Source organism: Pseudomonas alliivorans, from assembly GCF_017826695.1.
Lineage (GTDB): Bacteria > Pseudomonadota > Gammaproteobacteria > Pseudomonadales > Pseudomonadaceae > Aquipseudomonas > Aquipseudomonas alliivorans.
Genome location: NZ_JAFFZW010000001.1, coordinates 517,930 through 575,600, shown reverse-complemented (window position 1 = coordinate 575,600; position 57,671 = coordinate 517,930). Strand labels below are relative to the sequence as shown.

The 57,671-nt window shown below is 60.6% G+C and carries 47 protein-coding genes and 1 riboswitch (2 of these 48 only partly in view); of the genes, 20 read left to right on the top strand and 27 right to left on the bottom strand.

Annotated features, from left to right (window positions below; genetic code table 11):
• Window positions 1-1,743: the 3' portion of a sigma-54-dependent Fis family transcriptional regulator gene (locus tag JTJ32_RS02645; RefSeq protein ID WP_210040695.1), read on the top strand. 117 nt of this gene lie to the left of the window's left edge; the window shows 1,743 of its 1,860 coding nt (coding positions 118-1,860); its start codon lies off the left edge, out of view; the stop codon is at window positions 1,741-1,743.
• A 164-nt stretch (window positions 1,744-1,907) separates the two neighbouring features.
• On the opposite strand, the gene cysS is transcribed toward JTJ32_RS02645, so the two are convergent.
• Both cysS and JTJ32_RS02635 read right to left on the bottom strand, forming a co-directional pair.
• Window positions 1,908-3,290 carry a cysteine--tRNA ligase gene (gene cysS / locus JTJ32_RS02640; protein ID WP_210040693.1) on the bottom strand — a complete coding sequence of 461 codons (1,383 nt, stop codon included), beginning with the start codon at window positions 3,288-3,290 and terminating at the stop codon, window positions 1,908-1,910.
• Window positions 3,291-3,313: 23 nt separating this feature from the next.
• Complete coding sequence (locus tag JTJ32_RS02635) at window positions 3,314-5,008, bottom strand: glutamine--tRNA ligase/YqeY domain fusion protein (RefSeq protein ID WP_099228147.1); 1,695 nt, start codon at window positions 5,006-5,008, stop codon at window positions 3,314-3,316.
• A 208-nt stretch (window positions 5,009-5,216) separates the two neighbouring features.
• Between JTJ32_RS02635 and JTJ32_RS02630 the strand changes: the two genes are divergently transcribed.
• Window positions 5,217-5,720: a peptidylprolyl isomerase gene (locus tag JTJ32_RS02630; RefSeq protein WP_099228146.1), complete on the top strand. Its 504-nt coding sequence runs from the start codon at window positions 5,217-5,219 to the stop codon at window positions 5,718-5,720.
• On the top strand, window positions 5,717-6,478 hold the full coding sequence (gene lpxH / locus JTJ32_RS02625; protein WP_099228144.1) for a UDP-2,3-diacylglucosamine diphosphatase: 762 nt from the start codon (window positions 5,717-5,719) through the stop codon (window positions 6,476-6,478). Before JTJ32_RS02630 ends, lpxH begins: the two co-directional genes overlap by 4 nt.
• 189 nt (window positions 6,479-6,667) lie before the next feature.
• Here the strand turns inward: lpxH and JTJ32_RS02620 are convergent, their stop codons facing one another.
• The 5 genes from JTJ32_RS02620 to JTJ32_RS02600 form a co-directional block, all read right to left on the bottom strand.
• Window positions 6,668-8,206, bottom strand: coding sequence for a DHA2 family efflux MFS transporter permease subunit (locus JTJ32_RS02620; RefSeq protein ID WP_099228142.1), 1,539 nt, complete (start codon window positions 8,204-8,206; stop codon window positions 6,668-6,670).
• Between the two features lie 63 nt (window positions 8,207-8,269).
• Window positions 8,270-9,487, bottom strand: coding sequence for an HlyD family secretion protein (locus JTJ32_RS02615; protein WP_210040691.1), 1,218 nt, complete (start codon window positions 9,485-9,487; stop codon window positions 8,270-8,272).
• A 75-nt stretch (window positions 9,488-9,562) separates the two neighbouring features.
• Window positions 9,563-10,048, bottom strand: a complete 486-nt coding sequence (locus JTJ32_RS02610; RefSeq protein WP_210040689.1) for a MarR family winged helix-turn-helix transcriptional regulator — start codon at window positions 10,046-10,048, stop codon at window positions 9,563-9,565.
• 159 nt (window positions 10,049-10,207) lie between these two features.
• Window positions 10,208-10,819, bottom strand: a complete 612-nt coding sequence (gene miaE, locus JTJ32_RS02605; protein ID WP_099228138.1) for a MiaE family protein — start codon at window positions 10,817-10,819, stop codon at window positions 10,208-10,210.
• Between the two features lie 82 nt (window positions 10,820-10,901).
• A complete protein-coding gene (locus JTJ32_RS02600; protein WP_184320156.1) occupies window positions 10,902-11,372 on the bottom strand; it encodes a DUF1289 domain-containing protein in 471 nt (156 codons plus the stop codon).
• A gap of 401 nt (window positions 11,373-11,773) precedes the next feature.
• Here JTJ32_RS02600 and acnB point away from each other — a divergent pair, with 401 nt between their 5' ends.
• Window positions 11,774-14,374, top strand: a complete 2,601-nt coding sequence (acnB, locus tag JTJ32_RS02595) for a bifunctional aconitate hydratase 2/2-methylisocitrate dehydratase (protein ID WP_210040687.1) — start codon at window positions 11,774-11,776, stop codon at window positions 14,372-14,374.
• 197 nt (window positions 14,375-14,571) lie between these two features.
• Here the strand turns inward: acnB and JTJ32_RS02590 are convergent, their stop codons facing one another.
• On the bottom strand, window positions 14,572-15,903 hold the full coding sequence (locus tag JTJ32_RS02590; protein WP_210040685.1) for an aminotransferase-like domain-containing protein: 1,332 nt from the start codon (window positions 15,901-15,903) through the stop codon (window positions 14,572-14,574).
• 94 nt (window positions 15,904-15,997) lie between these two features.
• On the opposite strand from JTJ32_RS02590, the gene JTJ32_RS02585 reads away from it, so the two are divergent.
• Window positions 15,998-16,894 (top strand): DMT family transporter, encoded by an 897-nt coding sequence (locus JTJ32_RS02585; RefSeq protein WP_210040683.1) that lies wholly within the window; start codon window positions 15,998-16,000, stop codon window positions 16,892-16,894.
• Between the two features lie 74 nt (window positions 16,895-16,968).
• Here the strand turns inward: JTJ32_RS02585 and JTJ32_RS02580 are convergent, their stop codons facing one another.
• The gene (locus JTJ32_RS02580) at window positions 16,969-17,514 is read right to left on the bottom strand and encodes a DsbA family protein (RefSeq protein ID WP_210040682.1); all 546 of its coding nucleotides are present in this window, start codon (window positions 17,512-17,514) and stop codon (window positions 16,969-16,971) included.
• Here JTJ32_RS02580 and JTJ32_RS02575 point away from each other — a divergent pair.
• Window positions 17,509-17,670: a hypothetical protein gene (locus JTJ32_RS02575; protein ID WP_210040680.1), complete on the top strand. Its 162-nt coding sequence runs from the start codon at window positions 17,509-17,511 to the stop codon at window positions 17,668-17,670. The two genes, JTJ32_RS02580 and JTJ32_RS02575, sit on opposite strands and share 6 nt — an antisense overlap.
• 30 nt (window positions 17,671-17,700) lie before the next feature.
• A riboswitch (yybP-ykoY riboswitch) is annotated at window positions 17,701-17,881 on the top strand.
• The gene (mntP, locus tag JTJ32_RS02570) at window positions 17,880-18,446 is read left to right on the top strand and encodes a manganese efflux pump MntP (protein WP_210040678.1); all 567 of its coding nucleotides are present in this window, start codon (window positions 17,880-17,882) and stop codon (window positions 18,444-18,446) included. (Overlaps the previous riboswitch by 2 nt.)
• Window positions 18,447-18,554: 108 nt before the next feature.
• Here the strand turns inward: mntP and JTJ32_RS02565 are convergent, their stop codons facing one another.
• Complete coding sequence (locus JTJ32_RS02565; protein ID WP_099228124.1) at window positions 18,555-23,411, bottom strand: NAD-glutamate dehydrogenase; 4,857 nt, start codon at window positions 23,409-23,411, stop codon at window positions 18,555-18,557.
• 381 nt (window positions 23,412-23,792) lie between these two features.
• On the opposite strand from JTJ32_RS02565, the gene JTJ32_RS02560 reads away from it, so the two are divergent.
• From JTJ32_RS02560 to JTJ32_RS02510, 11 genes are all read left to right on the top strand, one after another.
• Window positions 23,793-24,152 carry a hypothetical protein gene (locus tag JTJ32_RS02560; protein ID WP_210040676.1) on the top strand — a complete coding sequence of 120 codons (360 nt, stop codon included), beginning with the start codon at window positions 23,793-23,795 and terminating at the stop codon, window positions 24,150-24,152.
• 38 nt (window positions 24,153-24,190) lie between these two features.
• Window positions 24,191-24,940: an amidohydrolase family protein gene (locus JTJ32_RS02555; protein ID WP_210040674.1), complete on the top strand. Its 750-nt coding sequence runs from the start codon at window positions 24,191-24,193 to the stop codon at window positions 24,938-24,940.
• Window positions 24,941-25,177: 237 nt separating this feature from the next.
• Complete coding sequence (locus JTJ32_RS02550) at window positions 25,178-26,137, top strand: AAA family ATPase (RefSeq protein ID WP_004883864.1); 960 nt, start codon at window positions 25,178-25,180, stop codon at window positions 26,135-26,137.
• A 4-nt stretch (window positions 26,138-26,141) separates the two neighbouring features.
• Entirely contained in the window at window positions 26,142-27,086 is a 945-nt protein-coding gene (locus tag JTJ32_RS02545; RefSeq protein ID WP_184319320.1) for a DUF58 domain-containing protein, read from the top strand.
• Entirely contained in the window at window positions 27,083-27,577 is a 495-nt protein-coding gene (locus JTJ32_RS02540) for a DUF4381 domain-containing protein (RefSeq protein ID WP_210040673.1), read from the top strand. Before JTJ32_RS02545 ends, JTJ32_RS02540 begins: the two co-directional genes overlap by 4 nt.
• Window positions 27,570-28,628, top strand: coding sequence for a vWA domain-containing protein (locus JTJ32_RS02535; RefSeq protein ID WP_210040671.1), 1,059 nt, complete (start codon window positions 27,570-27,572; stop codon window positions 28,626-28,628). The genes JTJ32_RS02540 and JTJ32_RS02535 overlap by 8 nt, the downstream gene beginning before the upstream one ends.
• Window positions 28,625-30,343: a VWA domain-containing protein gene (locus JTJ32_RS02530; RefSeq protein ID WP_210040668.1), complete on the top strand. Its 1,719-nt coding sequence runs from the start codon at window positions 28,625-28,627 to the stop codon at window positions 30,341-30,343. Before JTJ32_RS02535 ends, JTJ32_RS02530 begins: the two co-directional genes overlap by 4 nt.
• Window positions 30,340-32,004 carry a BatD family protein gene (locus JTJ32_RS02525; protein WP_099228112.1) on the top strand — a complete coding sequence of 555 codons (1,665 nt, stop codon included), beginning with the start codon at window positions 30,340-30,342 and terminating at the stop codon, window positions 32,002-32,004. The genes JTJ32_RS02530 and JTJ32_RS02525 overlap by 4 nt, the downstream gene beginning before the upstream one ends.
• Before the next feature lie 40 nt (window positions 32,005-32,044).
• Window positions 32,045-33,289, top strand: a complete 1,245-nt coding sequence (locus JTJ32_RS02520; RefSeq protein WP_210040667.1) for an exonuclease SbcCD subunit D C-terminal domain-containing protein — start codon at window positions 32,045-32,047, stop codon at window positions 33,287-33,289.
• The gene (locus tag JTJ32_RS02515; RefSeq protein ID WP_210040665.1) at window positions 33,286-36,933 is read left to right on the top strand and encodes an AAA family ATPase; all 3,648 of its coding nucleotides are present in this window, start codon (window positions 33,286-33,288) and stop codon (window positions 36,931-36,933) included. Before JTJ32_RS02520 ends, JTJ32_RS02515 begins: the two co-directional genes overlap by 4 nt.
• Complete coding sequence (locus JTJ32_RS02510) at window positions 36,930-37,529, top strand: glutathione S-transferase (protein WP_099228108.1); 600 nt, start codon at window positions 36,930-36,932, stop codon at window positions 37,527-37,529. The genes JTJ32_RS02515 and JTJ32_RS02510 overlap by 4 nt, the downstream gene beginning before the upstream one ends.
• A gap of 246 nt (window positions 37,530-37,775) precedes the next feature.
• Here the strand turns inward: JTJ32_RS02510 and JTJ32_RS02505 are convergent, their stop codons facing one another.
• From JTJ32_RS02505 to JTJ32_RS02480, 6 genes are all read right to left on the bottom strand, one after another.
• Window positions 37,776-37,958 carry a hypothetical protein gene (locus tag JTJ32_RS02505; RefSeq protein WP_099228107.1) on the bottom strand — a complete coding sequence of 61 codons (183 nt, stop codon included), beginning with the start codon at window positions 37,956-37,958 and terminating at the stop codon, window positions 37,776-37,778.
• Between the two features lie 187 nt (window positions 37,959-38,145).
• A complete protein-coding gene (locus tag JTJ32_RS02500) occupies window positions 38,146-39,318 on the bottom strand; it encodes a lactonase family protein (protein WP_210040663.1) in 1,173 nt (390 codons plus the stop codon).
• Window positions 39,319-39,426: 108 nt separating this feature from the next.
• Window positions 39,427-39,969: a hypothetical protein gene (locus JTJ32_RS02495; RefSeq protein WP_099228104.1), complete on the bottom strand. Its 543-nt coding sequence runs from the start codon at window positions 39,967-39,969 to the stop codon at window positions 39,427-39,429.
• A gap of 112 nt (window positions 39,970-40,081) precedes the next feature.
• A complete protein-coding gene (locus JTJ32_RS02490) occupies window positions 40,082-40,366 on the bottom strand; it encodes a DUF5629 family protein (RefSeq protein ID WP_210040644.1) in 285 nt (94 codons plus the stop codon).
• 256 nt (window positions 40,367-40,622) lie between these two features.
• The gene (araD1, locus tag JTJ32_RS02485; protein ID WP_099228101.1) at window positions 40,623-41,615 is read right to left on the bottom strand and encodes an AraD1 family protein; all 993 of its coding nucleotides are present in this window, start codon (window positions 41,613-41,615) and stop codon (window positions 40,623-40,625) included.
• 33 nt (window positions 41,616-41,648) lie between these two features.
• Window positions 41,649-42,962, bottom strand: coding sequence for an MFS transporter (locus tag JTJ32_RS02480; RefSeq protein ID WP_099228099.1), 1,314 nt, complete (start codon window positions 42,960-42,962; stop codon window positions 41,649-41,651).
• Window positions 42,963-43,177: 215 nt separating this feature from the next.
• Between JTJ32_RS02480 and JTJ32_RS02475 the strand changes: the two genes are divergently transcribed.
• Window positions 43,178-44,920 carry an IlvD/Edd family dehydratase gene (locus tag JTJ32_RS02475; protein ID WP_025994363.1) on the top strand — a complete coding sequence of 581 codons (1,743 nt, stop codon included), beginning with the start codon at window positions 43,178-43,180 and terminating at the stop codon, window positions 44,918-44,920.
• 120 nt (window positions 44,921-45,040) lie between these two features.
• Window positions 45,041-45,754, top strand: coding sequence for a FadR/GntR family transcriptional regulator (locus tag JTJ32_RS02470; protein ID WP_025994364.1), 714 nt, complete (start codon window positions 45,041-45,043; stop codon window positions 45,752-45,754).
• 215 nt (window positions 45,755-45,969) lie between these two features.
• On the opposite strand, the gene JTJ32_RS02465 is transcribed toward JTJ32_RS02470, so the two are convergent.
• From JTJ32_RS02465 to pepN, 11 genes are all read right to left on the bottom strand, one after another.
• Window positions 45,970-48,360, bottom strand: a complete 2,391-nt coding sequence (locus JTJ32_RS02465; RefSeq protein WP_210040642.1) for an efflux RND transporter permease subunit — start codon at window positions 48,358-48,360, stop codon at window positions 45,970-45,972.
• A gap of 27 nt (window positions 48,361-48,387) precedes the next feature.
• Window positions 48,388-49,434, bottom strand: coding sequence for a WD40/YVTN/BNR-like repeat-containing protein (locus JTJ32_RS02460; RefSeq protein ID WP_210040640.1), 1,047 nt, complete (start codon window positions 49,432-49,434; stop codon window positions 48,388-48,390).
• 214 nt (window positions 49,435-49,648) lie between these two features.
• Window positions 49,649-50,806 carry a glutathionylspermidine synthase family protein gene (locus tag JTJ32_RS02455; protein ID WP_099228094.1) on the bottom strand — a complete coding sequence of 386 codons (1,158 nt, stop codon included), beginning with the start codon at window positions 50,804-50,806 and terminating at the stop codon, window positions 49,649-49,651.
• 12 nt (window positions 50,807-50,818) lie between these two features.
• Window positions 50,819-51,628, bottom strand: coding sequence for a DUF1190 domain-containing protein (locus JTJ32_RS02450; RefSeq protein WP_210040638.1), 810 nt, complete (start codon window positions 51,626-51,628; stop codon window positions 50,819-50,821).
• A gap of 27 nt (window positions 51,629-51,655) precedes the next feature.
• Window positions 51,656-52,081 (bottom strand): DUF350 domain-containing protein, encoded by a 426-nt coding sequence (locus JTJ32_RS02445; RefSeq protein ID WP_210040636.1) that lies wholly within the window; start codon window positions 52,079-52,081, stop codon window positions 51,656-51,658.
• 13 nt (window positions 52,082-52,094) lie between these two features.
• Window positions 52,095-52,757 (bottom strand): YjfK family protein, encoded by a 663-nt coding sequence (locus tag JTJ32_RS02440; RefSeq protein ID WP_099228090.1) that lies wholly within the window; start codon window positions 52,755-52,757, stop codon window positions 52,095-52,097.
• Window positions 52,754-53,779 carry an ion channel gene (locus tag JTJ32_RS02435; protein WP_210040634.1) on the bottom strand — a complete coding sequence of 342 codons (1,026 nt, stop codon included), beginning with the start codon at window positions 53,777-53,779 and terminating at the stop codon, window positions 52,754-52,756. Before JTJ32_RS02435 ends, JTJ32_RS02440 begins: the two co-directional genes overlap by 4 nt.
• A gap of 73 nt (window positions 53,780-53,852) precedes the next feature.
• Window positions 53,853-54,419, bottom strand: a complete 567-nt coding sequence (locus JTJ32_RS02430) for a rhomboid family intramembrane serine protease (protein ID WP_099228086.1) — start codon at window positions 54,417-54,419, stop codon at window positions 53,853-53,855.
• Between the two features lie 30 nt (window positions 54,420-54,449).
• The gene (locus JTJ32_RS02425; RefSeq protein ID WP_099228085.1) at window positions 54,450-55,157 is read right to left on the bottom strand and encodes a PspA/IM30 family protein; all 708 of its coding nucleotides are present in this window, start codon (window positions 55,155-55,157) and stop codon (window positions 54,450-54,452) included.
• 26 nt (window positions 55,158-55,183) lie between these two features.
• Window positions 55,184-55,837, bottom strand: a complete 654-nt coding sequence (locus JTJ32_RS02420; RefSeq protein ID WP_184319281.1) for a YjfI family protein — start codon at window positions 55,835-55,837, stop codon at window positions 55,184-55,186.
• Between the two features lie 241 nt (window positions 55,838-56,078).
• Window positions 56,079-57,671: the 3' portion of an aminopeptidase N gene (gene pepN, locus JTJ32_RS02415; protein WP_210040632.1), read on the bottom strand. The gene runs 1,074 nt beyond the window's last position; the window shows 1,593 of its 2,667 coding nt (coding positions 1,075-2,667); its start codon lies off the right edge, out of view; the stop codon is at window positions 56,079-56,081.

The following is a 57,671-nucleotide window of genomic DNA, read 5'->3' as shown; positions in this document are numbered from 1 at the left end:
TCGGAAGTCTCACAGCTGCTCGAGCGTCACAACGCCCTGGTGCAGACGACCCATCAGGAAGTCCTGCCGGTCTACGAAAACATCCTGAGTAACTCCAATTGCCTGATCCTGCTGGCCGACCCTCAGGGCCAGTTGTTGAAGTCATGGGGCACTCAGCGGTTCGGCGATTCATCGCATCAGGGATTTCTGGCGGGCGCCAGCTGGAGCGAGCGAGGCACCGGCACCAATGCCATCGGCACCGCGCTGGCCTGTGAGCAGGCTATCCATATCGAGCCTGACGAGCACTTCCTCAAGGCCAACCGCTTCATGACCGGCTCGGCCTCGCCGATCTTCGACGCCGACCGTCGCATCATTGCGGTGCTGGATGTTTCGAGTGACAGCTTCCTGCCGCCCTCCCACACTCTGGGCATGGTCAAGATGATGAGCCAGTCGGTGGAAAACCGACTGATTCTCGACCAGTTTCGCGACACCCATCTCCAGCTGATCTTCAACACCGGCCTGAACAACCTCGACAGCCAGTGGGCCGGATTACTGATTTTCGACGAGAGCGGCCAGATTCTCTGCGCCAATCGCCGAGCCGACACGCTGCTGGGTGTCAGACTCGCCGGCGTCAGCATCGAGACACTGTTCAAATGCCCGATCCTGCAACTGCTCAGCGAGCCCGAAGCCCGGCCTTTTGCGCTGCAGGCGTTCGGTAACAACCGTTTCCAGTGCCTGATCAAGCGCCCAAGGCGCAAGCCGCTGCAACTGCATGCAGTGACCACAGCAACGCCTGCGCCGATCCCGACACGGAGCCTGGACCTGCAGGCCATCAGCCTGGGCGATGCCCGCGTCGAGAAGGCTGTGAGCCAGGCGCAGCGCCTGTTGGAAAAAGACATTCCGCTGTTGATCCATGGAGAGACCGGGGTCGGCAAGGAAGTGTTCGTCAAGGCACTGCATCAGGCCAGCTCGCGCGCCAGTCAGCCGCTGATCGCGGTCAACTGCGCGGCAATTCCGGCTGATCTGGTGGAGGCAGAACTGTTCGGCTACGCCAAGGGTGCGTTCACCGGCGCCAGCCAGAAAGGCAGCATCGGGCTGATTCGCAAGGCCGACAAAGGCACGCTGTTTCTGGACGAGATCGGTGACATGCCGATGTCGGTGCAGGCGCGTCTGCTGCGGGTCCTTCAGGAACGCTGCGTTCAGCCGCTAGGCGGCGGCGAGTTGTATCCGGTGGATATCCGCCTGGTATCCGCCACCAACCGTACGCTGCGCGACCAGGTGCAGGCCGGGCATTTTCGTCAGGACCTTTATTACAGAATCAGCGGCCTGAACATCGAGCTGCCGCCACTGCGCGAAAGAACCGACAAGCACGCGCTGGTGCAGCGCATCTGGGAACGGCATCGGGACCCGCACCAGCGGGCCGGTTTTTCACGTGAAGTGCTTGAGCTGTTCGAGCAGCACCCATGGCCGGGCAATATCCGCCAGCTCAACAGCGTGATTCAGGTGGCGCTGGCGCTGGCCGACGATCAACCGATCGGCACCGAACACTTGCCGGAGGATTTCTTTCTGGACGCAGGATCGGGTGAGCGGCGTAATGACATACAGACAGCAGAGGTTATGCAGGAACGTCTGCAAAACACTGACGACCTGAACGACCTGCTTCAGGCGGCCGGAGGGAATATCTCGCAACTGGCGAAGCGACTCGGAGTGAGTCGCAACACCTTGTACAAGCGGTTGCGGGAACAGCAAGGCGGTGAAGCCTGATCAGCGTCCGACACCATTCTTGCTGCAACCAAAGGACTGTGCGAGGCGGCTTGCAGGCGATGCTTTTTCTGAAGCGACACATCAGTGACTGAATGGACGCCATCGCTGGCAAGACGTCTCCCACAGGGCATGCATTGCATCGGCACGCCCCTTAGGGGATAGCGTCAGTCCGCAAGACGCCAGGTCGTCCCACCCTTGCCGTCTTCCAGCACCACGCCCATGCCGGTGATCTGGTCGCGGATGCGGTCGGATTCGGCCCAGTCCCTGGCAGCACGCGCCGCCAGACGCGCTTGAATCAGCGCTTCGACTTCAGCGGCATCGACGCGACCTTCTGCACCGGCGCGCAGAAAGTCATCAGCCTCCAGCTGCAACACACCCAGTACGCTGGCCAGTTGCTTGAGTCGCGCCGCAAGGCCCGCTGCCGCAGCAGGATCAGTCTCACGCAGGCGGTTGATCTCGCGCACCATTTCGAACAGCACGGCACAGGCTTCAGGCGTACCGAAATCATCGTTCATCGCCGCAGAGAAACGCTCGACGAACGCTTCGCCACCGGCAGGCTCGGCAACCGGCAAGCCCTTGAGCGCGTGATAGAAACGCTCCAGCGCCGCCTTGGACTCGCGCAGACTGTCTTCGGAATAGTTGATCGCACTGCGGTAATGGCTCGATACCAGCAGGTAACGCACCACTTCGGGGTGGTATTTTTCCAGCACGTCGCGAATGGTGAAGAAGTTGTTCAAGGATTTGGACATCTTCTCGCCATTGATGCGGATCATGCCGCAGTGCAACCACGCATTGGCGTAAGTCTTGCCGGTCGCCGCTTCGCTCTGGGCGATCTCGTTTTCATGGTGCGGAAACTCGAGGTCGCTGCCGCCACCATGAATATCAAAGGTGTCACCCAGGCAGCAGGTCGACATCACCGAGCACTCGATATGCCAGCCCGGACGACCCGGACCCCACGGCGAATCCCAGCTCGGCTCGCCCGGCTTGACGCCTTTCCAGACCACGAAATCCAGCGGATCGTCCTTGGACTCGTCCACTTCGATTCGTGCCCCGATGCGCAGGTCTTCGATTTTCTTGCGTGACAGCTTGCCGTAGCCGACGAACTTGCCGACGCGGTAGTACACGTCGCCATTGCCCGGCGCGTAGGCGTAGCCCTTGTCGATCAAGGTCTGGATCATGGCGTGCATGCCGGCGATATGATCGGTGGCACGCGGCTCCATGTCCGGCTTGAGGATGTTGAGGCGAGCCTCGTCCTCATGCATGGCGTCAATCATGCGCGCCGTCAGCGCGTCGAAGGACTCGCCGTTGTCACGCGCACGGTTGATGATCTTGTCGTCAATGTCGGTGATGTTGCGCACATAGGTCAGCTCATACCCGCTGAACCGCAACCAGCGCGTCACCAGATCGAACGCGACCATGCTGCGGCCGTGACCCAGGTGGCAGTAGTCGTACACGGTCATCCCGCAGACGTACATGCGCACCTTGTTGCCATCCAGCGGCTTGAAAACTTCTTTGCTCTTGGTGAGCGTGTTGTAGATGGAAAGCACTTTCCTACCCCCGTGGTACAGCCTCAGCTCCAGGAATCGCGCAGTGTCACTGTGCGGTTGAAGACCGGACGACCAGGTTTTGTATCCTTGATGTCGGCGCAGAAGTAGCCTTCGCGTTCGAACTGGAACCTGTCTTCCGGCTGCGCATTAGCCAGCGATGGTTCAGCACGACAACCGGTCAGTACCTGCAGGGAATCAGGGTTGATGTTTTCCAGGAACGTGGCGCCGTCATCAGCCTTGTCAGGCGAAGGCGAACGGAACAGGCGGTCGTAGAGGCGTACTTCGCATTCCACGCTGGCCTCGGCCGGAACCCAATGGATAACGCCCTTGACCTTGCGGCCTTCAGGGTTCTTGCCCAGGGTTTCCGGGTCATAGGAGCAGCGCAACTCGACGATGTTGCCGTCGGCGTCCTTGATGGCCTCGTCGGCCCGAATCACGTAGCTGCCACGCAGGCGCACTTCGCCGTTCGGCTCAAGGCGCTTGTAGCCTTTCGGCGGCTCTTCCATGTAGTCGTCGCGGTCGATATAAATCTCGCGGGCGAATGGCAATTCGCGCACGCCCAGGTCTTCCTTGGGGTGACGCGGCAGCTCAAGCTTCTCGACCTGGCCTTCCGGGTAATTGGTGATCACGACCTTCAATGGACGCAGTACGCACATGGCGCGCGGCGCATTGCGGTCAAGGTCATCACGGATGCTGAATTCAAGCATGCCGAAATCCACCACGCCGTCAGAGCGGTTGGTGCCGACCATTTCGCAGAAGTTGCGGATCGAGGCCGGCGTGTAGCCACGGCGGCGGAAGCCGGACAGCGTGGACATGCGCGGATCGTCCCAACCACTGACGTGCTTTTCGTCGACCAGTTGCTTGAGCTTGCGCTTGCTGGTGACGGTGTAGCTCAGGTTCAGACGCGAGAACTCGTACTGGCGCGGCTTGCACGGCACCGGCAGGTTGTCCAGGAACCAGTCGTACAGCGGACGGTGGCTTTCGAACTCCAGGGTGCAGATCGAATGGGTGATGCCTTCGATGGCGTCCGATTGACCATGGGTGAAGTCGTAGATCGGGTAAATGCACCACTTGTCACCGGTCTGGTGGTGGTGTGCGTGACGAATGCGGTACAGGATCGGGTCGCGCAGGTTCATGTTCGGCGAAGCCATGTCGATCTTGGCGCGCAGTACGCGAGCGCCATCTTCGAACTCACCGGCTTTCATGCGGGCGAACAGGTCCAGGTTTTCCTCGACGCTACGGTCACGGAACGGGCTGTTCTTGCCCGGTTCAGTCAAGGTGCCACGGTATTCGCGTGCCTGCTCGGGGGTCAGGTCGTCCACGTAAGCCTTGCCGGACTTGATCAGCTCAACGGCCCAGTCGTGCAGTTGATCGAAGTATTGCGAGGCGTAGCGCACTTCGCCCGCCCACTCGAAGCCCAGCCACTTCACATCGCTCATGATGGCGTCGATGTATTCCTGGTCTTCCTTGGCCGGGTTGGTGTCATCGAAACGCAGGTGCGTCGCGCCACCGAACTCGTTGGCCAGGCCGAAGTTCACGCAGATCGACTTGGCGTGACCGATGTGCAGATAGCCGTTCGGCTCCGGCGGAAAGCGGGTCACGATCCGGGTGTGTTTGCCCGAGTCCAGGTCAGCCTGCACGATCGGACGCAGGAAGTTGGTCGGTACGACAGGGCCTGCCTTTGAATTCGCAGCGGGTTCTGGAGTGGGCTTGCTCATAGGATCCTTGGACATACTTGTGCGCGGCCAGGGTAGGCCGACTAAATCAAAGCGCTTATCATAGCCGAAGCTGTCAAGTCCCTGACAACAGAGTGCAGGGTTGCAGGCAGAAAAGCCGCAAAAAGCGCGAAAAATGTAACCTCGCCTGTAAACTGCGCGTCAGGGTGATATTGCGCCCCTTCATGAACGCCAAGAGAGCGACTTCGATATGTCCAAAGTAAAACTGACTACCAACCACGGCGACATCGTTCTGCAACTGAACGAAGAAAAAGCGCCGCTGACCGTTGCCAACTTCATCGAATACGTCAACGCTGGCCACTATGAAAACACCGTTTTCCACCGCGTGATCGGTAACTTCATGGTCCAGGGCGGCGGTTTCGAGCCAGGCATGAAGGAAAAGAAAGACAAGCGTCCGAGCATCCAGAACGAAGCCGACAACGGCCTGCCGAACAAGAAATACTCCGTCGCCATGGCCCGCACCATGGAGCCGCATTCGGCTTCCGCCCAGTTCTTCATCAACGTGGCTGACAACGCCTTCCTGAACCACAGCGCCAAGACCGTTCAGGGCTGGGGCTATGCCGTGTTCGGCGAAGTGGTCGAAGGCCAGGAAGTCGTCGACAAGATCAAAGGCGTCGCCACCAGCAGCAAGGCCGGTCACCAGGACGTTCCTGTCGAAGACGTGATCATCGAAAAAGCAGAGATCGTTGAGTGATACTGCTGATCTCCGATTTGCATCTTGAGCAAGAACGCCCGGACATTACCCGGGCGTTTCTGGATCTACTCGCAGGCCGGGCTCGCACAGCCGAGTCGCTGTATATCCTCGGGGATTTCTTCGAAGCCTGGATCGGTGACGACGCCATGTCGCCGTTCCAGCTTTCGATCTGCAAGGCCCTGCGCGAACTGAGCGACAGTGGTACCCGAATTTTTCTGATGCACGGCAACCGTGACTTCATGATCGGCAAGGGTTTCTGCAAGGCGGCGGGTTGTACGCTGCTGGCTGACCCGACCGTGGTGCAGTTGAACGGTGAACCGGTGCTGTTGATGCATGGCGACAGCCTGTGCACGCGTGACGTGGGCTACATCAGGATGCGCCGCTACCTGCGCCATCCGCTGACGCTGTTCATCCTGCGTCACCTGCCGTTGAAAACCCGCCACAAACTGGCGCGCAAGCTACGCAATGAAAGCCGCGTGAAGACCAGCATGAAAGCCAACGACATCGTCGATGTGACGCCTGAAGAAGTGCCGAGGATCATGCAGCAATTCGGTGTGCACACGCTGATTCATGGGCATACGCATCGTCCCGCCATTCATAAATTGCAGCTCGGCGATGTGGCCGCCAAACGCATCGTGCTGGGGGACTGGGACCGCCAGGGCTGGGCGCTTCAGGTGGACGAACAGGGCTTCAGCCTGGGCTCGTTTGATTTTGCGCCGCAGGAAAATCGCACGCTGGCGCTGCCGTCTTCATTGTAAACAAAGCTCGTCGTAAACAGAGACAGACGACTCCCTGCCGGGCATTTGCCTGTTCTGCTACGTTCACAGTAGTCACCGAGGCGTAAAGAGTGATTCAGACCGTGCGCTCGGCTTACTGATTATGCGTGAGGTGGAGCGCCACGAGACGCATGCCCCCAACGGCCTGCGTTCACTCAGCGCGAACGGGCATCAATGCCCTCCTCCAGCCGCTGGCCCGGCTTTAGCGGCAAACGGTGGTTTGGCGAACCAGACCAGCAGGATCAACCCCGCGAACAACCAGCCCAGCATGTAGAAGTAATCGACGGTCGACATCATGTATGCCTGCCCGTTGAGGGTCTGCTCCAGTTGCGCGTACGCCTGTGGACCGGCACCGCCCAGGGTGTCGAGCGCCTGGCGTGTGGCAGGGTCATAGGTGCTGATGTTTTCGCTCAGGTACGCATGATGCTGCTCGGCACGGCGAATCCAGATCCAGGTGGTCAGCGATGCCGCAAAGCTGCCACCCAGCGTCCGCAGGAAGGTGGCAAGGCCTGAACCGTCGGGAATCTGACTGGGTGGCAGGTCTGACAACAGAATGCTCAGGGTCGGCATGAAGAACAGCGCCACGCCGATGCCCATGAACAGTTGCACCATGGCGATGTGCTGGAAATCCACCTGATTGGTGAAGTCTGCACGCATGAAACAGCTCAGCCCCATCGCCAGGAACGCAAGGCTGGCCAGCAGACGCAGGTCGAACTTGTGTGCGTATTTGCCGACGAAGGGCGACATGAGCACTGGCAGGATGCCGATGGGTGCCAACGCCAGTCCGGCCCAGGTCGCGGTATAGCCCATCTGCGTTTGTAACCATTGCGGCAACAGCAGGTTGACGCCGAAAAAGGCCGAATACCCACCAATCATCGCCAGCGTACCAACCCGGAAATTACGGTAAGCAAACAGCCGCAGATTGACGATGGGATGCTTGTCGGTCATTTCCCAGATCACGAACACCGACAGCGACACCAGCGAAATCAGCGAGCCGATCACGATGAAATTCGACTCGAACCAGTCCAGGTTGTTGCCCTTGTCCAGCACAACCTGCAGCGCGCCGACACCGATGATCAGGGTGATCAGCCCGACGTAATCCAGTGGCTGCTGCTGGGTACTGACCGGTCTTTTGGCCATTTGCGTGCGCACTACAACCGCTGCAAACAGCCCGATCGGAATATTGATGAAGAAGATCCAGGGCCAACTGTAACTGTCGGTAATCCAGCCGCCGAGAATCGGGCCGACAATGGGCGCGACCACCGTGACCATCGCCAGCAAGGCCAGCGCCATGCCCCGCTTTGCAGGCGGATAGACCGCCAGCAGCAAGGTCTGGCTCATGGGATAGAGCGGCCCGGCAACGATGCCCTGCAAGGCACGAAAGCCCACCAGCTCAGGCATCGACGTGGAAATCCCGCAGAGAAACGAAGCCAGCACGAACAGCAGGGTCGCCCAGAGAAAAAGCTTCACCTCACCAAACCGGCGGCTCAGCCAGCCGGTCAGAGGCAGCGCGATGGCGTTACTGACGGCAAACGAGGTGATGACCCAGGTGCTCTGCTCCGAGCTGACGCCCAGGTTACCCGCGATGGTGGGCAAGGCCACGTTGGCGATGGTGGTGTCGAGCACTTGCATGAAGGTGGCCAGCGACAGGCCGATGGTGCAGAGCAACAGGCTGGGTGGCGTAAAGGAAGCGGGGGCGTTGGTGCTCATCGCGAATCCCTGAAAACGTGGGCGACACCCCGGCCGGTAGACCGGGGCAGGCGAATGGGCGGATCAGCGCTGAGCGGTTCTGCTTTTGTCGCTGGCTGCGCTGTTTTCATGGATCAGGCGCGCGATCAAGGCGTCGGCATCGGCCAGTTGCTCGGTGTAGACCTGAGTGCTGAATGCAGCCTGTTTCGGAGGCTGCTGCGCCAGAATCGGACCGCTCTGGTCGTGCAGATTGACTTCGACGGTGGTCGACAGCCCGATGCGCAGCGGGTGTTGCGCCAGCTCTTCAGGGTTGATGTGAACCCGGACCGGCACACGCTGGACAATCTTGATCCAGTTGCCGGTCGCGTTCTGGGCCGGCAACAGCGCAAACGCACTGCCCGTCCCCGCGCCCAGGCTGTCGATAGTGCCGCTGTATTTCACGTCGCTGCCATAGAGGTCGGAGCTGATTTCCACCGGCTGACCGATGCGCATCTTGCCCAGCTGGGTTTCCTTGAAGTTGGCATCGATCCACAGCTGATCCAGCGGAATCACCGCCATGGTCGCAGTTCCCGGCTGAACGCGCTGACCCAGCTGCACGCTGCGCTTGGCGACGTAACCGGTGACCGGCGCCACCAGGGTTGTCCGCGCACTGGCCAGATAGGCCTGACGCAACTGTGCCGCAGCGGCCTTGACGTCCGGATGGGAAGACACCACGGTGTCGTCAACCAGCGCCACACTGGTGCTCAATTGCTGCTGGATGTTGTTCAAGGCACTTTGTGCGCTGGTCAGTTGATCCCGGGCGTGGGACAGCTCTTCCTGAGAAATCGCGCCACCGGCCGCCAGGCTGCGACGGCGGCTGTAGTTATCCTGAGCCGTCTGCACGGCGGCACGCTGCGCCGCCAGCTGAGCCTTCATGCCATCGACATTGCTGTACAGACCGCGAACCTGACGCACGACCTTGCCCAGATTGGCTTCGGCACTTTGTAGCCCGACTTCGGCATCGCTTGGATCGAAGCGCAGCAGAACCTGCCCTTTGCGAACCAGATCACCGTCATCAGCGGCAATGCTGATAACCGTACCGGTGACCAGTGGCGTGATTTCCACCACGTTGCCACTCACGTAGGCGTCATCGGTCTCCTCGCTCCATTGACCGTAAAACTCATACCAGCCCCAGATCGCCAGTCCACAAAGAACGACGATGATGGCGAGTCCGGTCAGCAGGAACTTGCGCTTGCCGGATTTTGGGGTGTCTGGCTTTTTCTGTTCAGGGGCAGACGTGTTTTCAGCGGCGGCAGTGGCCATGACAATTACCTTCAAGTCGGCAGAACGGCTGAGATCCGGCCAGACTGGCCGCCCTCAACTTCGGGCTATTCGTAGTTATTTGCCTTGGGCGTTGAAACTCAGGCGAGTCAGGGTGATGTGGTCGTCGGCCGCGACCAGCACCTTGGTCAGAATCCGGCGTAGCGCTTCCACTTCCTCAGTGTCGAGGGCAGCGAAGGTGTCATTCATGGCATCGGCACCAATCTGCGGCAGCAGGTCGGACAGCGCATGCCCCTGAGACGTCAGGGCGACACGCACCTGACGACGATCGGTTTCAGAACGGGTGCGCACGATCAGCCCCTTCTGCTCCAGACGGTCCAGCATGCGAGTCATCGAACCGCTGTCCAGCGACAGGTGCCGACATAACTCCACCGGCGTATCCGTCGAGAACTGCGCAATGATGATCAGCACCTTGAACTGCGCGAACGTGACGTCATACGGCAGCAGGTACTTGTCCAGCATGCGGTCTTTCAGCGCGTTGGTACGGCCGACCAGCAGCCCGATCAGGCTGGAATCAAAATTTTCAGGACTGAAATGTTTCAAGTAATCACCCAGAAAGCTGCCTAGGCAGTGATTACAAAATATTACTGCCTAGACAGCTATTGTCAAAGCATTTGTTAGCTTGCTTATGAAAAGGCCATAAAAAAACGACCACTGGTAAGGCGGTCGTTTTTTTGTCGCTGCCGTGGGCCGCGTGCTGGATCAGGCAGCGACAGGCACGCCACTGTGAAAGCGGAATTCTTCGTCAGGGCTCTCGATCAGTTCGCGCTCGGCCAGACGAATCTCTTCGATCTTGGCGTCCACATCGGCTTTGTCGCCATAGGTGTAAGCGAGCTTCAGGTAATCCTGAAAATGCCGCGCTTCGGACTTGAGCAGACTGCCGTAGAACTTGGCCAGGTCGTCGTCCAGATGCGGCACCAGCGCGGCGAAACGCTCGCAGGAACGGGCTTCGACGATGGCACCCACCACCAGCGCATCGGTCAGGCGGTAGGGATTGTGATTGCGCACCCGCTTGCGCAACGCCCCGGCATAACGCGCCGAGCTGATGTTGGCCATCGGAATCTGGCGCTTGCGGATGATGCTGATCACTTGTTCGAAATGACGCAGCTCTTCGCGGGCCAGGCGCGACATCTTGGCCAGCAGGTCGAACTTGTCGTTGTACTGGAACATGAACTGGAACGCCGCCCCTGCCGCCTTCTTCTCATTGTTCGCATGATCGATCAACAGGATGTCGAGATTGCGCAATGCGGCTTGCACCCAACTGTCGGGAGTACGGCAAAGCAGAAAGGCTTCGATTTCAGGGATCGGGTACATAGGCTCACAGATGGCGCAGAGGCAAAGCGCGGCATTATACGAGGGCTGTCGGCGTCCCGCGAGACAAAAGCGCGGAGACGGATCAGCCGCCAAAGGCATCCTTGAGAAAGCCCGGTGCTATATAACGCTGGTAATGCGCCTCGGAGAGCAGAAAGAACTCGCGGTCGATCGCATCACGCAACTCGGGCAGCGACCAGTTGCGAAATTCGGGTAACAACACAAACCCGTACGCTTCGACCTGACTGATGACACGAGCACCGCGCGCGATCAATTGATAGGCCCAGCAATATTCGGACTGATGCGGCACGAAGCGAATCTTGCGCTGGGTAAGCTGCAACCGCAGCTTGTCGGCATCGAAGATTTCGAGCTTGGCGGTCATGACCTGAACCAGCAATTGTTCCAGACGCAACCACACGGCTCTTTTTTCGTCTTCGTTGTAACCGTTCCAGTGGATGACTTCGTGATGGAAGCGTTTGCAGCCACGGCACACCAAATCCCCGTAAACAGTGGAGCAAAGGCCGACGCAGGGTGTTTTGATGATGTGATCAGGCATGGCTGGCGGGGCTTGGGAAGGCAAAACAGGTGCTCATGTTAGTCCTTTGTCTAAGCACTTTCACCCCCGAACATGTAGGGGCTAACTTACCTTTAGTTCAGATTTGCCGTAGAATCAGCGAGCCTTTTAAGGCGCCAATGTCCGTTGGAAGCTGTTTTCAAAGCGTCACGAGCACAGTCAAGTTAATCCCGCAGTGCGGCGTCGACAGGCCATCCCCTCATCACGGATGGCCGTGTCGACCGCCTCTCCTCCCCGTCCTGCAGGCGTAAAACTTTGAAAACAGCTTCTGTTAGGAATTGCCGACACCCTGCCAACAAGGCTCCAAAGTCTTGCGTGGGTACGGACAATTTCTGGATGAGCGTCCCGGACACCCATTTGGGACCACTGATGAGGGTAATACTGTGCTTGAAGCCTACCGTAAACACATCGAAGAGCGTGCCGCCCAGGGTATCGTGCCCCAGCCGCTTAACGCCGAACAAACCGCAGGCCTTATTGAGCTGCTGAAAAATCCCCCGGCTGGCGAAGAAGCTTTCCTTGTCGACCTGATCACCAATCGCGTTCCACCAGGCGTTGACGAGGCTGCCTACGTCAAGGCCGGTTTCCTCTCCGCCCTGGCCAAGGGCGAAGCCACTTCTCCCCTGATCGACAAAAAACGTGCAACCGAACTGTTGGGCACCATGCAGGGTGGCTACAACATCGTCACGCTGGTTGAACTGCTCGACGATGCCACGCTGGCACCAGTCGCTGCCGAACAGCTCAAGCACACGCTGCTGATGTTCGACGCTTTCCATGACGTGGCCGAAAAAGCCAAGAGCGGCAACGCCCACGCCAAGGAAGTTCTGCAATCCTGGGCCGACGGCGAGTGGTTCAAGAAGCGCCCGACGCTGGCCGAAAAGATCAGCCTGCGCGTCTTCAAGGTGACCGGTGAAACCAACACCGACGACCTGTCCCCGGCGCCTGATGCCTGGTCGCGTCCAGACATCCCGTTGCACGCCCTGGCCATGCTGAAAATGGCACGTGAAGGCATCGTTCCTGACGTACAGGGCTCCATCGGCCCGATGAAGCAGATCGAAGAAATGCGCGGCCAGGGTTTCCCTATCGCCTACGTCGGTGACGTGGTCGGTACCGGTTCCTCGCGTAAATCGGCGACCAACTCGGTACTGTGGTTTTTCGGCGACGACGTTCCTTACGTGCCGAACAAGCGTGCCGGCGGTTTCTGCTTCGGCAGCAAGATCGCTCCGATCTTCTACAACACCATGGAAGACGCGGGCGCTCTGCCGATCGAGTTCGATGTTTCGAACATCAACATGGGCGATGTGATCGACGTTTACCCGTACGCTGGCAAAGTCTGCAAGCACGACAGCGACGAAGTCATCACCACCTTCGAAATGAAGACTCCGGTGCTGTTGGACGAAGTCCGCGCCGGTGGCCGTATCCCGCTGATCATCGGCCGTGGCCTGACCAGCAAGGCACGCGCCGAGCTGGGCCTGCCCGCCTTCGACCTGTTCAAGACGCCTGACCAGCCAGCCGAAAGCACCAAGGGTTTCACCCTGGCGCAGAAGATGGTCGGCAAGGCGTGCGGCGTGGAAGGTATCCGTCCGGGCACCTACTGCGAACCGAAAATGACCACCGTCGGCTCCCAGGACACCACTGGCCCGATGACCCGCGACGAGCTGAAAGACCTGGCATGCCTGGGCTTCTCGACCGACCTGGTCATGCAGTCCTTCTGCCACACTGCTGCCTATCCAAAGCCGATCGACGTCAAGACGCACCACACGCTGCCTGACTTCATCATGACCCGTGGCGGCGTTTCCCTGCGTCCGGGCGACGGCATCATCCACAGCTGGCTGAACCGCATGCTGCTGCCTGACACCGTCGGCACCGGTGGTGACTCGCACACCCGCTTCCCGATCGGCATTTCCTTCCCGGCCGGTTCCGGTCTGGTTGCGTTCGCGGCGGCCACTGGCGTCATGCCGCTGGACATGCCTGAATCGATCCTGGTTCGCTTCAAGGGCAAGATGCAGCCTGGCATCACCCTGCGCGACCTGGTTCACGCCATTCCTTACTACGCGATTCAGGCTGGCCTGCTGACCGTAGAGAAGAAAGGCAAGAAGAACGCGTTCTCCGGCCGCATCCTGGAAATCGAAGGCCTGGACAACCTGAGCATCGAGCAGGCTTTCGAGCTGTCCGACGCTTCGGCCGAACGTTCGGCTGCCGGTTGCACCATCAAGCTGGCCAAAGAGCCGATCATCGAATACCTGAACTCCAACATCACGCTGCTGCGCTGGATGATCGAGCAGGGTTACGGTGATCCGCGCACTCTGGAGCGTCGTGCTCAGGCGATGGAAGCCTGGATTGCCAATCCAGAGCTGCTGGAAGCCGACAAGGACGCCGAGTACGCCGAAATCATCGAGATCGACCTGGCCGACGTCAAAGAGCCTGTGCTCTGCGCGCCGAACGACCCGGACGATGCCCGCCTGCTGTCTTCGGTACAGGGCGAGAAGATCGACGAAGTGTTCATCGGTTCCTGCATGACCAACATCGGCCACTTCCGCGCTGCGGGCAAGTTGCTGGATCAGGTCAAGGGCCAGTTGCCGACACGCCTGTGGCTGTCGCCTCCGACCAAGATGGACGCGCATCAGCTGACCGAAGAAGGCTACTACGGCATCTACGGCAAGGCTGGCGCACGCATGGAAATGCCGGGCTGCTCGCTTTGCATGGGTAACCAGGCACGCGTCGAGCCGAACTCGACCGTTGTCTCCACGTCGACCCGTAACTTCCCGAACCGTCTGGGTGACGGCGCGAATGTCTACCTGGCCTCGGCCGAACTGGCGTCCGTCGCATCGATCCTGGGTCGCCTGCCGACCGTCGAGGAATACATGGGCTACGCCCAGCAGATCGACACGATGGCAGCGGACGTGTACCGCTACCTGAGCTTCGATCAGATCGCCGAGTTCCGTGAAGCCGCAGCGAACGCCAACATCCCGGTCGTTCAAGCGTAATAGCGAAACACAGCGTTGAAAAACCCCGCCTCGTGCGGGGTTTTTTTATGCCTGGAGAACAGCGGACGTGGAGGAGTCTGCTCAGGGCGGTAACACGACGAAGGCAGGGTACAGGCGGTGACTTCATCGCCAGCGCTTTCGCGAGCAAGCTCGCTCCTGCAAACAACCTGCTGTTCAGTAAAGTGCATGGTGTTCCACTACAGATAATTCCCGATCACACGCCTGACCTTCGCCAGCCCATCACGCAGCTCACCCATGCTCACCGATCCCGTTGCCAGCCGCAGGGCATGGGGCACGCTGTTGGCGATTGCAAAGGGCTCCGCAGTCGATACTGCAACCTTCTCCTTCAACAAGGCCATGGCAATCTGATCGGCACGGGCGTCCTCGGGAAGGGGCAGCCATAGAAAATACGATGAGGGATGGCTGACAAACCTGATGCCTTCAAGCATTTCGCGAACCACTGCCTGTCTGGCCTGGGCGTCATGTCGCTTCTCGGCCTCCAGTTTCAGAACAGTGCCATCTTCAATCCACCCCGTCGCAATGGCGGTCAGCACCCCTGGCGTGTTCCAGGTCGTTGCCCGCATGACACGCTCCATGGCCGGAACCTTGTCGGCGGGCGCAGCAACAAACCCTACGCGCAATCCCGTGGCAACACTCTTGGAGAGACCTGAGACATAGACCGTCCGCTCCGGTGCGAGCATCGCCAGCGGCGCGGGGGGAGCGTCCGCCAAAAATGCATACGCGGCGTCTTCAATGATCAGCACATCATGTCGGCGCGCGAGCGCCACCCACTGCTCACGCCGCGCCTGGCTCATCACCCAGCCGAGCGGATTGTGCAGTGTCGGCATGGTATAGAGCGCCTTTACGGGTCGACTGCGGCACAAGCGCTCGAATGCCTCTGGATCGGGACCCTCGCCGAGCGCGGGTACAGGCACTACTTCAAGGTACAGCGCCTGTGCCAAGACCTTGAAACCCGAATACGTGAGGGCATCGGCGGCGATCACATCCCCGGGCTTGAGCAAGGCCATAAGCGCAATGGCCAGCCCTTGCTGAGCCCCATTGGTGAGCAACACCTGCTCAGGCTGAACCGTCAGCCCTCGCACTTGCAGATGACGCGCCACAGCGGCGCGCTCGTGCGGTCGCCCAGCGTGGGGTTGATAGCGCAGCAATGATTCAAGGTCGCCCGACAAGGCCAACTGCCGTAACGCCGTGCGTAACAACTCGGCCTGACCGGGCAGCGACGGGTAGTTGAAATTGAGGTCGATCATGTCGACAGCCACGGTTTTCTGGTCGATCCCGAGGCCAGGCGCGAGCGCCGTCTCGCGAACGAACGTGCCACGCCCGGTCTCACCGCTGACCAGGCCCATGGCTTCAAGCTCGGCATAGACACGCGTGGCCGTCACCAGCGCCAGGCCATGATCGGCCGCCAACTGACGATGCGTAGGCAGCCGTGCGCCCGGCAACAGACGTGCCGAGCGAATGTCTGCCGCCATCTGGTCCACCACCGATTTGTAACGTGAGCGAGGCATAGCCAATGTATCCATGACGATTTTTTGATTGTATTGAATTGCAGCCCTACGATGCGCCCATCCACCCCGATTGAACAGCCTTGAGAAATACCTCATGGAACAGACAGCTATTCCATCCCGCACGACCGCTCACACATCCCGCAGCGGATGGCTGAACGGCCTGATCGGCGTACTGATCTTCAGCGGCTCGCTGCCTGCGACACGACTGGCCGTGATGGCGTTCGATCCACTGTTCCTCACCTTCGCCCGCGCAACCATCGCTGCGACCCTGGCCATCGGCACGCTTGTGGCGCTCAGGGAAAGACGCCCGGCAAACAACCAGATCATTTCCCTGAGTATCGTTGCACTGGGTGTGGTACTGGGCTTTCCACTGCTGACCGCGCTGGCGCTGGAACACGTCACCTCGGCGCACTCCATCGTCTTCGTCGGCCTGCTGCCGCTGGCCACTGCCGTCTTCGCCGTGCTACGCGGCGGCGAACGGCCAAGTGGGGCTTTCTGGGCGTTCTCGCTACTGGGCAGCGCACTGGTGATGGGCTTTGCATTGGCTCAGGGTATCAGCGCTTCAGTCACGGGAGACGCCCTGATGCTGCTGGCCATTCTCGTCTGCGGCCTGGGCTATGCCGAGGGCGCGAGGCTGTCGAGGACACTGGGCGGCTGGCAGGTCATCTGCTGGGCTTTGGTCCTTGCCCTGCCCATCATGCTGCCACTGGCCATTGTCACCGCACCGTCCTCGTTTTCCGGGATATCAGTCTCGGCGTGGGGCAGCCTGTGTTACGTCTCCGTGTTCAGCATGCTGATCGGTTTCGTGTTCTGGTATCTCGGGCTGGCGCAGGGCGGCATTGCAGCGGTCGGCCAACTCCAGTTGTTACAACCCTTCTTCGGTCTGGCACTGGCGGCCACACTGCTCGGTGAGCCTGTCAGCCTCGGGATGCTGGGTGTCACGGTCGCAGTGATCGGTTGTGTTGCAGGTGCCAGAAGGTTCTCCCGATAACGACCGGCTCTCACAAGGCGTGCCTGGGGGTGGCGATGAAACGCTGAATCCGCCACGCCCGGCCGAAGGCGATCTCAACTCAACTGAAGCTGCGACAGCCACTGCTCGATGGTGTCACCGCTGCTCATTGCAGGCTGCACCAGGCCATCAACCATGAAGGTCGGAGACACATGAATGCCGTTCTGCCGGGCGTATTTGCAGTGCCATTTGATGGTGTGCTCAAGCGCCGGTTGTGCGAAGGCTTCGGCCAGCCGAACACCGCTGTAACCTTCCAGTCGCGCGATGATGTCGTTGGGCGTCGCATCAAGGTTCGGACCGCCTGCGTGGTGCTCGAATTCGAACGCTTCACGGTGCGCCGCAACGGCTGCCATCACGGTCTTGGCGGTGTCCTTGCCACCTTCAAGGGTTGACGCGGCAAGGATGCAACGCACCACGACGCCTGAAAACATGTGCCAGGGCTGCGACTGGAGGCGAACCTTGACCGTCAGGCGGTCTTCGCCGGCCTGCTTTAGAAGCGCGTCGAGCTTGCCGAAGGCCTTGACGGAAAACGGGCACGTGGGCTCAAGGAACACCTCAAGCGTACGAGGGCCATGGCCCCATGAAAGTGCGTCTGCATGCATGTGAACGTCTCTCTGCTGGTGGCTGAAGGGCTGCCGCGCCTGCGGCATGTAGCCGGTCCGGATCACGACAGCGGATCCCTACCGCAACTGAACGTCCAGGAGTCTGCCAGTTCCATGAAGCTTGCGCAGGGGCGAAAACAACTGGCGGGCGATTAATATCTTTTTCACATTCACGTGGCTATAGTGACCGCCCTTGTTGGGGAGTAGCCTGCTCCGGGCCTTTGGTCACGGAGCGTTTGCGTCAACATTCTCGGCAACATGCCGTGGCGCAAACACCGTCTGGTTGGCGAGACCAACGATGCATCCATGCCTAAAGTCGGGCGTGTGGCTGCGTCGTTGACTCATAGCCCGACTGGATGTTGACCGTGAATCCGATTTCCCTCGTCTTCCTCGCGCTAGCCATGTCCACGGACGCTTTTGCAGCCGCCCTCGGCAAAGGCGCCGCCCTTCACAAACCCCGTCTTGTAGAAGCCCTGCGAACCGGGCTGATCTTCGGTGTGATCGAAGCCATCACGCCGGTCATTGGCTGGAGCATCGGGCAGGTTGCAACCCGCTTCGTGGAGAGCTGGGATCACTGGATCGCCTTTGTTCTGCTGCTCGTGCTGGGCCTGCACATGATTTACAACGGCCTGAAACAGGACGACGAAGAGCAGGAAAAACCCGGCCAGCATTCGTTTCTCATCCTCGCTGTCACAGCCTTTGCGACCAGCATCGATGCCCTGGCCGTGGGCGTAGGTCTGGCGTTCGTCGACGTCAATATCCTGGTCGCGGCGGCCGCGATTGGTCTGGCCACGACCGTGATGGTCACGATTGGCGTAATGCTGGGGCGTGCGCTGGGGACGGTCGTCGGCAAGCGCGCCGAGATCGTGGGCGGCCTCGTGCTGATGGTGGTCGGCGCGACTATCCTCTACGAACACTTGTCTGCCGCATGACCGAATGAGCCGGGCGGTAGACGGCAGCGGTCTCAAAACACTTTTTCAAACCCCAAAAAAAAACCGCCTCATTCGAGGCGGTTTTTTTGTCAGCGGCCGATCAATCCGTCACACAGTGATGGCTTGTCCGCTCATGGCCAGGTCCAGCAGCTCGCGGTTGGCGACGGCATACATGGCGTAGTCGGTGCCGCTGGCGGCACGCAATTCGACCAGCATGGCGCGCCAGCGCTCGACCATGAGGGCGTGCTGTTCCAGCCACAGCGCCAGGCGCTCTTCCACGTCGGACGGACCGTCCGGCATTTGCAGAACCGATACGGTGATCGCCCGCTGCTGCCAGTCGATGTCGTCACGGAACGCCTCGCGGGCCAGAGCCTGCCAGTTGTTCTCCACCGGCAGGCTGCTGATCTGCTGCAGGTACCAGGTCACGTCCAGCGCACTGCCTACGGCGAAGTACACCTTGGCCACGTCGGCAGCATTCTGCCCGGTGACGTCGGAGGCTTCGATGATCGGCAGCAGCGTGTACAGGTGGGTGGTGCCCGCCACCATGCGCGCCAGCAACTCGGGCACACCGGCTTCGACATAAGCCTGATAACGCGCCTGCCACACTTCACGGGTCGGGCCTTCCAGCAACTCGTCGAGCTTGAGACCCAGTGCGGCGATGTGCGGACCGAAGTGCGCCACGTCACGACCCGCGTCCAGCTCGTTGCGACGGCTGCGCAGGAACCAGCGCGTGGCACGACGGCCCAGACGCATCAGCTCATCCATCAGCGACAGCTGGATTTCTGCCGACACCTTGTAGTCCAGCGCTTCGATCTGACGGAACCAGTGCGGGAGGTGAAAGATGTCACGCACAATCACGTAGGCACCGGCCACATTGGCAGCACTCATGCCGGTCGACTCTTTGAGTCGCTGCACGAACGTGATGCCCATGTGGTTGACCAGATCGTTGGCGATCTGGGTGCTGACGATTTCACGCTTCAGACGGTGACCGCGCATGGCCACAGAGAACTTGGCGCTCAGCGAGGGCGGGAACGCGGTTTCCATGTCGCGTGCCAGGTAGTCGTCATCGGGAACACGGGATTCCAGCAACGCTTCCTTGAGGTCGATCTTGCTGTAGGAGATCAGCACAGACAGTTCGGCACGGCTCAGGCCATGACCGGCCGATACACGCTCAACGATCTGGTCCTCGGCCGGCAGGAACTCGATGGCACGGTCCAGCTTGCCACGGGCCTCCAGGTCGTTCATCAGGCGCTTGTATTCAGCGATGCGGTCGTAGGCGCGACGAGCGGCCAGCGACAGTGCCTGGGTCTGCTTGTAGTTGTTGCCCAGCACCAGATGGCCGACTTCGTCGGTCATGCTTTCGAGCAGCTGGTTGCGCTGCTTCTCGGTCATGTCGCCAGCCTGCACCACTTCGTTGAGCAGGATTTTGATGTTCACTTCGTGGTCGGAGCAGTCCACACCGCCGGCGTTGTCGATGAAGTCGGTGTTGGTCGCGCCGCCATTGAGGCCGAACTCGACACGGCCCAGCTGAGTCATGCCCAGGTTGCCGCCCTCGCCCACCACCTTGCAGCGCAGCTCGTTGCCGTCGACACGCAGCGCGTCGTTGGCCTTGTCGCCGACATCCGCATGGGACTCTTCGCTGGACTTCACGTAGGTGCCGATGCCGCCATTCCACAACAGGTCAACTGGCGCCTTGAGCAATGCATTGAGCAGCTCGGTCGGGGTCAGCTTGTCGGCCTTGATGTCGAAGCGTGCCTTCATCTGTTCGGTGATGGCGATGCTCTTGGCACTGCGCGGGAAGATTCCACCGCCAGCGGACATGATGCTGGTGTCGTAATCGGTCCAGGCCGAACGCGGCAGGTCGAACAGACGCTGACGCTCAACGAAGCTGGTGGCCGGATCCGGGTTCGGGTCGATAAAGATGTGCAGGTGGTTGAAGGCTGCGACCAGTTGCAGCTTGTCGGACATCAGCAGGCCGTTACCGAACACGTCACCGGCCATGTCGCCGATGCCGATCACGCTGATGCTGTCCTGCTGAACGTTGATGTCGCGTTCACGGAAGTGACGCTGCACGCCAACCCACGCCCCCTTGGCAGTGATGCCCATCTTCTTGTGGTCGTAACCGGCCGAACCGCCGGACGCAAAAGCGTCGCCCAGCCAGAAGCCGTAATCGATGGCGATGCCGTTGGCGATGTCGGAGAAGGTCGCGGTGCCTTTGTCGGCGGCAACGACCAGGTACGGATCGTCGTCATCGTGACGAACCACGTTGACCGGCGGTACCAGCACGCCTTCCTTGAGGTTGTCGGTGATGTCCAGCAGACCCGAGATGAAGATGCGGTAGCAGGCGATTGCCTCTGCCTGCACTTCGTCGCGATTGCCGGTGGTCGGCAGACGGCGCGGTACGAAACCGCCCTTGGCGCCAACCGGCACGATGACCGAGTTTTTCACCTGCTGGGCTTTGACCAGGCCCAGCACTTCGGTGCGGAAGTCTTCTTCACGATCCGACCAGCGCAGGCCGCCGCGAGCCACATTGCCGAAGCGCAGGTGCACGCCTTCGACGCGCGGCGAGTAGACGAAAATCTCGAACTTGGGCACCGGCTTCGGCAGTTCGGGGATCAGACGCGGGTTGAACTTGAAGCTGAAGTAGCTCTTGTTCTGGCCGTTGGCATCGGTCTGGTAGAAGTTGGTCCGCAGGGTCGCCTTGATCAGGTCAAGGTAACGACGCAGGATGCGGTCTTCGTTGAGCACCTGAACATCGTCCAGCGCGGTCAGGATGGCCTGTTCCAGACGCAGTTGCTTGTCGTCCAGATCGTCCGAACCCAGTTTGCGCGCCAGGTAGAAACGGGTCTTGAACAGACGCGTCAGTTCGCGAGCGATGTCGGTGTGGTTGTTCAGCGTGCTGGCGATGTAGCCCAGGTCGAAGCCCAGACGAATCTGCTTCAGATAACGGGCATAGGCACGCAGCAGTGCAACGTCGCGCCACGGCAGACCGGCCGTCAGCACCAGACGGTTGAACGCATCGTTTTCGGCATCGCCGCTGACGATGTGCACGAACGCGTCCTGCAACGTGTCATTGAGCTGCTGAATATCGAGGTTCAGACCTTCACCGTAGGTAAAGGCGAAATCGTGAATCCAGAACTCGCGACCGTTGGCGTGGTGCAGGCGATACGGGAACTCACCCAGTACACGCAGGCCGAGGTTCTCCAGAATCGGCAGCACGTCGGACAGCGCCAGTGGCGTGTCGGCGTGGTACAGCTTGCAGTGCAGTTGCTGACGGCCACCGGCCAGTGGCTGGTAGAAGCTCATCACCAACGGATTGGTTTCACTCAGGCTCAGCACGTGCTGCATGTCGACCACGGCCGAATGCGCTGCGAAACGCTCGCGGTAGCCTGCCGGAAAACCTTTCGGGAAGTCGGCCAGCACGTTGGTGCCATGGGCCTCGCCGAAGCTTTCGACCACCAGACTCGCGTAGTCGTCCTTCCAGGAACGGCAGGCCTGAATGACCTCGTTTTCCAGCTGGGCGACGTCGATTTCCAGATTGACCTTCGGGTCCACACGCAGAATCAACTGCACGCGGGCCAGCACGGACTCGGAGAAGAACGTCCAGAATTCGCAATCGCTGGCTTTCAGACGATCCATCAGCACGTGCTGGATCTTTTGCCGCACTTCGGTGGAGTAAACGTCACGCGGCACGTAGGCCAGGCAGTAGCAGAAACGGCCGTACGGGTCCTTGCGCAGGAATACGCGAATCTTGTTGCGCTCCTGGATCTGCACGATGGACATGACGGTGGAGAACAACTCGTCCACCGGCGTCTGGAACAGATCGTCGCGGGGCAGCACTTCGACCACCTGGGCCAGTTCCTTGCCTAGGTGCGCCTTGGCATCGAAACCGGACCGGCGCTCGACTTCTGCGACCTTGCGACGGATATACGGGATCTGCCGCACGCTCTCGCCGTACACCGACGAGGTGTAAAGGCCCATGAAACGGCATTCCTTGATGACCTTGCCCGACGCGTCGATCTGACGGATCGAGACGAAGTCAGGATAGGCCGGGCGATGCACGCGGCTCGGCACAGCAGCCTTGGCGAACGACAGCAGCATCGGCTCCTGCAGGTATTTCACTGCGTAGTCTTCGATGTGCAGTTCTTCGCGGCTCAGGCCCGGACGCAGCAGCTTGGTCAGGCCCAGGAACGAGGATTCGTCGTAGATCAGCTGGCCGCCGTCGGCGTCGCTGCTGACCTGGAATTCTTCATAGCCCAGGAAGGTGAAATGGTTGTCCACCAGCCATTCCAGGAAGACCTTGATCTCGGCCTTTTCTTCAACGTCGGTGTTGGATTCGTTGGCGTCGATGCTGACGAGCAAGTCACGCAGGCGCGCCTTCATCGGCTCGAAATCTTCGACAGCGGCGCGGACTTCGCCGAGCACCTGCTCCAGCTCGCGGGCCAGCACGTTCAACTCGCTGGCGTTGGCGCAGCGGTCGATCTCCAGATACATCAGCGATTCCTGCAACACGTCGTCGCCTGTCGTGCCTTTGGGCAGCAGTTCGAGCAACTGGCCATTCGGGCCGCGACGCACGCTCAGGACAGTGGTTTGCAGGGTGTGAATGCTGTAACCGCGACGGTTCAGCTCGGTGCGGACGGAATCAACCAGAAAGGGCAGATCGTGATGCAGCACTTCGACGGCGCTGTGGGTCGATTGCCATCCGTGACGCTCGTAATCGGGGTTGTAGACGCGGACCTGAGGATGGGCGTGTTCGAAACGCTCCAGCAGACGCCAGGCGGACAGTGTGCAGCCCGCGAGGTCGGACAGCCGACGTTGAGTGAGTTCATCCAGTGAAATGATGCCGAAAAACTGTTCAGCGAACAGCGCCACTTGTGGCAGTGCCTGCTCGCTGATGTGCTGAGCCAGTGCCGATTGCAGTTGATGCTGGAAGTCGGACTTGCTGGCTGCGGTGAAGAACGCCATCTGTGGTACTCCGCTTTGGCTTTTATTGGGGAGGCTTGAAGAAGGTGTTGTGATCATGGTGTACCGGCGTCCGGTTGCGTGGACACCACCTGATCGAGTGTAAAGCTAAAGTACTAACGACTGTCGTGTCAGGGTAGTCACATTTGAATGACGCCGTGCATGTCATGAAAAAAGAAGCCTGAAGTGCGAGAGCCGCGTGCGCGCACGCCTTTGGTGCAGCTTAACGACAGCGGACCGGACACTACTTACGAGGCTGCGACATATTCGGTCATCGCCTAGCAGGCAACCCGCACGATGGTGCCAATTAATGGCCGACAAAATGTCTCGGGGACTGGCAAAATCCGTCCTGCCTGCCCACCTTCAAAAAACCGGAACCCGACCATGCTCATCAAGACCGCCAGCCTTATCGTCAATCCATGCGACGACGAATACGACAACATGGCCCTGCTCTGCTGTCACAGCGAGAACGGCGAGATGTTCTCGCTGAGTCGTTTTCCCGACGAGAATGAAGTGGAAATCACCGTTCGCGACGACCGGACCCATACGGTCTCGACACTGAAAGTCACCTTCAGTGCCGAACGCCTGCTGCTGGAAATCGATCCGGCGGACGGCAAGCAACTGGACGGCCATGACCGTTACGAAATCCTGCACAGCACCTCGGCAGGCGAACTGCAGGAAGTCGAGGAAACCCTGCAGATCATTCTGAAAGACGTGGGCAGCTATGTGAGCGAACTCGCCTGAGCACACCCACCGCTGTCCCGGACCACAAGGAGCCCGTCATGCCTGACATTTTCGACGCCCATTGCCACATCATCGATCCCGGTTATCCGCTTCAGACCAACAACGGTTTCCTACCGGAGCCGTTCCAGGTGAGTGACTATCTGGCGCAGGTCGAGCCTCTGGGCGTCAGGGGCGGTGCCGTGGTTTCGGGATCGTTTCAGGGCTTTGATCAGAGTTACCTGCTCGCCGCACTGAAACGGCTGGGACCGAATTTCGCAGGCGTGACTCAATTACCGTCCAGTGTCACGGATGCAGAACTGGAAACGCTCAATGCGTCTGGCGTACGCGCTCTGCGTTTCAATCTGAAAAGGGGCGGTTCCGAACAGCTCGATCAGCTGGAGGCTCTGGCGCTGCGGGTTCATGGGTTAGTTGGCTGGCATTCGGAGCTGTATATCGACTCCCGCGAACTGGCCGACATCGAAACCCGCCTGCTCAGACTGCCTGCTGTCAGCATTGATCATCTGGGGCTGAGCGCCGACGGCCTGCCTGTGTTGCTGCGTCTGGCCGAGCATGGCGTGCGGATCAAGGCCTGCGGTTTCGGGCGTGTCGACTTTGCTGTGCCAGCGGTTTTGAAGGACATCCACGCAGCCAACCCCGACGCCCTGATGTTCGGCACCGACCTGCCCTCCACCCGCGCACCCCGGCCATTCGAGCCGGGTGATATCGATCTGGTGGTCGAGACGCTGGGCGAAGCGGCTGCGCACAAGGTGTTGTGGAGCAACGCTGCGGCGTTTTATCGGATGTCCTGAGTGATGCGATTTTCCAGGCATGGGGCCACTGACTGTTGAAAGTGGCCCTTGCCTCCAACTTCCTACAAAGAACAGACAGAACACGTAGGACAATTCCCATATAAACGTATGAACTATCTCTAAACTCTATAAAAAACCCTAGAGTCGTTAGTCGATACCTGCCCGAATGAATTAAAGTATCGCCCCCAGCCTGCTGTCGCCCGACGCGGCTGATTACCCTGCCAGGAACAGTCACCGATGGAACATCGTGAGGCGCTGATTGCGCTGCGAACATTTCTTTCAACGCAAATCCTCGGCCAGGAAAAGCTGATCGAACGCCTGCTCATCGCCCTGCTTGCCGACGGCCACATGCTCGTCGAAGGCGCACCGGGCCTTGCCAAGACCAAGGCCATCAAGGAACTGGCAGAAGGCATCGAAGCACAGTTTCATCGCATTCAATTCACCCCCGACCTGCTGCCTGCCGACATCACCGGCACCGAGATCTATCGTCCGGAAACCGGCAGCTTCGTGTTCCAGCAGGGTCCGATCTTCCACAATCTGGTGCTGGCGGACGAAATCAACCGTGCACCGGCCAAAGTCCAGTCAGCGCTGCTTGAGGCCATGGCCGAGCGTCAAGTCAGTGTCGGGCGCAGCACCTATGATCTTTCGCCGCTGTTTCTGGTCATGGCGACTCAGAACCCTATCGAGCAGGAAGGCACTTATCCCCTGCCTGAAGCGCAGCTCGACCGCTTTCTGATGCACGTCAAGATCGGCTTCCCGGATGCCGCCGTCGAACGCAAGATCCTGCAACAGGCCCGCGGCGAAGCGCTGAATGGCGAAACCAAGCCGGAGCGGCGTGTCAGCCAGCAGGCGATCTTCGCGGCCCGCAAGGAAATCCTCGGTCTGTACATGGCCGACGCGGTTGAGGAATACCTGGTGCAACTGGTCATGGCCACTCGCACACCGGCCAAGTTCGATCAGGAACTGGCCGAATGGATCGCCTACGGCGCCAGCCCGCGCGGCTCGATCTCGCTGGACCGTTGCGCCCGGGCCCATGCCTGGCTGGCTGGGCGCGACTTTGTCAGCCCCGAAGACATTCAGGCGGTGCTGTTTGATGTGTTGCGCCATCGCATCATTCTGTCGTTCGAGGCCGAAGCCGCGGGCATCGATCAGGACCGCGTGATTCAGCGGATCCTCGACGTCGTGGCCGTCGCCTGATCCCATGCAACCCTACCTGATCCCCCAACCGGGCATTCGCGTCACGCTCAGCGAGCTGATCGAAATGCGCCATCGCGTGCGGGAAGTTCAGCTGTTTTCAACCCCGAGCCAGCGCAGCCCACTGATCGGTCTGCACCACTCCAAGCTGCGTGGCCGCGGTGTGGATTTCGACCAGGTCCGGGTCTATCAGGCAGGCGACGATGTGCGCAACATCGACTGGCGAGTGACTGCACGCACCCAGGAGCCGCACACCAAGCTGTTCCATGAAGAGCGCGAGCGGCCCATTTTCATTCTGGTGGAACAGAGTCGTCGCCTGTTCTTCGGCTCTGGGCAAATGTTCAAATCGGTGCTGGCCGCGCAGGCGGCGGCGCTGATCGGCTGGGCCGCGCTGGAACACAATGACCGGGTGGGCGGGCTGGTCTTCGGCGACAACGAGCATTACGAGATCAAACCCCGACGCAGCAAACAGAGCCTTCTACAGTTGCTCAACCGGCTGGTCCGGGTCAATCAGTCGCTGCACACCGAAATCCCCGCCGACCGTGATGCCTTCGGCACCGCCCTGCGTCGTGCCCGTGAAGTGCTGCGTCCCGGCAGCCTGGCCATCGTGCTCTGTGACGAGCGCGCGTTGTCCGATGCGGCGGAGCAGCAACTGACGCTGCTGGCGCGCCACTGCGACCTGTTGCTGCTGCCACTGTCCGACCCGCTGGATCGCGCGCTGCCTGCGGCGGGGCTGCTGCGATTTGCCGAGCGCGGCGCGCAACTGGAGCTCGACACCCTTGATCCCGAATTGCGTCGGGCCTATCGCGTTCAGGGCGAAGAGCGCTCGGCGCGCTGGGAACTGCTTGCCCAGAAACTGCGCGTGCTATTGATGCCATTGAGCACCCAGTTCGAACTGGTCGAGCAACTGCGTGAATACCTCAACGCCCAGCGTCCGGTGAAGCGCAAATGAATCCGCTGGATCAGTTGCAGCCCCTCATCGCCCCTGAAGCCGTCGGCTTCTGGCCGCCTGCGCCGGGCTGGTGGCTGCTGTTGCTGTTGATTCCAGCGCTGGGCTGGGGTGCCTGGCGGCTGCGCACGCTGTTGCCGGTCAAGGCCGGCAAGAGCCGCAGCGAGCAGCCGCTTGATCCCGTGCGAGTCGCGGCGCTGGCGGAACTGGCCAGCCTGCCCAAACCGTATGACGGCGCGTCCGCCGGTGCCTGGCTGCAACAGATCAACGGCCTGCTCAAGCGCCTGTGCCGCAACCACTATCCACACAGCCAGAGCCACACACTCAACGGTCGAAAATGGCTGGCGTTCCTCGATAACCGCTGCCCGGCCGCAGGTCTGACGCGCTGGATGATTCTCGTTGAAGGTGCCTACAAACCCGAATGCAAACTCGATGACAAGGCCATCAGCGGCCTGACCCAGGCAGTCGACATCTGGATTCGCAAACATGTTTGAGTTCGTCTGGCCCTGGGCATTCGCCCTGCTGCCGCTGCCCTGGCTGATGCGCTTCGTGCTGCCGATGGCCGACAGTGGCGAGGCCGCGCTCAAGGTCAGCTTCCTTAACGAACTGGAAGGCCTGAGCGGTCGGCGCGCCAAGGCCAACCTGCCCGCGTGGCGACAACGCTCGCCGTTCCTGCTGATCTGGCTGTTCCTGTTGATCGCCGCCGCCCGCCCGCAATGGCTGGGCGAGCCGCTTCCCGTGGCCGCCAGCGGCCGTGATCTGCTGGTGGCCGTGGACGTGTCCGGCTCCATGGATTACCCGGATATGCAATGGCAGAGCGACGAAGTCAGCCGGCTGGTACTGGTGCAACACCTGCTGGGCGATTTTCTCGAAGGCCGTCAGGGAGACCGGGTCGGCCTGATCCTGTTCGGCAGCCAGGCTTTCGTTCAGGCCCCCCTGACGTTCGACCGCCGCACCGTGCGTATCTGGCTGGACGAAGCGAGGATCGGCATCGCGGGCAAGAACACTGCGATCGGCGACGCCATCGGTCTTGCACTCAAACGCCTGCGCCTGCGTCCGGCCAACAGCCGCGTTCTGGTGCTGGTGACCGATGGTGCCAACAACGGCGGGCAGATCGACCCGATCACGGCGGCACGACTGGCGGCAGACGAAGGCGTTCGGATCTACACCATCGGTATCGGCGCCGACCCTGACAAAAGCGGCATCCAGGGACTGCTGGGGCTGAACCCGAGCCTGGACCTGGATGAGCCGACGCTCAAGGACATCGCCAGCTTAAGCGGCGGTCAATATTTCCGCGCCCGCGATGGCGAGCAACTGGAAAAGATCCGCGCCACCCTCGACGCCCTCGAACCGGTCGCCCAGCAACCCACTCAGGCGCGCCCAGCGCAAGTGCTGTATCAGTGGCCCTTGTCGTTGGCGCTGCTGATGAGCGTGTTGCTGGTAGTACGCAGTTTGTGGCCCAACAACGCCGTGCAACGGGCGCTCCTTCGCCTGCGCGCTTTCGGCTGGCGTGAGCGCATCGAACGTCTGTGGAGGCCGCGATGATCGCCTCCCTGTGGCCGCACTGGTTCCGTCCCTGGTGGCTGCTGATCGTGCCCTTGCTGGCACTGTTGATCTGGCAACTCTGGCATCGGCAGAAACGCGCCGGCCGCTGGCAGATCATTCTGCCAGCCGCCTTTCATGCGGTGTTGCTCAACGGCAGTCGCGGCAGCAACAGCAAATTGCCCTGGGTGGTGCTGGCGCTGGCCTGGCTGCTGGCGCTGGCCGCGCTGCTTGGCCCCAGTTGGCAACGCGTCGAGCAGATCAGCCAGAAACCGGTCGACCCGCTGGTGGTGGTGCTGGAGCTTACCCCGCAGATGCTCGCCACCGACATTGCCCCGACACGTCTGGAACAGGCGCGACGCAAACTGCTCGATTTGTTGCAACTGCGCAGCGACTCGCAGACTGCCATCGTGGTCTACGCCGGCAGCGCCCACACGCTGGTGCCGCTGTCCGACGATCTGGTCACCAGCCATAACCTGCTGGAGGCAATCAGGCCATCGATCATGCCGGTGCCGGGCCAACGTGCCGATCTGGCGGTCGTCAAGGCGCTGGATCTGCTCAAACAGGGTGCGCTGGGCCAAGGCAGGATTCTGTTGATCGGCTCGTCCTTGAGCGAGCAGGAGCGCGACGGCATTCGTCAGGCCCTGCGCGGTCAGTCGCCGCCCTTGCTGATGCTGGGCATCGGCACCGCCGAAGGCGCTCCGGTGACCCAGGAAAACGGCAGTCTGCTCAAGGATGATCAGGGCGCGATCATGGTGCCGCGCCTGGACAGCACCAGCCTCAATGACTTTGCAGAGCAGGTCGGCGGCAGCTACCGTCAGGCGCGGGCCGATGAAGAGGACCTGCGCAGCCTCGGCCTGCTCGCCAGCCCGCAACGCCTGCGCAGCGACGGGCAAATCGTGCAGCTCGACACCTGGGCCGATCAGGGTCACTGGTTTCTGCTGCCGCTGCTGTTGATCGCCGCCTGTGCAGGTCGCCGCGGCTGGCTATTCTGCCTTCCGTTGCTGTTCATGTTTCCGCAGACCAGTCAGGCGTTCGAATTTCAGGACCTGTGGCTGCGCCCGGATCAGCAGGGTCAACGCCTGCTGGAACAACGCCGCCCGGCAGAAGCCGCACAGCGCTTTGAAGACCCGCAGTGGAAAGGTATCGCCTTCTACGAGGCCGGGGATTACGCCACCGCCGCGCAACGCTTCGCTGAAGGCAACACGGCCGCCGATCATTACAACCGTGGCAATGCCCTGGCCCGCAGTGGCGAACTGGAAGCGGCGCTGGACGCGTATGAACAGGCGCTGGAGCGCCAGCCGGATTTCCCGGCGGCAGTGAGCAATCGTGCACTGGTTCAGAATCTTCTGGATCAGGCCAATACGGCTCAACCCGAGCAGGACAAACCGGAAAAACCCGAGCAGGATGAAGCAGGTCAGACTGGCACGCAGGATCAGACCAGCAGCCACTCGCCCGCTGAACAGGACACTGCACGGCCGAGTGAGGAAAACAGCAGCGAAAGCCTGCCTCCGGATACGTCCGGCATGCAGGCTTCCGGCCCGTCGACAGACGATGAACAGACCACCCGCCCGCCTCTGCAGCCTGCCGATCGCCCCGTCACCGGCGAACGGCGTCAGGAACTGGAGCAGTGGCTGAGACAGATTCCGGACGACCCGGGCGAACTGCTGCGGCGCAAATTCCGCTACGAACAGCAACATCAGGAAAAGACCCGATGAGTCGCGCGTACCCCTTATTGACCGGCCTGCTGCTGAGCCTGTCTGTCCTGTCGTCACACGCGGCCGAATTGACGGCGAGCGTCGACCGCACGCGTCTGAATGCCGGGGAAACCTTTGAGCTGACGCTGGAAACCGATGACGTCACGCAGTTCGGCAAGCCCGACCTGACCGCGCTGGACAGCGATTTCGAGGTGCGCGACACGCGTCAGGTCAACCGACTGACCACCCTGGGCACCAACAATCAGGCGACCACGCGCTGGATCGTCACCCTGCTGCCCCGGCAGACCGGCAGCGTGACGATTCCGTCCCTGCAACTGGGTGAACTCAAAAGCCAGCCGCTGACCCTGCAAGTGATTCAGACCGAACCCAGAGAGCAGGAACAGGATCGGCAACTGGCGCCAGTGTTCATCGAGGCAACACTGGATCAGGACAGCGTCTACGTCCAGGCCCAGGTCGTGCTGACACTGCGCATCTACCATTCCGTTCAGCTGTTCGACGACAGCAGCCTCAGCCCGCTTCAAGTGCCGGATGCCCGTATCGAGAAGCTGGGCGATTCGCGCACCTATGAAAAACTGATCAACAGCGTGCGTCATGGCGTCATCGAGATGCGTTATGCGCTCTACCCCCAGCACAGCGGGGTGTTGACCATTCCGCCCCAGGTGTTCAGCGCGACGCAGGTACAGCCTCAAGCCAGCACTGCACAGAACCAGGACGCCAATCCGTTCGGCCCGCAGCCGGGCAAGGTGATGCGCGTCAGCTCCGCCGAGATCCCGCTGAGCGTCAGGGCGGTGCCTGCGGACTATCCGGCGCACATACCGTGGCTCCCGGCCCGCACGGTCAGCCTCGAAGAAAGCTGGAGCCCGGAACCGGGCAGGACTCAGGTCGGCGACTCACTGACTCGCACCATCATTCTCAAGGCCGAAGGTCTGGCCGGTGCGCAATTGCCGCCCTTGCCTGCCACCGAGGTGCCCGGCCTGCGTCGTTACCCGGACCAGCCACAACTGCGCAATCTGCCCAGCGAACGCGGCCTGATCGGCACCCGTGAAGAACGCGAAGCGCTGGTGCCCGCACGTGCCGGTGCGATTGATCTGCCGGCCGTGGAAGTGACCTGGTGGAACACCCGTGAAGATCATCTGGAGCACACCAGCCTGCCCGCCCGCACCTTGCAGATCAGCGGTAACCCCGGCCTTGGCGTTGACACACCGGTCAGCAATGACACAGGCGGCCTGACCGTCATTGGCCCGCCCGTCTGGCCGTGGCAGATGAGCACCCTGTTCTTCGCCTTCACGACATTGCTGGCCTGCCTGCTCTGGTGGCGCGCGCGCGGCCAGCCGGCAATCGCCAAAACCGTGCAGGCCGGCCCCAGCCCGCGTACTGTGCTCGACGACCTCAAGCGCGCCTGTCTGGCCAACGACCCGCAGGCCACGCGCCAGGCCCTGGATGCCTGGGCGCGCCAGCAACCGGAAACCCTGGCCGACATGGCCGCCCGCTTCGTGCCGCTGTCCGATGCACTGGATGGCCTGAACGGCGCGCTCTACAGTGAGACCGGAAAACTCTGGCTGGGCGAGGACCTGTGGCGCGCGATTCGCTCCCTGCCTGCCGCCGAATACATTCAGGACCCGGCAGGCGATGCCGGGTTGCCGCCGCTGTATCCGAAGTGAGGATGCAGCCGGGCACACCTCTTCACGACAAGGTAATTCAATGCGTCTGTTCCACACCTCCGACTGGCATCTGGGTCAGAACCTTCACGGTCAGGAGCGCGATTTCGAACACGCCTGCTTTCTGACCTGGCTGCTGACCCGTCTGGCCGAGCGCCAGCCTGATGTGCTGTTGATCGCGGGCGACATCTTCGACACCGTCAACCCGCCGGTCAAAGCTCAGGAGCGGCTGTACGACTTCATCGTCAATGCCCACGAACAGAATCCGCTTCTGACCATCGTCATGATCGCCGGCAACCACGACTCAGGCTCGCGCATCGAACTGCCCGCGCCGCTGATGCGTCGTCTGCGCACCCACGCGCTCGGCCGGGTGTTGTGGCTGGATGAAGGCGTGCTGGATGCCGAGCGGCTGCTGCTGCCTCTGCCCGACGCCGAAGGCCAGGTCCGCGCGTGGTGCCTGGCGCTGCCGTTCCTGCGCCCCGCCGAAGTCACAGGTCCGACGCTGGGCGACGATTACCTGAAAGGCATTGCCCGGGTTCACGAGCGCCTGATCGAAGCCGCCAACCTCAAGCGACAGCCGGGTCAGGCGCTGATTGCCGTGAGTCATGCGCACATGGCGGGTGGTTCGGTGTCCGAGGACTCCGAGCGCAGCCTGATCATCGGCAACGCCGAAGCCCTGCCCGCCAGCCTGTTCGGACCCAGCATTACCTACGTCGCCCTCGGCCATCTGCACAAGCCGCAACGGGTCAACGGTGAAGAACGCATTCGCTACAGCGGGTCGCCGATTCCGTTGTCATTCTCGGAGATCGGCTATCAGCACCAGATCCTGGAAATCAACTGCGACGGTGAAACCCTGACCAGCGTCGATACCTGCCTGATTCCGCGTGCCGTCAACCTGCAACGCCTGGGCCCCGCGCCGCTCGCTGAATTGCTGGTGCAGCTCAAGGAACTGCCCAACGTCGACCTGCTGGCCGACCCGGACCGACAGCCATGGCTGGAAGTGCGCGTGCGCCTCGACGAGCCGCAGCCGGACCTGCGCAACCAGATCGAAACCGCCCTGCAAGGCAAGGCCGTGCGGCTGGTGCGCATCGGTGCCGAATACGCAGGCAAGGGCAGCGCCGACGGCAGTGATGAGGATGCCGCACTGATCGAACTGGATCAGCTCAGCCCTCAGGAACTGTTCAGCCGCGCCTGGCAGGACAATTTCGGCAGCGAGGTAGATGAACAGACCCTGACCGACTTCGCCACACTGTTGCGTGAAGTGCACCAGGAGAGCGAACAGCCATGAAAATCCTCGCCATTCGCCTGAAAAACCTGGCCTCTCTGGCCGGACCGTTCGAACTGGACTTCACCGCAGAACCCTTGGCCAGCGCCGGCCTGTTCGCCATCACCGGCCCGACCGGTGCGGGCAAGAGCACGCTGCTCGACGCGTTGTGTCTGGCGCTGTTCGGCGCCATTCCGCGGTTGAGCAACATCGGTCAGTCGAAGGTGCCGGACATCGACGGCGACATCACCACCAGTGATCCACGCACCCTGCTGCGTCGTGGCACCGGCAGCGGTTATGCCGAAGTGGATTTCATCGGCATCGACCAGCGCCGCTATCGGGCGCGCTGGGAAACCAACCGCGCGCGGGACAACGCCGCGAAGAAACTTCAGGCCAGCCGCCAGACGCTGACGGATCTGGACAGCGAGCAAATCCTCAGCAATCAGAGCAAACGCGAATTCGAACAACTGATCGAGAGCCGTCTGGGCCTCAATTTCGAACAGTTCACCCGCGCCGTGATGCTCGCCCAGAGCGAGTTCAGCGCCTTTCTCAAGGCCGACGACAAGGAACGCAGCGAACTGCTGGAGAAGCTGACCAATACAGCGATCTACAGCCAGCTCGGACGCCGCGCCTACAGCAAGAGCAAGGAAGCCGAAGAAGCGCTCAAGACCCTGACCGCTCAGGCCAGTCATCTCAGCCCGCTGGATCCCGAGCAGCTTGCCGAACTCGAGCAGCGCATGAGCGAGGCCGGACAGCAGCTCAAGCTTCATCAGGCTCAGCAACGCCAATTGGAACTGCAGCAGCAATGGCTGACCGAGCTGCATCGGCTGCGCGACGAACAACTTGCCGCTTGGGAAAGCCTGACCGCCGCGCAGCAGGTGTGGGACGATCAGAGCAGTCAGCGTCAGACACTGGGGCAGCTTGAACGTCTCGGTCCGCAACGGCATCGTTTCGCACGCCGGATCACTCTGAACGCGCAGCTCGCGCCACTGGCCGAGCAGATTCGCCAGCACCGCGAACAACAGATCACGCTGCAGACCGGTCAGCAGCAGCTGCACGATCAACGCAGCCATGCGCAGGTTCGGTTGCAGGACGCCCAGCAGGCGCACAACGTCGCCAAACCGTTGTTGCAGCAGGCCTTCGACGCGCAAAGTACCTTGAACCGGTTGGCGCAGGAATTGGGCAAGGCGTCGGATCAGCATCAGCAGGCCGAGCACCTTTGCAACCAGGGCCAGACCGCTCTGCAAATACTGCTCGACCAGCAACAGCAGGTTGCCCGGCGCCTTGAGCGCATTGCCGAACAATTGGCGAACAGCAGCGACCTGGCACCACTGGCCCAAGGCTGGAACGCGTGGCGCGACCGCCTGAAAACCCTGACGCTCACCGCCAATCGCCTCAAGCACGGCAACCGCGAGTTGCCTGCGCTGCAACAGCGCGCCAGCGAGGCCGAGCAACAACTGACAGAGCAACGCAGCACGCTGGAATTGCTGTACCGCGAGGCCGACTGTGAAGTCGCTGCCGTCACCGAACAACTGCAGATTCTCGGCAGCCTGTTGCAGGACAACCGCAAGCAACAACGCGCTTTCGAAGAGTTGGCGCGTCTGTGGGCCAGCCAGCAGGACATCGAACAGCAATTGCAGGAGCTGACTCGTCAGCAACAGGATGCCCAGCAGGAACGCGAGGTATTGGTTATCCAGGGCATCAAGGTCAAGGACGAACTGGCCGTCGCAGAACAGACCCTGACCGTGACACGCCAATTGCTGGAGCGCCAGCGTCTGGCTCGCAGCGCCAGTGTCGAAGAACTGCGCGCCCAATTGCAGGATGATCAGCCCTGCCCGGTCTGCGGCAGTGCCGAGCATCCCTGGCATAAACCGGAAGCCTTGCTGCAAAGCCTGACCCGACACGACGAAGATGAGCAGGCTGGCGCACAAAAGGCCGTCGACACCCTGACCGAACAGCGCAACCGGTTGCGCGAGCAGGTCGGCGGTATCATCGCCCGGCAAAAGGAACTGCTACGCCAGCACGATCAGTTGACGCAACGTCATCAGGCTTTGGCCCCGGACCTGGAAGCCCATCCGCTCGGCGCCCAGTTGCTGGACCGCGACCCCGTCAAACGCGATGCCTGGCTGAGCCAGCAACTCAGCCACTTGAACGAAATCATCCTGCGCGACGAGCAGCGTCAGCAAGCCCTGCTCACCCTGCAGAAAGATGCCGCACGCCTGCAACAGTCGGTGCAGACCGCGCAGGAAGCCAGTCAGGCCGCTGCCCATCACGTGACCGAACAGCTCCAGCAACTGAGCGCCGATCAGCAGCGTCTTGACGAAGAACTGGCCGCACTCGCGCCGCTGGTGTCTTCGCAGACTCTGGATGGGCTGCGCAGCGATGCCTCGAGCACTGTGATGCAGCTTGAGCAGCAAGTGGTGCAGCGCCTCGATCAACTGGAGCAGCAAGGCGAAGAACAGCAGGAACAGCGTGAACGTCAGCAACGCATCGACAGCGAACAGGTCGAGCAGAAAAACCGCCTGCAGCGCGTCACAGAACAGCTGCAAGCCGTGACCGCTCTCGGCGAACAGCAGCAGGCCAGTCAGCAACGGTTACAGGATCTGCTGGGCGACCACACCAGCGCCGAACAGTGGCAGCAGACGCTGGAATACGCCGTCGAGCAGGCCCGTCAGACCGAAAGCTCGGCCGCCCAATCCCTGCAGGATATCCAGAGCCAGCTGATCCAGCTGGCGGCCGAACTCAAGTCAGGCGAGCAACAGCAGCAGACCTTGCAGCACGAACTGACGGAGTTGGACGCCACCCTCACCGACTGGCGCAGTCAGCACGCAGAACTGGACGATGCGGCGCTGGACACCCTCCTGACCTACGATGACGAGCAGGTCGAACAGTTGCGCCAGCAGAAGCAGACGGCCGAGAAAGCTCTGGAGCAGGCGCGAATTCTGCTCAATGAGCGCGAGCAGCGCGTGCAGCAGCATCAGGCTCAACATGCGGACCTGACCGACAGCGACGCTTTGAACGTCGCGCTGTTGCAGGCTCAGGAACAGACGGCACTGAGCGAACAGCACTGTGCCGAACTGCGCGCGCAATTGAGCGAAGACCAGCGCCGCCGCGACGCCAACAGTGAGTTGCAGACGCGCATCGACGAAGCCACCGGCGAATACCAACGCTGGGCTCGACTGGCCGTGCTGATCGGCTCGGCCGAAGGCGACAAGTTCCGCAAGATCGCCCAGGCCTATAACCTCGATCTGCTGGTGCACCACGCCAACGCGCAACTGAAACAACTGGTGCGCCGCTACCGCCTCAAACGTGGCGGCAGCATGCTCGGCCTGCTGGTGCTGGACACCGAGATGGGTGACGAGACGCGTTCGGTGCATTCGCTGTCCGGCGGGGAAACCTTTCTGGTGTCGCTGGCCTTGGCGCTGGGCCTGGCCTCCATGGCTTCCAGTACCTTGCGTATCGAATCGCTGTTCATCGACGAAGGCTTCGGCAGCCTTGACCCCGAGTCGCTGCAACTGGCCATGGATGCACTGGACGGCTTGCAGGCGCAGGGCCGCAAAGTCGGCGTCATTTCCCACGTTCAGGAAATGCACGAGCGCATCCCGGTGCAGATCAAGGTCCGACGTCAGGGCAACGGGTTGAGCACCATCGAAGTCGGCAGCTCATGACACCGGTGCTCTACTCCTTCCGCCGTTGCCCGTACGCTATGCGCGCCCGCATGGCGTTGCACTACGCCGGCTGTCAGGTGGACATTCACGAAGTCAGCCTCAAGGCCAAGCCGCCGGAAATGCTCGAACGCTCGCCCAAGGGCACGGTTCCGGTGCTGATTCTGGAAGACCGTGTTCTGGAACAGAGCCTGGACATCATGCACTGGGCACTGGCGCAGAACGACCCGGATGACTGGCTGCGGGTGAAGGACCCTTCGGCGCGCCAACAGATCGCCGACCTGATCGAAGAAAACGATCAGGTCTTCAAGCTGAATCTGGACCGATACAAATACGCGGTGCGCTACCCGGAACATCCTCCCGAACATTACCGAGCGCTGGGCGAAGTCTTTCTGCGCCAGTTGGAAGATCGACTGCAATCGGATGCTTATCTGCTGGGGGAGCGACAGACACTCGCTGACATCGCCCTCGCGCCTTTCATTCGCCAGTTCTGTCAGGTCGATCCGGGCTGGTTTGCGCAAAGCCCCTACCCTGCCTTGCGCAGCTGGCTGCAGCACTTTCTTGACTCCGGTCTGTTTGAAGCGGTCATGCGCAAATAAACCGTCTGCCCACGACGGTCTTTTTCCGGCACAAAAAAATCCCCGTTACGGATGAGGTAACGGGGTCAAGGGGATTCAACGCTTTCGCGAGCAGGCTCACGTAACAGTCCATGCAGGGTCTGCCACGCAATGGGCAGTGGTCGCGTGGACCTGTGTGGGCGAACATGCTCGCGAAAGCATTGCCGTTCACGAATCCATTCCCCGGTATCGAAGCCATCGTTAACGGGGAATGGATTCACGCACGTTTCATTGCGCGGACTTGTGATCCAGCGCAGCGTAGAAGTTGGCGCTTTGTTGCAGATACTTCGGTGTGTAGGTCTGGGTGGCATGAGCCTTTTTGTCGCTGACCTCAACACTGGCGCTGGCAGGAAGTGCCACGGATGCGGAAATAGCCGATGCAGCAATGATGGAGAAAAGATTGAAGTTCATGTTGGTCACCTCTCTATGTCGGCGCTGCACGCTGCTTCTGTGCTGCTTTGAGTTATGGCCGTCTTGGCCGTGACTCAAACTTACGCCTGAGGGTGATTCAGCAGAAATCTTTTGTAGCACTAACTCATATCATCAGGATTGATAACGGGTTCAGCCCGCGGTTTGCGCGGGCTGAAGCGTTTGTATCCTATTTGTCGCTCAGAAAATGCACATAAGAAGGTGCATGCACATCAAGTTTCTGCACCGTTTCGCCGATCATGCCGGTTTGCAGATCACGGCGTACCGTCACGATCTGGTTACTCTTCTGATTGGCGAACAGCATGAACTTGCCGCTGGGGTCGAAGCTGAACTCGCGAGGCTCCTTGCCTTCGACGGTGCGACGCTGGATTTCCTCGAGGATGCCGCTGGTGGGGTCGATGCGGAACACCACGACCTGATTGGCCTCGCCACGGTTGGTCACGTACAGGAACCTGCCGTCGGGTGAGGTGTGCAAGGCACCGCCGCCGTTCTTCTGGTCAACGCCCTTGTTTTTCATGTCCACGATCTGGGTCTGCTTGAAGCCGCCGTCCTGGTAGTCGAACACCACCACCTGAGCCGACATTTCAAGCACCAGCCAGGCATGTTTGCCGTCGCGGCTGAACAGCACATGACGAGGGCCGCTGCCCGCTGGCAACTGTACAGTCGGCACCCTGGCAGGCTGCAGAGGTTTGGCCTGATCAGCGTCGTAGCGGTAGACGAACAGTTTGTCGGCGCCCAGGTCGGCCGTTACCAGGTACTTGTCATCCGGGGTTGGCACCGCCAAATGAACATGGGAAGACGCCTGCCGTTCCGGATTGACCTTGCTGCCCGGACCCAGTTGCAAGACCTGAACGGCGTCACTCAGCTGGCCATTCTTGCCGACCGGCATGACTGACAACGCGCCGCCCGGATCCGGGTTTACAGCGTAATTCGCCACGAACAGGTAGCGGCCGTCCTTGCTCAGGCTCGAGTGAGTCGGCTCCTCCCCTTTGGTTTCCACCTGGTTGATCGGCGCAACCTTGAAGGTCTTGGGTTCGATGGAGAAGCTGCTGACCTTGCCGACGGTGTCAGCCTGGCCAGGGCCGTTCTCGTTGACGACGAACAGGTAACGCTGATCTTTGGAAACCGTCAGCCAGGACGGGTTTTCGGTCTTGATCACCTGAAGCGGCTTGGGGTTGATCATGCCGGTCTTGCTGTCGAAGCCAAAACGGTAGATCCCCTCGCTCGCGCCCTGGGTATAGGAACCCAGCAGCAATTCGGAATCGGTCATGGTTTGAGCCTGCAGGGTGAAAGCGCTCATGGCACTGGCCATCGCCAGCCAAGGCAGAATTTTGTGGGGCATGGGGGCATCCCTTTTTGTTGAAGTTATGACGCCTGTCACGCGGCAATCAGCTCTATGACACTGACAAAGGGGGGTAGTTTTGCAGGGCCTGCAATGGATCTGCGCAGACTAGCCTTCCGGCTGCCGGAATCGGGCCTGCGTGTCGGCAGATGACAGCCACGTGAACGCCATGCCCGGAACCAGCGTAGCCACGATTTCCTGCGTGTGGTGAGTGAAATACTTGAGCTGACCGACAGGGTCGAGCGTGATGCCCGCCAGAATCAACGCGATGACAAGGCTGCTGACGGAAACACGCTGACGCGAGGGTTTGAGCGCCTGACGTGCAACCGGCAGCACCAGCACCAGCCCCACCAGAAACCACACGAACAGGCGCGGCATCAGGCGCTGACGATCCAGGCCAACCTCCCAGAGCGCCCATACCGTGCTCAGCAACAGCATCAGGGTGAACAGCCAGACAGCGAAGCGCAGCCCGATCACCAGCAGAATACCGATGGCCGAGAAGCCGAACCCGCAGAGCATGTAGTAGAACGAACCGCCCAGGCCCGACAGCCTGAAGCCGCCGATGACCATGATCACGCCCAGCCCCAGCAGCAGGACGCCCAGAAATGTCGGCAACAGACGTGCACGACTCAACGCACCTTGAGTAGACATTGGATCTCCCTATCTTGTTTGGTCCGGCCCAGTCCATTGGGCCGACACTGGCGAAACCAGTGTGTACAGCGTCGAATCTAGCGGCTAACCGGGGAAGCGCACTTGATCTGGATCAAGCTTCGTCAGCGTCATATTCATCGGTAGGCGTGAAGGCATCCAGGCAGACGATACGGTGGTCGGCGTTGCCATCATTGACGACCCAGCTTTGCAACGACTCGTCGAAGACCGCAGCCTTGACCTGATCCAGCGTGAAACGCCATACCTTGCGCTCGCGTCCGTCCATGCATTCGACGTTCAGCGCCTCGCCCAGGGAAAAATCCCAAGCGTGAAGGCCGTCGATTTCCAGCATCGAAGAAGCTTCAAGGGCAGCGAGCAAGGTGTCTGGGGGAGTGGTCATGAGCGTATCCGGCCTGCAAAAGCGCGAATGATAGGGCAATAGCTGGATGATTTGCCATGATCTTCACGAAGACCGCGACGGCAGTGACGACCAATGGGCCGTAGAAGGCGGCTTGCCGGCGATACTGTTTCCGAGGCGACCTGTCAGCGACTTGACTGACGCCATCGCCGGCAAGCCGCCGCCCACATTTCACACGCATTCATCCAGCGACTCGCGTTTTATCGTCGCCGCGTTGGACGTCAAGACTGCCCGCAGCTCACAACCTGCCGATCCCGCCCGGCTGGAACGCCGCTTCGCCAGGTGCCAGACCGTTGACCAGCGGTTTGCCGAACTCGGCCTGGCTGATTTCGAATTTATCCCCCGGCTGAGTCCGTACGCCGTCGGCGAAGGACAATGTCGCAGTGCCGAAGAAGTGCACGTGCACGTCACCGGGGCGCAGGAACTGGGCGTATTTGAAGTGGTGATACTCAAGGTTTTCCAGGCTGTGGCACATATTGGCCTCACCGCTGAGGAACTCCTTTTCCCACAGCACTTCACCGTCACGCCATATCTTGCTGGTTCCCGACAGGTTCTGCGGCAGATCACCGACGCGCAACTCAGGGCCGAACGAGCAGGCGCGCAGTTTGGAGTGGGCCAGGTACAGGTAATTGCGGCGCTCCATGATGTGGTCGGAGTACTCGTTGCCGATCGCGAACCCCAGCCGGTAAGGCTTGTGATCATGGCCGATCACGTACAGACCACTCAACTCCGGCTCTTCCCCGCCATCTTCAGCGAACGGCGGCAGCGAAAACGATTCACCCGGACGCACGACAATACTGCCGTCGCCCTTGTAGAACCATTCCGGCTGCACACCAGTCTCCCCGGCTTGAGGTTTGCCGCCTTCCACGCCCCACTTGAAGATGCGCATGGTATCGGTCATGGCCGACTCGTCGCCCGACTGTTGGTGCATCTTGTCCCGTGCCGAGGCGCTGCCAAGGTGCGTCAAGCCTGTACCACTGACCAACAGGTGCGCCGGATCCGGATGATCCAGCGGCGGCAGAATGCGCAGCGCTTCCAGCAGTTGCGCGTAATCATGCGCTTCGCCAACCCCTCGCTGCTCGACCTGCTGTGCCAGCCCTGAACCGGCCTTGATCGCCGCCAGTGCCAGTTCGCGCACGCTCTCGACGCCCTGCACTTCACGCACCTGATCGCCGTCCACCAGACCGACCCGACGCTCACCGTTGCTCAATTCAAATTGCACCAACCGCATGGAAATCTCCTTTCAGATAGTGGAAAGCCGGACCTAGCGCGCCTTGGCGCTGGCAGCAAACTCGGAGGCTGGCAGCACATGTTTGCGCTCCAGCACGTGGTAAACGATGCCGGTCAGCACCAGGCCGAAAACCATGACGCCGGACAGGAAGTACAGGCCTGACGCCAGGCTGCCGGTCACCTCTTTCAAGGCACCGATCACGAACGGTCCAATATAGCCGCCCAGATTGCCGACCGAGTTGATCAGCGCGATACCGGCCGCCGCACTGGCACCGGCGAAGAAACGACCCGGCAAGGTCCAGAACACCGCCGTGCAGGAAAACAGCGCGAACGCCACGACACACAACGCCGCCAGTTGCGCGACCGGCAACGTCAGCCAGGCACTGCAGAACAGGCCGAGGGCACCCAGCACATACAGCACCGCCAGATGGCCATAACGGTCGTTGAGGCGGTCGGAACTGCGCGGCACGATCAGCAGGCCGATGATGCCGAACATGTAAGGCACCGAAGACACGAAGCCAGTGGTCAGGTCACTGCCGCCGAACTGCTTGATCAGCGTCGGCAGCCACAGGCCAAGTCCATAGATGCTCAAGGTCACCGGCAGATAAAACAGCGCCAGCAACAGCACACGCTTGTCCTTGAGCGCATGCAGCGGATTGCCATGACGGGTCTGGCCATACTCTTCCAGATCCTTCTTCAGCTCGCCGGTCAGCCAGTCCTTCTCGTCCTGACTCATCCAGTTGACCTGCTGCGGACCGTCCGGCAGCCAGCGCAGCACCGGCCACGTCAGCAGGATCGCAGGCGTACCGATGACGATGAACAGCCACTGCCAGCCGTGCAGGCCCAAAACGCCATCCATGCCCAGCAGACCGCCGGACACAGGACCGGTGATCATCATGGCGATGGGTTGCGAAAGGATGAACAGACCGAGGATCTTGCCGCGATGGCGAACCGGAAACCACTGGGTGATGTAGTACAGCACACCGGGAAAGAAGCCTGCCTCGGCCGCGCCCAGCAGAAAGCGCATCACGTAGAAGCTGTGCGGCCCCTGGACGAAAGCCATGCCGATGGTGATGGCGCCCCAGGTGATCATGATCCGGGCGAACCAGCGGCGTGCGCCAAAGCGTTCGAGCATCAGGTTGCTGGGGATTTCCAGCAGGAAATAGCCGATGAAGAACAGGCCTGCACCCAGCCCGTAGGCAGCGTCGCCAATACCGATGTCGGCGCCCATGTGCAGCTTGGCAAAGCCCACGGCAGAGCGGTCCACGTAGGCGATCAGGTAAAGCAGGATCAGAAAGGGAATCAGTTTGAACGTGATGCGGCGTATAAGCCGCAGTTCCTGGCTCATGAAGGCGGTCTCCCATTGTTTTTGTTATGGAACCTGCGGGGATCGCCTCAGTACCTGGGTGCCGATATGCAGCAACACCAAGGCAAGGGTCGTCCCTCAACTGAAAACGACTATATAGTAATACTATTTAAACTGACAACTCTTCCAATCGGCGTTTTTTAGGCTTACCTTAGCCAGCAGCATCGACATTAAGTCTTACAATAAGAGAGCCGATCATGTCTGACTCCGATAAAAAACCGACCCTTCGTTCTGCCCAGTGGTTTGGCACTGCCGACAAGAACGGCTTCATGTACCGCAGCTGGATGAAGAATCAGGGCATCGCCGACCATCAGTTTCAAGGCAAGCCGATCATCGGCATTTGCAATACCTGGTCCGAACTGACGCCCTGCAACGCCCACTTCCGTCAGATTGCCGAACACGTCAAACGCGGCGTGATCGAGGCCGGTGGCTGGCCGGTTGAATTCCCGGTGTTCTCCAACGGTGAATCCAACCTGCGCCCTACCGCGATGTTCACTCGCAACCTGGCGAGCATGGACGTCGAAGAAGCGATCCGCGGCAATCCGATCGATGGCGTTGTGTTGCTGACCGGGTGTGACAAGACAACGCCTGCCCTGCTGATGGGCGCGGCCAGTTGCGACATTCCGGCCATCGTCGTGACCGGCGGGCCGATGCTCAACGGCAAGCATGAAGGCAAGGACATCGGTGCCGGCACCATCGTCTGGCAGATGCATGAATCCTACAAAGCCGGCACGATCAGCCTGGATGAATTCCTGTCCGCCGAAGCTGGCATGTCCCGCTCGGCAGGCACCTGCAACACCATGGGCACCGCTTCCACCATGGCCTGCATGGCCGAAGCGCTGGGCACTTCGCTGCCGCACAACGCAGCGATTCCGGCGGTGGACTCACGACGTTATGTGCTTGCGCACATGTCCGGCATGCGCGCCGTGGACATGGTTCGCGAAGACCTGCGTCTGTCGAAGATTCTTACCAAGGCCGCGTTCGAGAACGCGATCCGGGTCAACGCCGCCATTGGTGGCTCGACCAATGCCGTGATCCACCTGAAAGCCATTGCCGGACGCATCGGTGTCGACCTGGAGCTGGATGACTGGACCCGCGTCGGTCGCGGCATGCCGACCATTGTCGACCTGCAACCGTCCGGGCGCTTCCTGATGGAAGAGTTCTACTACGCGGGCGGCCTGCCCGCCGTATTGCGACGCATGAACGAGGCCGGACTGCTGCCCAACCCTGACGCGTTGACCGTCAACGGTAAAAGCATTGCCGAGAACACCTGCAACTCGCCGATCTATGGCGAAGATCAGGTTATCCGTGCGCTGGACAACCCGATCCGCGCCGACGGCGGTATCTGCGTGCTGCGCGGCAACCTCGCACCACTGGGCGCGGTGCTCAAGCCTTCCGCTGCGACACCTGCGCTGATGCAGCATCGCGGTCGCGCCGTGGTGTTCGAGAACTTCGAGATGTACAAGGCCCGCATCAACGATCCGGATCTGGACATCGATGCAACCTCTGTCATGGTCCTCAAGAACTGCGGGCCCAAGGGTTATCCAGGCATGGCCGAGGTCGGCAACATGGGGCTTCCGGCCAAGCTGCTGGCTCAGGGCGTGACCGACATGGTGCGGATTTCCGACGCCCGCATGAGCGGCACGGCCTACGGCACCGTGGTCCTGCATGTGGCACCGGAAGCAGCGGCAGGCGGACCGCTGGCGGTGGTGAAGGAAGGCGACTGGATAGAACTGGACTGCGCCAGCGGCCGTCTGCACCTGGACATTCCTGAAGCGGAACTGGCGGCGCGACTGGCCGACTGGCAGGCGCCACCTCAATTGCTGCTGGGTGGCTATCGCCAGCTGTATATCGATCACGTCATGCAAGCGGATCAGGGCTGCGATTTCGACTTCCTGATCGGCAGCCGCGGTTCTGAAGTGCCGAGGCATTCTCACTAATCGCTCACCGACCTGAACGCTATGTCCTGAGCAGCGGCGGCCCTCGCACGGGCGGCCGCCTTGGGCGATGCGCAGTGTTATGATGCGCGGCACTCACCGCCAGGATCGACGCACGTTCCCATGGACTACCGAAAGCCTTCAGACCGTAAAAGCATGCACGCGCGCATTGTCCAGGAATTGGGCATGCAGATCGTATCCGGTCGTTTCAAACCTGACGAAAAACTGCCTGCCGAGGCGCTGCTCTGCGAAGAGTACGCCGTCAGCCGTCCGGTGCTGCGTGAAGCCACACGGGTATTGGTTGCCAAGGGGCTGGTCTATTCAAGGCCGCGCGTCGGCACGGTGGTCAAGGAACGGCGCGAATGGCACCTGCTGGACCCGGATGTATTGCACTGGGTGATGCAGAGCTCGCCGCAGAATGAGTTCTTCAACCTGCTGACCAGCGTGCGTGCGGTGATCGAACCCGCTGTTGCGGCGTTGGCAGCGCAGCACGCGACGGATGAGGAAATCGAGTCGATCCATGAAGCGTATCAGCGCATGGAAGCGGCCCCGACGCCGGAAGACCTGCTGCAACCGGACCTGGATTTCCACAGCCGTATCGCCGACGCCACTCACAACGACCTGCTGGCTCACCTGTGCAACATGCTGTCGCTGGCGTTGCGTGAAGCGCTGAAGTACTCGAACAAGCGGCCTAACCTGCATGAATTGGCCATGCCACGTCACAAGGCCATCCTCACCGCCATCCAGAACCGCGACGCCCTTGCCGCCCGCCACGCCTCGCTGGTGCAACTGGACGATGCGCGCAATGCGTTGACGGTGGTGCTGGGCGGGGTTTGATCCACAGCGTGCGCAGGACAGGGCCAGGCAGCTAATGGTCGGTTGAGCGCAGAACCTGTGGGAGGCGGCTTGCTGGCGAAAGCGTCAGATCAGTCACTGATGAATCGACTGAAAACAAGCATCGCCTGCAATCGCCCCCCACGTTTTTGCATTTATTGCGCAGGCCCGTACACACCAAGCGCGCAGCGTGGGCACGCTGACGCGCTGCTCACGTATCAATGCGAAAACAGTGAATTGCCCACCTTCCCGGCCATTTTCTCCGGCTTGATCAGGAACCGCGCCAGCGCTGGCAAGAGCCACAGCGCGCCGAACATGTTCCAGAGCAGCATGAAGGTCAGCATCAGCCCCATATCGGCCTGGAACTTGATCGCCGAGAAGATCCAGGTGCACACGCCAATTGCCAGGCACAGACCGGTAAACAGCACCGCCTTGCCCGTGGACTTGAGGGTTTCGTAATAGGCTTCCTGCAACGGCAGTCCGGCGCGCAGGAAACTCTCGAGACGGCTGTAGATGTAGATACCGTAATCGACCCCGATCCCTACACCCAGCGCCACCACCGGCAGGGTCGCGACCTTCACGCCAATGCCCATGAACGCCATCAGCGCGTTGCCCAGCACCGAAGTCAGGACCAGCGGCAGCACGATGCACAGCGTCGCCGCCCAGGAGCGGAAGGTGATCATGCACATGGCGGCCACGCAGATGTAGACCAGAATCAGAATGGTCAGCTCGGACTTCTTGATCACTTCGTTGGTCGCCGCTTCGATACCGGCATTGCCCGCCGCCAGCAGGAACTGCATGTCCGGGCGGTCGTTCTCCCTGGCGAAGTCCTGCACCGCGTGCACCGCCCGGTCGAGGGTTTCAGCCTTGTGGTCGTTGAGGAACACCAGCAGGGGCGCCAGCGAACAGGTGTTGTTGTACAGACCGTCGGCGCGGGCGATGGAGTTGTTGAGCACGTCCTTGTTGCGCGACAGGGTTTCCCATTTCAGGTTGCCCTCGTTCATGCCCTTGATGACCTGCTTGGAAACCGTCACCAGTGAGATGGCGGACTGCACGCCCTGGGTGTTCTCCATTTTCCAGGCCAGCTCGTTGATCGCTGACATGGTCGGATAGGCCGAACAGCCTTCAGGTGGCGTCTTGACCATCACCACCAGCACGTCCGAACTGGTCGAGTAGTGATTGATGATGAACGCGTTGTCCTTGTTGTAGCGTGAATCGGGACGCAGCTCCGGCGCGCCCTGATCCAGGTCGCCGATTTTCAGGTTCTGGCTGTACCAGAGGCCGCCGCCGAAGGCGAGCAGCGCCAGCACAATGGAGACCGGCGCAACCTTTGCGCTGGCAAAGTTGGACAGCAATCGCCAGAACGGATGCTCGGACACCGCATCCTGTTTGCTGCGATTGATGGCCCGTTTGCTGATGCCTGCGTAGGAAATCGCCACCGGCAGCAGGATCAGGTTGGTGAACACGATCACCGCCACACCGATGGAAGCCCCGATGGCCAGCTCGCGAATCACACCGATATCAATGATCAGCAGCGTGATGAAGCCCACGGCGTCGGCCAGAATCGCGATCATGCCGGGCAGGAACAACTGACGGAAAGTGCGCCTTGCCGCCATCAATGCGTTTTCGGCATCGCTGGATTGCAAGGCGATACCGTTGATCTTCTGCACACCATGGGAAATGCCGATGGCAAAGATCAGGAACGGCACCAGCATCGAGTACGGATCTATACCAAACCCCACGACATGCATCAGCCCCAGTTGCCAGATCACCGCGATCAGCGTGGTAATCAGTACGGCGATGGTGCTGCGAATGCAGCGTGTGAACCAGATCAGCAGCACAAGCGTGATCAGAAAGGCGATGCCGAAGAACATCACCACCATGAAAAGGCCGTCGATCAGATCACCGACCTTCTTGGCGAAACCGACGATGTGAATCTTGATGTCGGGGTTCTGTGCTTCGTACTTGTCGCGGATCTTCTCTTCAAGCTGGTGCGAGAACTGCTGGTAGTCCAGCGCCAGCAATTTGCCCTGATCTGCCGGGTCCGGGTAGGACTCCTGCAACGGCACATCGATGATGCTGGATTTGAAATCGTTGGCCACCAGCCGCCCGACCTGCCCGGACTTGAGTATGTTGTTGCGCAACAGATCCAGACTCTCGTCCGAACCGTTGTAACTCTGCGGAATCACTTCGCCCCCGGCAAAGCCTTCCTCCGTCACTTCCGTCCAGCGCACGCTCGGGCTCCACAGCGATTTCAGGCCGGAACGGTCGACGCCGGGGATGTAGAACACCTCGTCGCTGATCTGACGCAGCGTCTCCATGTATTGTTTGGAAAAGATGTCGCCATTCCTGGCCTCCACCGAGATGCGCACGGTGTTACCCAGGTTCGCGAGATCGTTGCGGTGCGCCATCATGTTCTGGATGAACGGGTGGGACAGCGGGATCATCTTCTCGAAGCTGGTGGACGGGCGAACCTGGGTGGCCTGCCAGAACAGAAAAATACTGGCCAGCAGGCACAGAATGATCACGGCCGGGCGGTTGTTGAAGATCAGGCGCTCGAGAAAGGTCTCTTTTCCGCCGGAATGCTGGGTGTGTTGAAGATTGGTCATGCCTGAATGTCCCCGCCCTGAAAGGTCTTATTGTTGGGTCGTCTCGGCGCCCGTTGGCGAGGCGACGCGAACGCCTCCCTGACCTACCAGAATCAGATTGCCTTGAAGATTGGAGGTCACACCCGCCAGCGAGATCCGGTCGGGGCGGTTGAAGACCTGAAACGTTTCGCCGTCATCGTTGCTGCGCATCACGCTGCCACCATTGCCGACCAGCACGAGTAAGCCGTCAGCCAGCAGCGAGGCACTGGCCAGACCGAACTCCAGCGGACCGCGCGCGCCCTGCAGTTCGATGGGCTGCCACGTGTCACCGAAATCGGTGGAGCGGAAAAGGTTGCCGCGCAAACCGTAGGCCAGCAGCGTCGACGGACTGGCGGTACCGATCACCCCGAACAGCGAGCCCTGATACGGGCCTTCGAGCTTTTCCCAGGTCTGCCCTTCGTCACGGGAGCGAAACATGCTGCCAGCCTCGCCGACGATAAACAGCCCGGCGTCCTTGACCTGAGTGATGCCGTTGAGGTGGTATTGATCTTCGTTGTCCAGCCGATCGCTGACATCTTCCCAGTGCTGACCGCCGTCAGTGGTGGTCAACAAGGCACCGTAGGCCCCGATGGCCAGACCGTTCTGCAGGTCCTTGAACCAGACATCCAATAAAGGTGCCTCGCGTGCCAGGTCTTCGAACTGCTTGTTCCAGCTCTTGCCGCCGTCGCTGCTGGCGAGGATCTGCGCGTCGTGCCCCACCGCCCAGCCGTGCTGTTCGTCGACAAAATAGACGGCGGTCAATAACTGGCGCGTCGGCACGCGGGCCTGGACCCAGCTCTTGCCCTGATCATCGGAATAAAGAATGTGACCGTGGTCCCCGACCGCAACCAGTCGAGCACCTGCGTGAGCGATATCCAGCAGCAGGCCGCGGGCGGCTTTTGCCGACTCGATGGCGTAAACACTGGTCGTGCTGGCGGTTGCGGTTGGCGCCGGATCGGTCGCGGCCATGACCGGTGCAATCACCGTGCAGGCCATCAGGATGGTCAGGGACATGCCCGCGCGTAACCGGGTGCGCCGATAGACAGGCTCACTCATGGACGTTCCCCTCTTATTGTTATTAGGCTCTGACACCGGCCCGCTCGTACGTGTCAAACGCTCGCGGGCGCTCTGGCCGTACCTTTTGCAAGCCTCGCCATCCTAGGCAGTTTTGCAAATGCCTGACAATCGACATGTCGTTATCTTTTGTTAAGCGCACCCACTGTGATTGATGCGCTATCAGCAAGCCTGATACAGAAAGCGTCGAGCGCCGTCAGTCAATGACGACGTGGGGCAGGAAACGGCTGGAGTCCTTGGTGATCAGGCTGTCGTCCTCCCGAATGCCGATACCCGAGGCCAGATCACCGATCACCCAGGAGCCGATCAGCGTATAGCTGTCGTCGAATCGCGGCAGCGGCGAGTACGCCTGCATGATGTAGGGCGCGTCGGTGTAAGGCCCATCGACTGCAATGACCTGATCACCCGGCGTGCGCATCTCGATATTGGCGCCTTCGCGGGAGAAGTACGGCTTGCGTACCCAGCCTTTGGGTACGGCCCGCCGAGGATCACGATCCACATGGGATTCCAGCAGATTGGGATGGCCTTCGTTGAATTGCCACAGCAGCGGCAGAATGCCTTTGTTGCTGAGAATGGCCTTCCAGGCCGGCTCGACGAACTGCGTGCCGCTGGCCGCTACGTATTCGCCGAACGACTCGTGGAAGATATGCTCCCAGGCATGCAGCTTGAACAGACGCTCGATCGGCTGCGCGTCCAGGTCGACGAAGCGTCCGTCGGCGGTCAGACCGATATCTTCGATATCGATGTGTCGGGCGTCGATGCCGACATGAGCCGCCATCCGCCGCAGAAAATCGGTGGTGCCGCGGTCCTCGACGGAACCCGACATCGCCGAAAAATGAAACGGTCCCTGACGAGGAAACTCGGCGAACGCGCGCACAAGGTCCTCGGCAATGGAATTGAACTGGGTGGCATGAGCAGGCAGAACACCGCGCTCCATCTGCTCCTCCAGCCACAGCAACTGCACGGCCCCGGCTTCCATCAGGCTGGTCGGGGTATCGGCATTGATTTCGTACATCTTTGCCGGACCGATGCCATCGTAGGCGAAGTCAAAACGGGCATAGAGGTGCGGGTGCCCTTGCTTCCATGAGGTGCGGATCAGGTCGAAGAACGACTCCGGAATGGCGAGCTGCCGCAGCAGCGCTTCGCTGTCCACGATCCGCCCCACGGCATCCATGCACATCTGATGCAACTCCTGGGTAGGCGCTTCCAGATCGCGGGTAATCTGCTGTTCGGTGAACAGGTAATACCCGCGCTCATCCCAGTAGCGTTCGCCGTCGATGGTATGGAAGTTGAATCCTTCCCGCTCGACGGTCGCTTGCCAGTCAGGTCGTTCTTCGATGCTGATCTTTTTCATGGGCCGGATCCGTCAGCCTCCAAAACTGCCACTGCTACTGCTGCTCTTGCCACCCCAGCCGCTGCGCGCCGACGCCTGACTGCCGAAGCCGCCGCGCGAGACCGTCGAAGACACCGATGAACCGGAACTGGAGCGTGATCCGAAGCTGGACCCCGAGCTCGAACCTGAACCTGAACCCGATCCGGAGTCGCCCAGACTGCGACCCAGCGTGTTCCTGTCGTAGCTGCCGGAGCCTGAGCGTGCCTGGGTCGAACCGCCGAAGGTCTTGCCGCGCTCCATCTGGCTCGGCAATGACGATCCGTAGTAACCGAACGAACCCGAGTTGCGGTCATCGCGTGTCTGGTAGATAGGCTGCGAGTAGTAACGGCTGCCGCCGCCAAAGCCGTTGCTCATCAGGTTGCCGATCAGCAGGCCGGTCAGCAGGCCTGTTGTACCGCTCATACCGGACGGCGCAGACTGGGCGACCTCCTGCTGGGCCCGTTCCAGAGCATCCTTGGGCACATTACCTTCGAACCCCAGTTCGAACCCGCCCATTTTGGGCATGTACTTACCGTCGGAAGTGACCTGGCAGTAGTCCGGAATAAAATCGGCATCACACGAAGCCTTGTCATCGTAGACCGGGGCAATGGCCCGGTGGTCCGACATCGCCTTCATGAAGGCGTCCGAGCAAACATCGACCGGAACCTTGGATTCGGTGCATTCCTGAACCGATTTGAAGCTGGCCCGTGCCGTGAAGTTGGGCTCCTCGTCTGCAGCGCCACAGCCGGAAATGGCCAGAGGCAGCGTGCTGACAAGCACCCATTTTACTGAACTGCGTCTCATCGATAATCTCCTTGACCGTCGCTGCTGTCAGACCGAGGGGGTCATGCAGGCTGCGTTGAGGAGACCGACACTGATCGCGACGCTGGCCGAGTAGATTGCTGCAGCTGTTTCGCCCTTGGCAATGCGCGTCGACAGCCCTTTTAGCACCATGCTGGTCACGCCAAAAGCGACCAGTTGCACCACCGCGGCGATCACCACCCAGACGATCACGTCCAGAATGCTGATGCTGTAGGTGATGATATTGCTGGCTGGCAGCGCGAAACCGATCAGCGACCCCCCCAGCGCCAGTGCGGCAGCGCTGTTGTTCTCACGGATGAGCGCGAATTCCTTGTGCGGCGTGATGCGGCTGTAAATGAACTGGAACAGGGCGAACAGAATGGCCGCCACCAGGATGTACATCACAAAACCGAACACCGCAGTGGCGTTGAGCGACATACGAAGCGCGTCGATCATGAGGATTTCCTTGTCATAGAACGTTGATATCAGTGGATTGCAGCGTCACGCCAACCGCCGTGGTGAGGGTGATCTCACCCTCCTCGTCTTCCTCGACCGAGAACAGCAGGAACTCCCGACGATTGATCAGGCCTGTTTCGCGGGCGTACAGCATGCTCAGGTGTTTGACGCGATAGGCACCGTCAGGGCTGACGACGTCTTCGTCCAGCGGCGTCAGTTCGGTCTGTCCGGTCTCGGTTCCCCATTGTCTTTCGAACACTTCACCTTCGTGCTCGTAGGTCGGCAGCCCGATCTTCGACGCAGGTCCGGTCAGGCGCAGCAACTCGTCCTTGCTGGTGATCGGCGAGGCACTGTAATAGCCGAACAGGATGATGTCCTGAATATCTTCAGGCGCGGGGCCATTGGTGACCACCTGCAGGAAATAGTCTTCGTTATCCAGATAGAAACGCTGAAGCGCCATGGACTGGCCAAGATCGATACGACCGACCGACCAGACCTTTTCGTCCCCTGGAATGACCACATAGGAATGCCCGTCGAGCAGCATCTTCAGCGAACTGTCCAGGCACAGCATGCGCCCGGAAGCCAGGCCCAGAGGGCTGGAAAAACCCGTCGATCCGTTGGCACTGGCCGTCGTCTTGGGCGCTTCCAGCCCCATGGCACGTTTGAACCAACTCATAGCGCATCTCCTTGAAGCCGACTGGAGGCAATGTAGAAAATTTCCCCGCCGCGAACAGGCACGTCATTGGCAGGATTGATCTGAAACTGCGCCACGGCGCCAGCTCTGTAACCGATCAGCGTGGCGTTGAAATCCTGACGCAGGCGCATGTACAGGTCGCCGCAGGATGAGGTGTAGTCGTTGGGCAGCACATGGCGGAATTGCGTGGCACCCTCGCCGATGCACAACAGTTCGGTGATCACCGAACTGGAACCCGGGTCCTGAGACGAACGGACCAGCATTTCGATGGCCATGTTCGAGGTACATTCCAGTTCGGGTGCATAGGTTCTGGCCAGTGCAGCCCGTTCGGAATTGTTGAAATGCGCCACGACATGCCCGGTCGGCCCGAGGCTCTTGAGGGTCAGCACGATTGCCAGGGTCAGGCTGTCGGACTGGGTGTGCACCAGAATCCGTTGCGCGCCTATGGCTCCGGCGCGCAGCAGCACGGCTGGCGAGTCCAGTGAATCGCCCTTGATGAACGAGGCGCGGCCCGGCATCGGATTTTCGGTGATGATCGAATCACAGATCACCAGCCCTGTGCGGCTGGTCGAGGTGTCCTGGCCCAGCAGTTCGACGATGCGTTCGCTGGTTTCACCGTCCCAGCCGACGAGTACGGTATGGCCGGTGAGAGCCGAGCAGTCGCCCTGTCCTTTCATGTTTCTTCTCCAGATGTCCCCGACCGAAGTCGACGCCTTGCCAATGACGGTCGTCAGCAGGGCGATACCGCCCAGCATGATCCAGGTGGTGGTAATGAGCTTGCCCCACCCGGTTTTGGGCGACAGGTCGCCGTACCCGACCGTGGTCGCGGTGGTGAGGTAGAAGTAGGTGAAATCGACACCCTGAACCAGATGCTCCTCGCCCGCCAGCGTCAGCAGCAGCCAGGAGACGATGTAGTGCGTCAACAGCAGGACGCCAATACCGGCCCAGCCGAATCGTTCGAAGAACACCGAGGCGTGACGCCGAAGTAACAGCAGCAGGGTCATGCGTGCAAATCCATGATTCAGGTTCCCTTCCAGACGGGTCGGAGACGACGACCCGCAATCCACGGCATGCCCTTCAAACCACTCGAGTGGTTTCAGTCCGTAACGCTTTCGAATGCATCAGCCGGGCGACGCCTATTCCCGCCAGCGCACCGGCCAGGTGCGACTCGAACGAAATACCCGGCATCGGGACGAATCCATAGATCAGTCCGCTGTAACCGGCCAGTGCGATCATCGCCAGAAGCAGGCTGACCAGACTGCGCTGATACCACGCACGCGCCAGTAAATAGGTCCACAAGCCGAATATCAAGCCGCTTGCACCGACATGAATGCTGGATCGAGCAAACAGCCACACGAGAATGCCACCCAGCGCACAGATCAACCCTGCAACCCAGGCATAACGCTTCACGCCTTCGGTGGCCACCAGCCAGCTCAGCACCATGAACGGCAACAGGTTGCCAAGCAGATGCCGGAATGAACCATGAATGAAGGGCGCAAAAACGATGCCCTGCAAACCGGAAACCGTGCGCGGAATGATGCCGTACGTGACCAGATTGCCGGACGAGAATGCATTGACGAACTGCACGGCGACCAACAACAGCGACAACGCGAGGATGACCTTCAATCGTGCCGAAAAGCTCATCCGGTCTCCTCGCCTGTCTTCACTCGACGTTTACTGTGCAGGCGTCTGGCTTTTGGCTTTCAGGCGCGCCAGCACGTCATCCGCACCGCCACTTCTGGCGCCAATGCCTGCTTCCTGAAGACGACGCTCCAGATCGCTGCCATTGGACTGACCGGCCAGCTCTTCAGCGGCTTCCAGCTTGGCGTCCTGCTCATCCTGACGCTGCTTGAGGCGGGCCAGCGAACCGACAGCCGTCTCGACCGCGCCGCTCGCGCCACCGGTGGCAGTCGCCGTTGCAACGCGGGCTTTCTGTACGGTTTCGCGCGCTTTGGCCATTTCGACCTGCTGCTTGAGGCTCTTGATGCGCGACTCGGCTTTGGCAACCTGTTCCTGCAGCAGACCGACCTGCTTGCCGAACTGATCTGCCAGTTCCTTTTCCTGATCCCGCAGGGCCTCGATCTCGGCGATCTTGGTGGCGCATTCCACGGCCAGCGCCTCTTCACCCTTGTTCAGGGCCTGCATGGCGCGCCCTTCCCAGTTGGCAATGCTGGTGGCGTGTTCTTCCAGACGCTGTGCCGAAAGCTTGTGCTTGGCCTTGATGGTAATCAGACCGTCGCGAGCCCGGACCAGCGCGCTGTCTGCGTCACGGATTTCCTGGTCCAGGATGCGGATGGCGTTAGCGTCGACAATCGACTCGCCTACTTCGGATGCACCGCCACGGACAGCGGTAACCAGTTTTTTCCAGATGCTTGTTGTCATGAATGCTTTGCTCCTGACAGGGATGTTCAGTAAATGAAGTGATCTTCGAAGGCTTCAGCCGCACGGATCACGTTGTCCGCAAGGGTCAGAATTTCCTGAACAATCACTGTGAGCGAAGACGCGGCGCTCAGTGCGCCAAACAGGCAGTACACTTCCTGACCGTCAGCCAGCTTTTCGATCCCGACCGAAGACAGCGGAAACAGGTCGCGACTGCGCAATACTTCGCCATTGAAAGCGGCGACGTCCTTGATCTTGTTCACTTCGATCAGCGTGGCGTCGGCCAGAATCTGATCGCCCTCGACCGCGATGTAGACAGGCAGATCACCGAAGTCGGCCATGGTCAGCTTGATACCTGCCGCCTCGCCCTCAATGACACCCATCTCGATCCTGCCCTCAGTGACCAGATCCAGTTCGGAAAAGGCTTTTTGCAGAGAGCTGATCGTCCAGTTGGTATTCTCGGTCATGAAATCCTCCAATTTGATCCTGTCACCCAGAAAGGGCTGTCTTAACGCTTTCTCGATTCCCCGCAGGGCATCGACATTCTCGGGCCGAATCCAGAACTCACGCTTGACCAGCCCGGCGTCCTTGAGTCGCTGACGCATTTCACGCATGTAATCGGTAGAGCTTTTCGAAGCCTTGGCCGGGTCGGTTGCGTTGTCGCCCTTGGTTTTGCGAGGCATTGGCGCTTCCCCTAGTTGAGGGCCTTGGAACTGAGACGCAACGTATCAGAAGTTTTCATGCCTGGATATATATCACATGTGAGATTTTTTGTAGGATCTGTCGCCTTGTGACTGCGATAACTGCGCATACAGCCTCGGGCTTGAAACGCCCGGTCACGCAATGCATAAAAAAGGGCCGTCCCCCGCAGCGGACAGCCCTTCTCTTCAGGGTGCCGACACCGCACCCTTCATTGCCTCAGCCTTACTCGGCCAGACTCTTGCTCACCACTTCATACACATCCGGCGACAGTTTGCCGGACGCGAGGATGCGCTCCAGTTCCGCTTTCATCAGTGCCTGACGAGCGCTGTCGTATTTGCGCCAGCGCGTCAGCGGGGCCAACTGGCGGGAGGCGATCTGCGGGTTGAAGCCGTTCAGTTCGATGACCAGATCCGCCAGGAAGCGATAGCCCGAGCCATCCGCTGCATGGAAGTTGATCAGGCTCTGGCCGGCGAAAGCACCGATCAGGGCGCGGACCTTGTTCGGGTTCTTGATGTTGAACGCAGGGTGCTGCATCAGGTCTTTGACCCTTTGCAGACCGCCCGGCTGGTTGCTGCCGGCCTGAACGCTGAACCACTGATCCATGACCAGCGCGTTGTCCTTGAAGTTCTCGGCAAACACGGCCAGCGCCTTGTCCCGCTCCTCGGTGAACGGCGAGTTCACCAGCACGGCCAGTGCAGTCAGGCGCTCGGTCATGTTGTCACTGGTGTCGAACTGGTCGATGGTCGCAGCCAATACCTGCGGCTTGCCGCTGAGCATGAGGTACGACAGCGCGATGTTCTGCAACGCGCGACGGGCGAAATGCTCGGCTTCGGCGACGTAAGGCGTGACTTTCGAGATCTCACGGTTGGCCTGGTAACGCGCCCACAGACCTTCGAACAGACTGTCCGCCAATTGCTGACGGGCGAATTCACGCGCTGCGTGAATGGCTTCGACGTTGGCCACTTCGCTGATTTCAGTCAGGTAAGCCTCGCCCGGCAGCGACAGCATTTCCGCGACCATCGCCTGATCCAGTTGCTCGTCAGCCAGCACGGTGCCCAGTGCAGTCACCAGACGCTGGTCCATGACCAGTGCCTGGCCCTGCTGATGCTGAGCGATCATTTCCTGAAGGACCTGCACCGACAGTTGCTGACCGGCGTCCCAGCGGTTGAAGCCATCGCTGTCGTGCTGCATCAGGAACATCAGTTGATCGCGGTCATAAGGGAAGCTCAGCTTTACCGGCGCAGAGAAGCCGCGCAGCAACGAAGGCAAAGGCTTTTCAGTGACATCGACGAAAGTGAATGTCTGCTCGGCTTCGGTCACCGACAGCACACGCGTGCTGCCAGTGGCTGACGCCTCGCCCGACAGACGCAGCGCCATGTCGTGACCCTGGCTGTCCAGCAGGCCCAGTTCGACCGGAATCACGAACGGCTGTTTCTGATCGCCCGGTTGACCCGGCGTGGTCGGGCAGCTCTGGCGGAAGGTCAGGCTGTAAGTGCCCGCAGCGCTGTCGTAGGACTCGCTGACCGCCAGACGTGGCGTACCAGCCTGGCTGTACCAGCGTTTGAACTGGGTCAGGTCGATGCCGTTGGCATCTTCCATCGCCTTGATGAAGTCGTCGCAGGTCACTGCCTGGCCGTCATGACGCTCGAAGTACAGATCACTGCCCTTGCGGAAGCCTTCGGCACCCAACAGGGTGTGCAGCATGCCGACCACTTCGGAACCCTTCTCGTAAACCGTCAGGGTGTAGAAGTTGGAAATCTCGATGAAGCTGTCAGGACGTACGGCATGCGCCATCGGGCCTGCGTCTTCGGCGAA

Excerpts from the sequence above, each read along its gene's own strand:
- JTJ32_RS02495 (WP_099228104.1), bottom strand. The coding sequence starts at position 39,969 with ATGTCTACTCAAGGTGCGTTGAGTCGTGCACGTCTGTTGCCGACATTT.
- JTJ32_RS02505 (WP_099228107.1), bottom strand. The coding sequence starts at position 37,958 with ATGAACTTCAATCTTTTCTCCATCATTGCTGCATCGGCTATTTCCGCA.
- JTJ32_RS02515 (WP_210040665.1), top strand. The coding sequence starts at position 33,286 with ATGAAAATCCTCGCCATTCGCCTGAAAAACCTGGCCTCTCTGGCCGGA.
- JTJ32_RS02630 (WP_099228146.1), top strand. The coding sequence starts at position 5,217 with ATGTCCAAAGTAAAACTGACTACCAACCACGGCGACATCGTTCTGCAA.
- JTJ32_RS02520 (WP_210040667.1), top strand. The coding sequence starts at position 32,045 with ATGCGTCTGTTCCACACCTCCGACTGGCATCTGGGTCAGAACCTTCAC.
- JTJ32_RS02535 (WP_210040671.1), top strand. The coding sequence starts at position 27,570 with ATGTTTGAGTTCGTCTGGCCCTGGGCATTCGCCCTGCTGCCGCTGCCC.
- JTJ32_RS02460 (WP_210040640.1), bottom strand. The coding sequence starts at position 49,434 with ATGAGTGAGCCTGTCTATCGGCGCACCCGGTTACGCGCGGGCATGTCC.
- JTJ32_RS02555 (WP_210040674.1), top strand. The coding sequence starts at position 24,191 with ATGCCTGACATTTTCGACGCCCATTGCCACATCATCGATCCCGGTTAT.
- JTJ32_RS02580 (WP_210040682.1), bottom strand. The coding sequence starts at position 17,514 with ATGCATGCAGACGCACTTTCATGGGGCCATGGCCCTCGTACGCTTGAG.
- JTJ32_RS02470 (WP_025994364.1), top strand. The coding sequence starts at position 45,041 with ATGGACTACCGAAAGCCTTCAGACCGTAAAAGCATGCACGCGCGCATT.
- JTJ32_RS02560 (WP_210040676.1), top strand. The coding sequence starts at position 23,793 with ATGCTCATCAAGACCGCCAGCCTTATCGTCAATCCATGCGACGACGAA.
- JTJ32_RS02620 (WP_099228142.1), bottom strand. The coding sequence starts at position 8,206 with ATGAGCACCAACGCCCCCGCTTCCTTTACGCCACCCAGCCTGTTGCTC.
- JTJ32_RS02440 (WP_099228090.1), bottom strand. The coding sequence starts at position 52,757 with ATGAGTTGGTTCAAACGTGCCATGGGGCTGGAAGCGCCCAAGACGACG.
- JTJ32_RS02425 (WP_099228085.1), bottom strand. The coding sequence starts at position 55,157 with ATGACAACAAGCATCTGGAAAAAACTGGTTACCGCTGTCCGTGGCGGT.
- JTJ32_RS02500 (WP_210040663.1), bottom strand. The coding sequence starts at position 39,318 with ATGCCCCACAAAATTCTGCCTTGGCTGGCGATGGCCAGTGCCATGAGC.
- JTJ32_RS02420 (WP_184319281.1), bottom strand. The coding sequence starts at position 55,837 with ATGCCTCGCAAAACCAAGGGCGACAACGCAACCGACCCGGCCAAGGCT.
- JTJ32_RS02455 (WP_099228094.1), bottom strand. The coding sequence starts at position 50,806 with ATGAAAAAGATCAGCATCGAAGAACGACCTGACTGGCAAGCGACCGTC.
- JTJ32_RS02575 (WP_210040680.1), top strand. The coding sequence starts at position 17,509 with ATGCATGTGAACGTCTCTCTGCTGGTGGCTGAAGGGCTGCCGCGCCTG.
- JTJ32_RS02525 (WP_099228112.1), top strand. The coding sequence starts at position 30,340 with ATGAGTCGCGCGTACCCCTTATTGACCGGCCTGCTGCTGAGCCTGTCT.
- JTJ32_RS02530 (WP_210040668.1), top strand. The coding sequence starts at position 28,625 with ATGATCGCCTCCCTGTGGCCGCACTGGTTCCGTCCCTGGTGGCTGCTG.
- JTJ32_RS02510 (WP_099228108.1), top strand. The coding sequence starts at position 36,930 with ATGACACCGGTGCTCTACTCCTTCCGCCGTTGCCCGTACGCTATGCGC.
- JTJ32_RS02490 (WP_210040644.1), bottom strand. The coding sequence starts at position 40,366 with ATGACCACTCCCCCAGACACCTTGCTCGCTGCCCTTGAAGCTTCTTCG.
- JTJ32_RS02600 (WP_184320156.1), bottom strand. The coding sequence starts at position 11,372 with ATGCCTGATCACATCATCAAAACACCCTGCGTCGGCCTTTGCTCCACT.
- JTJ32_RS02445 (WP_210040636.1), bottom strand. The coding sequence starts at position 52,081 with ATGATCGACGCGCTTCGTATGTCGCTCAACGCCACTGCGGTGTTCGGT.
- JTJ32_RS02475 (WP_025994363.1), top strand. The coding sequence starts at position 43,178 with ATGTCTGACTCCGATAAAAAACCGACCCTTCGTTCTGCCCAGTGGTTT.
- JTJ32_RS02565 (WP_099228124.1), bottom strand. The coding sequence starts at position 23,411 with ATGGCGTTCTTCACCGCAGCCAGCAAGTCCGACTTCCAGCATCAACTG.
- araD1 (WP_099228101.1), bottom strand. The coding sequence starts at position 41,615 with ATGCGGTTGGTGCAATTTGAATTGAGCAACGGTGAGCGTCGGGTCGGT.
- JTJ32_RS02480 (WP_099228099.1), bottom strand. The coding sequence starts at position 42,962 with ATGAGCCAGGAACTGCGGCTTATACGCCGCATCACGTTCAAACTGATT.
- JTJ32_RS02585 (WP_210040683.1), top strand. The coding sequence starts at position 15,998 with ATGGAACAGACAGCTATTCCATCCCGCACGACCGCTCACACATCCCGC.
- JTJ32_RS02540 (WP_210040673.1), top strand. The coding sequence starts at position 27,083 with ATGAATCCGCTGGATCAGTTGCAGCCCCTCATCGCCCCTGAAGCCGTC.
- JTJ32_RS02450 (WP_210040638.1), bottom strand. The coding sequence starts at position 51,628 with ATGAGACGCAGTTCAGTAAAATGGGTGCTTGTCAGCACGCTGCCTCTG.
- JTJ32_RS02590 (WP_210040685.1), bottom strand. The coding sequence starts at position 15,903 with ATGCCTCGCTCACGTTACAAATCGGTGGTGGACCAGATGGCGGCAGAC.
- JTJ32_RS02615 (WP_210040691.1), bottom strand. The coding sequence starts at position 9,487 with ATGGCCACTGCCGCCGCTGAAAACACGTCTGCCCCTGAACAGAAAAAG.
- JTJ32_RS02465 (WP_210040642.1), bottom strand. The coding sequence starts at position 48,360 with ATGACCAATCTTCAACACACCCAGCATTCCGGCGGAAAAGAGACCTTT.
- JTJ32_RS02435 (WP_210040634.1), bottom strand. The coding sequence starts at position 53,779 with ATGACCCTGCTGCTGTTACTTCGGCGTCACGCCTCGGTGTTCTTCGAA.
- JTJ32_RS02430 (WP_099228086.1), bottom strand. The coding sequence starts at position 54,419 with ATGAGCTTTTCGGCACGATTGAAGGTCATCCTCGCGTTGTCGCTGTTG.
- JTJ32_RS02550 (WP_004883864.1), top strand. The coding sequence starts at position 25,178 with ATGGAACATCGTGAGGCGCTGATTGCGCTGCGAACATTTCTTTCAACG.
- miaE (WP_099228138.1), bottom strand. The coding sequence starts at position 10,819 with ATGTACCCGATCCCTGAAATCGAAGCCTTTCTGCTTTGCCGTACTCCC.
- JTJ32_RS02545 (WP_184319320.1), top strand. The coding sequence starts at position 26,142 with ATGCAACCCTACCTGATCCCCCAACCGGGCATTCGCGTCACGCTCAGC.
- JTJ32_RS02635 (WP_099228147.1), bottom strand. The coding sequence starts at position 5,008 with ATGAGCAAGCCCACTCCAGAACCCGCTGCGAATTCAAAGGCAGGCCCT.